Source organism: Nostocoides vanveenii (assembly GCF_039531165.1).
Taxonomy (GTDB): domain Bacteria; phylum Actinomycetota; class Actinomycetes; order Actinomycetales; family Dermatophilaceae; genus Nostocoides_A; species Nostocoides_A vanveenii.
In genome coordinates, this window is record NZ_BAAAPN010000058.1 from 1 (window position 1) to 55,963 (window position 55,963).

Below are 55,963 nucleotides of genomic sequence, written 5' to 3' on the forward strand. Positions count from 1 at the left end.
CGCTCGCGGTCACCGACACGCAGCGGCAGGGGAGCCGCGATCTTGTTCGCCATGCCCTGATTATCCCACGAAACCATAAAGATATTTCAAGGACATGTCACTAGCTAGGCAACGGTTGACACGTCATGCAACGCTCGCCAAAGGCTGCCATTCTCGGTGGCCCCCGCCTGACCGGTCCGAGCGCGGCCTCGCCTCGGGCTCTCGGCACGGCAGACTTAGGGGGTGAGCCCCGCCCCCGACGCCGCCCAGCGCGAAGCCGCGCGCAAACTCGACCTCACCAAGCGGATGCGCGAGGCCGAGCGGGCCATCCTCGCCCGCGCCCCCGAGCACGACCTCGAGCCCGACCTCACGCGCATCAGCGCGGTCATGGAGTTGCTCGGCGACCCTCAACGCACCTTCCCGGTCGTTCACATCACGGGCACCAATGGCAAGACGACGACGGCCCGGCTGGTCGCGCAACTGCTGACCACCAGCGGCTTGACGGTCGGGCGCTTCACTTCCCCGCACCTGCATACGATGCGCGAACGCATCGCCATCGCCGGCCAGCCCATCGACGTCGAACGCTTTCTCGAGGCGTATGACGAAGTGCTCCCCATCATCGAGATCGTCGACGCTCGCTCGCAGGCCGAGGGCGGCCCGCGCATGACCTATTTCGAGGTGCTCGTCGCCATCGCGTATGCCGCGTTCGCCGATGCGCCCGTCGACGTCGCCGTCGTCGAGGTCGGTATGGGGGGTGGCTGGGACGCCACGAATGTCGCCGACGGCCAGGTCGCCGTCATCGCGCCAGTCGCCATGGATCACGCGCACTTCCTCGGCGACACCATCGAAGCGATCGCCCACGAGAAGGCGGGGATCATCAAGGCCGACGCCCTGACGATCATCGGGATCCAGGAGCCGGAGGTCGTGCCCATCCTTCAGGAGCGGGCCGAGGAGGCAGGGGCGCGAGCGGCATACGAGGGAAATGACTTCGGCGTCCTCGGGCGCGAGGTCGCCGTCGGCGGGCAGCAGGTCAGCATCCGCGGGCTCGCGGGTGACTACCCCGACCTCTTCCTCAATCTGCACGGCGCGCACCAGGCGCACAACGCCGCGATGGCTCTCGCCGCGACCGAGGCGTTCATCGGTGGTGGTGAACAGCCACTGTCGATGGACGTCGTGCGTGAAGCCTTTGCCGAGGTCACCTCGCCGGGCCGGTTGGAAATCGTCCGGCGCTCGCCGACGGTGCTCGTGGACGCCGCGCACAACCCGGCCGGGGCGCAGGCCCTCGCGGCGGCCCTGACCGAGGAGTTCGCCTTCGTCAAACTGGTCGGACTGGTCGGCATCCTCGGCGACAAGGACGCGGGCGCCATCCTCGAAGCCCTCGAACCCGTGCTCGACGAGGTGGTCGTGACGCGTTCGACCTCGCCGCGCGCGATGGCGCCCGATGCCCTGGGGGCGCTGGCTGCGGACATCTTCGGCGAGCACCGGGTGACTGTGGTCGAGCACCTGCCGACCGCACTGGACCGGGCCGCCGAATTGGCCGACGAGGGCGGCGTCGGCGGGGGAGTGGTCGCCACCGGATCGATCACCACGATCGCCGACGTGCGCCTGCTGCTGGGTGTGACCACCGGCTGAGCGGCTGGGCCATCCGGCTACCCTGACCTGGTGGAACAACGTCAGCTCGGCCATGGCGGACCATTCGTGAGCGCGATCGGACTGGGCTGCAACAACATCAGCCGCACCGGGCGGGCGACCGAGAGCTTGGCCGGCACCCGGGCTGTCATCGATGCCGCGATCGAGGCAGGTATCACGCTTTTCGACACCGCCGACATCTACGGGTCGCCGGCCACCGCGAGCGAATCGCTCATGGGACAGGCCCTCGTGGGACGACGCGATCGCGTCGTCATCGCCACCAAGTTCGGCCATTCGGCGTATGCCGTGCCCGGCACCGAATCCTGGGGCCCAAAGGGCGGCGCACGGTATGTCCGCAACGCCTGCGACGCCTCGCTGACCCGGCTGCGCACGGACTATCTCGACCTCTTCCAGCAGCACGAGCCGGACCCCAGCGTCCCGATCGAGGAGACCCTCGGGGCCCTCGCCGAGCTCGTCGACGCCGGCAAGGTCCGCTACCTCGGGCACAGCAACTTCACCGCGCAGCAAGCGGAGGTGGCCGACGACGCAGCCGTGCGCCTCGGCATACCGCGGTTCGTCAGTGCCCAGAACGAGCTCAGCCTGCTCGCGCGCTCGGCCGAGACCGACCTGCTCCCCACCGTGCGTCGGCTAGGCATCGGCTTCCTGCCCTTCTTCCCTCTCGCCAACGGCCTGCTGACCGGCAAGTACGGCCGCACGACGCGACCCGACCGGGGACGCTTGGTCCAGGACAAACCCGAGATCCTGGCGAGCGCCGACTGGGACCGGCTCGCGGCGTACGAGCAGATCTGCCGGGTCGCCGGCGCGCCGATGGGGCAGGTCACGATTGCCTGGCTGCTTGCCCGGCCGGGCGTGACCAGCGTGATTGCCGGTGCCACGACACCCGAGCAGGTGAGCCAGAACGCCACTGCGGCGCAGGTGGGCCTGCCGGCCGAGTTGGTCACGGCGATCGACCAACTTTTCCCCGTCGCCACCTGAGTGGCGGCACAATCTGGGCCGGCTGCGGTGGTCGGGCACGAACCACCGGAGGTTAATGTTCCCGTATGACGCCCGCCCCAGTTGCCCCCACGCAGCCCGTCTCGTGGTGGCGTGGTCCGCTCGGGACCTTCACCTGGCGGATGCTCGCGACGGTGCTCGGTGGCCAAGGCCTGAGCATCCTGCTCGGCGCCGCTCTCGCCCGGTCCCTGTCGGCGACCAGCGGTGAGGGCAACAGCCAGCTGCGGTTGTGGTCGATGATCGGGCTCGGCTTGCTCTGTTTCGCGGCCGCCGGCGGGATGCGCCGCGGCTGGGGCCTGCAACTCGGGTGGCTGGCCCAGGCGTTGACGCTCGTGAGCGCGATCTTCGTCCCGATGATGATGTGGGTTGCCGCCCTGTTCCTGGCGATGTGGCTCGCGTGCCTGCGTAAGGGCATCCAGATCGACACGGGGCAGCTCTCGGCGCGTCGCGCCGCTCGCTAGGCTGACCCGCGTGACCGAACGCAGCCTCGTCCTGATCAAGCCCGACGGATTCGCCCGGGGCCTCACCGGTGCCGTGCTGGAGCGCATCGAGCGCAAGGGCTATCGCCTCGCGGCGTTGTCCGTGCTCACCCCGACGCGCGAGATGCTCGCCGAACACTACGCCGAGCACGACGGCAAGCCCTTCTACGAGCCACTCGTGGCCTTCATGTCCTCTGGGCCGGTGACCGCCGTGGTCATCGAGGGCGAACAGTGCATTGCCGGCTTCCGCAGCCTCGCGGGTGCCACCGACCCCACCAAGGCCGCACCCGGCAGCATCCGCGGTGACTTCGGCCGCGACTGGGGCAATCCGGTGCAGGAGAACATCGTCCACGGCTCCGACTCGCCGCAGTCGGCTGCTCGCGAGATCGCGATCTGGTTCCCCGGGCTGGGCTAACCACACTGGTGCGCACCCAGCGTGGGCGGAGCAACGGCATACCGCAATAGGGGCAGGCGCCGCTCCGCGGCGGGCGGGGGGCCTGGGCAGCCTGCGATGATGGGGGGATGAGCAGCGCGAGCGCCCGCGAGGAGTACCAAGCCGCCGTCGCGGCTTATGTCGCGGCGGGTGGCGAGGAGTCGGTTCAGCGGGTGATCACCGCGATCTTCGGGGTGACCAAGCGCCTCGACCAGTGGTATGACCGCCAGCTCGCGGACCTGGCGATCTCCCACGGCGACTGGGCGGTGCTGGCGCACCTCGCGCAACGCGACGGGGGACCCGAGACGCCCTCTCGACTCGCCGACGCGGCACAGGTCGCCCCGTCGTCGATGACCGCGCGGCTCGACCGGATGTGTGGGCGCGGGTTGCTCGAACGCCGGCCCGACCAGGCCAACCGCACGCGCGTGCTGGTGACGATGACCGACGCCGGCTGGGAGCTGTTCGCTTCGGCGATCCGGGAGTCGGATGTCGTGGAGTCCGATGCGCTCGGCTCGCTGAGTCGCGATCAGCGCACCCAGCTCGCGGACCTGCTGGAGATCGTGATCTCGGGCCTCGACGCGCTCTGAGCCGGGTTGGCGCGCGGCTCGGCCGGCCCAGGGTCGCGCCGGTGGTTGTCGGGCGGCAGGGCTCGCTGATCGACAACCGGTAGCGCCCTCAGGACGCGTGAGGTAACATTTCGAGTCCGAAATATTCGCCCTCGAAGTTATGTTGATCTTGCTATGCGTGCCCGCCTGCTCGTTCTCGCCGCTGCCGTTGCCATGCTCGGCTGGGGTGCTGTGCTGCCCTACCAATATGCGTATGCCGCGTCCGCCCGCGGCTGGGGCGGTCTCGTCGCGGCCGGCGCGTCGACGCTCTTCTCGGTCGGTGCACTCATTGCGGCGCCGGTCGGCGGGCGGCTCGCGGATCGCTTCGATCCGGTGCGGGTTGCGGTCGTCTCGAAGCTACTCGCCGTGCTGGCCATGGTCGGGTTGGTGTTCGCCAACTCGCCGGCGGCCTTCCTCTTCGGCATGTTTGCCTTCGGCGCCGGCATTACGGCGGCGACGGCGCCCCAGGCCGTGCTCGTGCTGCGCTGGGTCGGTGACACCGACCGGCGGCGCGTGTTCGCGTGGCTGTTCACCGGTGGCGCATTGGGCATGGCGCTCGGCGCCTTCGCCGCGGGCTATGTCGTCGACCTGACGCGGCCAAACGGAATGCGCCTGGCCTTCGCCACTGCGGCGGCCGGTTTCGCGATTTCCGCGCTGCTCATCGCGGCGGCCGGCTACCGCGCCCCGGCGGCCACGGCATACGAACTCGGCGAGGACCCGGCACCGGAGGTCGGGGGCCTTGCGGCTCTCCGGGCCATTTGGGCCGTGCCCGCGCTGCGCTGGACGGCGGTTGTGACTGTGGCCTTGGCGTTGGGCTTCTATGCCCAGTTCGAAAGCGGCCTGCCGGCGTATGCCCTGACAAGTCTGCAGGTCAGTCCCCGCACCGTGGGGACGGCCGCGGCGGTCAACTCCGTGGTCATCATCGCGCTACAGATGGTGGTCGTCCGGCTGACTGCACGCCGTAGCGCACCCCTGCTGCTCACCATTGTCGGCGGCATTTGGACGCTCGGCTGGCTGATGCTCGCCGCGGCCCGCCTGAGCCCGGAGTTGGCTAGCGCGATCTTCGTGACCACCTTCGCCGTCTTCGCGGTCGGCGAGACGATGTATGCGCCGATCCTTTCGCCGCTGACCGCGTCGCTCGCGCCCGAGGGCATGGTCGGGACCACGCTCGGGGTGTTCACCGCCCTGCAGACGGGCATCTCCGCGTTGGGTCCGCTGGTTGCGGGCGTCCTGCTCGGCGCCGGGCTGACGGGCAGCTTCCTCGTTCTGCACATCGCGATCTCGGTGGTCGCGGTCGCAGCCGGGTGGCGGCTGCGCGGCCTGCTCGCCGGCGCCACGCGTTCCGCGGCGGGCGTTGTCACCGCGGGGTCGGACAGCGCGCACCCCGCCGGCCCGGTGCCTGCCACCCACTGACGTCGAGAGTGCACAGACGTCACGTCGAACGTGGGCACATTTCGGTTGTCGAGCGTACGCACTTGCCTCATCGAGTGAGCACGCCCTCCCGTCGAGTGAGCACGCCCTCCGCGTGGAGCCGCTCGACGGGGGCGTGTGATCAGCAGCAGCGCTGGGTGGGGTTGCGCTCCTGGTCGGCGTACTTCTCGCGCCAGAACTCCTTCTTGGTCGGCACGGCGCAGGCGGGACGCGCGCGGCGCAGGTGACCGACATATCGCTCATAGGCGTCCGCGCCGGTGACGCCGCTCCAATACCAACGGATCGCCCGAAGCGCGGATCCGGCCCGTCCCCGCATGGTGTCGGCGCCCGGGCCGCTCGCCCCGGCCGGGGCCTGAGCCGTCATCGGTGCACTCCTTGCGGGCTCGGATCCAGCCCGGCTTCCCGCCACTCGGCGAGCACCTGCTTCTCGGCGTCGGTGGCCACGAAGCTCCGGGGCGCGAAAATCTGGGACGGCACATCCGGTGCCTCAGCAGTCGGCAGACCACCGGCCCGGATCGCCTTTGCGCACACCACGGCGGCGGCGAGCACGACGATGACAACAAGGCTCGCGTAGATGATCGACAGGCTCCCTTGCACGGCGGTGTTGAAGACGACCTTGTCCATATCGGCCATCGATTTCGCCGGCGCGATGACCTGACCGGCATCCCGCGCCGCCACGAACTTGTCGTGGTTGGCGAAGTAGCCGATTGCCGGGTTGTCGCTGAAGATCTTCTGCCAGGACGCGGACAGCGTCACGATCAGGTCCCAGACGAGCGGCAGACCCGGAATCCACGCCCACTTGAGCAGGCCCTGTTTGATCACGATGGTCGTGACTACCGTCAAGGCGATCGCCGCGAGTAGTTGGTTGGCGATGCCGAAGAGCGGGAAGAGCGTGTAGATCCCGCCCAGGGGATCCTTGACGCCCATCACCAGGATCGAACCCCAGCCGGCGACGACGATCAGCGAGCAGACCCACGCGCCGATCCGCCAGCTCGGGTCCTTGAATTTCGCCATGCCCGGGATATTGCCGATGGCGTCAGAGAACATGAACCGCGCCACCCGCGTGCCGGCATCGACCGTCGTCAGGATGAAGAGCGCCTCGAACATGACCGCGAAGTGGTACCAGAAGGAGCGCAGCGAGTCGCCGCCGAAGGACTTCATCACTTCGGACATGCCGAAGGCCAGCGTCGGCGCGCCACCGGTGCGGCTGACGATGGAGGCCTCGCCTACGCCCTCAGCCGCGCTCTGCAGCAGCGCCGGGTCGATGGGCGGCAACGCGGCTCCACCGGGACTGACGAGCGCGAGCGAATCGACGTATGCCGCGGCGGTCTCCGGAGTGCCGCCGGTCAGCGCCTTCGGCGCATTCATCGCGAAATAGATGTGTTGGTCGATGCTCACGGCCGCCACCATCGCCATCACGGCGACGAAAGACTCGGTCAGCATCGAGCCATACCCGATCATCCGCGCCTGACTCTCCTTCTCGATCAGCTTCGGCGTGGTGCCCGAAGAGATCAGCGCGTGGAAACCCGACAGCGCCCCGCACGCGATGGTGATGAACAGGAAGGGGAAGAGTGCGCCGGCGAAGGACGGGCCCTTGTCCGAGTGCGCGAACGACGTCACCGCCGGCATCTGCACGACCGGACGGGCGACGAGAATGCCCAAGGCGAGCAGGGCGATCGTGCCGACCTTCATGAAGGTCGAGAGATAGTCGCGGGGGGCAAGGAGCAGCCATACGGGAAGCACCGAGGCGGCGAAGCCGTAGAGGATGAGCGCCCAGGCCAACTGCACCGGCGTCAAGGTGAAGGTGTCCGCCCACGAGCTCTCGGCCACCCAGCGGCCGGCGATGATCGCGATGAGGAGCAGCACCACGCCGATCAGCGACACCTCGTTGACCGCGCCAGGCCTTAGGAAACGCAGATAGACGCCCATGAAGAGCGCGATCGGGATGGTCATGGCGATGGAGAAGACGCCCCAAGGGCTCTCGGCGAGCGCACCGATGACGACGATCCCGAGGACGGCGATCAGGATGAGCATGATCGTCAGCACGCCGATGATGGCCGCCGTCCCGCCGACCAGGCCGAGTTCGTCGCGGGCCATCTGCCCCAGGCTGCGGCCGCTCCGGCGAATCGACATGTGCAGGACCATGTAGTCCTGGACCGCCCCGGCGAAGACGACGCCGATGATGATCCACATCGTCCCGGGCAAATAGCCCATCTGCGCGGCGAGCACGGGGCCCACGAGCGGGCCGGCGCCCGCCACCGCCGCAAAGTGGTGGCCGTAGAGAATGCGCCGGTCGGTCGGCATGAAGTCCTTGCCGTTGGCGAACTCCTCGGCCGGCGTCATCCGGGTGTCGCGCGGCTTGAGCACTTTGTACTCGATCAGTCGCGCGTAGAAGCGGAACGCAATGACATAGGTGCACAACGCGGCCAACACGAACCACACCGCGTTCACCGACTCGCCCCGGACGATCGCGATCATCGCCCACGCGATCGCGCCGATTAGACCGATGCCGGCGAAGATCGCCTTCTGTCGGCCGGTGATGACATCGGGTTCGACGACGGCGACGGGCGGCCGATCCGGGTCGGTCCGTTGGACGTCCACACTATGAAGCTCCGTGCGCATGCTCCCGCTCCCTTGCGTGAGAGTTCCCCTGCGTCAGCCACGGTAGGACCGCGCACCGACAACCGCGTTTTAGCGCGCGCCGCGTTCGCCGGGCGGTCGCCTGGCGACGATGGCCGGTCACTCCCCGTATGCCGGGCGGCGGCGCCCCCCGTCCCCCGAGGAGCGGCATACCTCCTGTCGGCGGTGGCGGGCGCGGGGAGAGCTACTAGGCTGGCCGACATGGCTGACTTCGACGTGGTGGTCCTCGGTGCTGGTCCTGGCGGGTATGTCGCGGCGATCCGCGCGTCGCAACTCGGCCTGAAGGCCGCGGTGGTGGAGAGGAAATACTGGGGCGGTGTGTGCCTCAACGTCGGCTGCATCCCGAGCAAGGCGCTGATCAAGAACGCCGAACTCGCGCATACGCTCAATCACGAGAAGGCGAAATACGGGATCGAGGGCGACGCGACGATGTCCTTCGGCCCCACCCACGCGCGCTCGCGCCAGGTGTCCGCCGGCATCGTCAAGGGCGTCCACTTCCTGATGAAGAAGAACAAGATCACCGAGATCGACGGCTGGGGCACGCTGACCGGTCCGAAGTCGATGACCGTGGCCATGAATGACGGCTCCACCCGCGAGCTCACCTTCGACAGCCTCATCATCGCGGCGGGCGCAGTCACCCGGATGCTGCCCGGCGTCTCGGTGTCGAAGAATGTCGTCACGTATGAGGAGCAGATCCTCGATGAGAACCTCCCCGGCTCGATCATCATCGCCGGATCGGGCGCGATCGGTGTGGAGTTCGCCTATGTCATGAAGAACTTCGGCGTTGATGTCACGATTGTCGAGTTCCTCGACAGGATGGTCCCCACCGAGGACGCCGACGTCTCGAAGGAGCTGCTCAAGCACTACAAGAAACTCGGCGTCAAGGTGCTGCTCGGCACCAAGGTCGAGTCGGTCGAGGACACCGGATCCGGTGTGCGCGTGACGGTTTCGCCCGCGGCCGGTGGTGACCAGCAGGTTCTCGAAGCCGACAAACTGCTCTCCGCGATCGGCTTCGCTCCGCGGACCGAGGGCTACGGACTCGAGGCCGCCGGGGTCAAGCTGACCGACCGGGGCGCCATCGAGATCGACGACTTCATGCGTACCAACGTCCCGGGCGTCTATGCCATCGGCGACTGCACCGCCAAGCTGATGCTTGCTCACGTCGCGGAGGCTCAGGGCGTCGTCGCCGCCGAAACGATCGCCGGCGTCGCGACCATGCCGGTCGACTACGCCATGATCCCGCGAGCTACCTACTGCCACCCGCAGATCGGCTCCTTCGGCCTCTCCGAGCAGCAGGCCAAAGACGCCGGCCATGATGTCAAGACCGCCCAATTCCCGTTCTCCGCCAACGGAAAGGCCATGGGCCTCGGTGACGCCGTCGGCTTCGTCAAGATCATCGCCGACGCCCAGCACAACGAGATCCTCGGCGCCGCCATGATCGGCCCCGATGTCACGGAACTGCTGCCCGTCCTGACGCTCGCGCAGAAGTGGGACCTGACCGCCGACGAGGTGGCCCGCAATGTCTTCGCCCACCCGACCCTGTCGGAGGCCGTCAAGGAGGCCGTCGAAGGCATCGTCGGCCACATGATCAATCTGTAACTTTTTGTTCCGCTTCTCATCGCGGGTTCGGGCGTGCTCGTTCCTCGCACCCCCGGAACCCGCAATCGTCGGAGAATCGTCGTAGGTGGTTGGCTAGCGGGGGCGTCGTGGCCACTGCGCTCCATACATGGCAACACGCCAGATTCAGGGCCGAATAATCGGCGTGTTGCCATGTATCGGGCGGCAAAGGGTGAGGGCCGGCGGCGGAGGCGAGAGGGGACGACGACTCGGGCCCCCACCAGAAGGGAGGGCGCTCAGCGGATGGCGACGGACCGGGCGACGAACTCTGTTTTGGCGCATTGCAACTGCATCGTCACCGGGGTGGCGGAGAACATGGCCTGATCGAGGGCACCGGGGTCGACGGGGAGGTCGGTCGTCGAGGTGACCTTCACCGAGAAGCGGGCGGCGGACAGGCCGGGCATCGACAGGCCGTGCCCGGGGGTGGCCTCGGCCTCGAGAGTGAAGGGCGGCGAGGCTACGCCGTCGGCACCGGGGATCCCGTCACTCGAGCGCAGCGTCACATCGGTCACCTCGGCCGGGCCGGTGCACGTGATGGGCTCCAACAGCGCGTCCGCGCCGGCCGGCAACGAGTACGACCGCGATGAGGTCCACACGAATCCGTTCGCCAGGAGCAGGTCGCCGCTGGAGGCGCCGGCGACGGTCATCACCGGAACCGTCTGCTTCGGGACCTCGATGCCGTCATTGCACTCCGGCAAGACGCCCTGGCCCGCCGTGGGGGCCGCGGCGGGGATGCGTCGGGCCTCGCCGAGCAGCATGTAGTCGCGGCCCTCGAAGCGCAATAGAGCGGCACAACTCATCGCGGTGCCCTCGGACGTCCCGGGCCCGGAGGTGCCGGTTCCGGGCGCGCCGGTCCCCGGCGTGGACGATCCGGATGGACCGTTCCCAGCCGACGAGGGGGTCGACGACGTCCCGACGGATGTCGTCGAGGATGTGGTCGGCGCGGTGATCGCGGTGTGGTTACCCTCCCCGCGACCCGACAGCCAGACGCCGCCCACCGAGACCGCGGCGACCGACGCCGCCGCCGCGAGAGTCAGCGGGACCCACCCCCGGGCGCGGCGGGCGGGCCTGACCGGCGTCGCAGAGAGGTCGACGGGCAGGCCGGTGAAATCCGGAGCCGAATCGGCGGCATCCTCGAGCATCGCCTTGATCTTGGTCTCGAAGTCGGTCGTCATCTCAGTTCCTTTCGTCCTCGCCGAGTTCGCGGCGGAGTTTGGTCATTGCGCGGTGGGCATGCGAGCGGACCGTCGCCCGAGCGCAGCCGAGGACCGCGGCGATCTCCTCATCGGGCAGATCGGCGTAGTAGCGCAAGATCACGACGGCCCGCTCGTCCGGCGAGAGCGCCTCCAGGGCCGGCAGGATCACCGCCCGGTCCTCGCTACGGCGGTCGGGGCCGGGGTCGCGCTCGACGAGCCGCGGGAGCGCAGCGCGCTCGGCGATGCCGCGCCGCGCCTGACTGCGGTGCGCGTTGACGACTGCCCGCCGGGCATAGGCGAGTGGGTCGGCGATGCCGTTCAGGCCGCGCTCGACCAGCGTCGCGAGCACCCCCTGGACGAGATCTTCGGCCTCGGCGCCACGCCCGCCGGTCAGCAGGTAGGCAAACCGCAGCAATGCCTGCCCATTGGCCCGCGCGAACTCGGCCACCCGGCCCGGGTCGGCGTTCACGCCGGCCATCATCGCTGATCCGCTCACGCCCCCTGGACGCGCGAGGCGGGGGATCTGTTGCAACCCCCGCTCACGCGCTCGGTCCGCGTCGACCGTTAGCTGGTGCCGCCGGACCGCGGCGGTTCCCTGGTCGCCCCGCCGGAGCGAGCGGTCGCTCTGGTGGCGCCGCTGGACCGGGCGGTCGCCGCGCACCGCCGCCCGTGGTTCAGGATGGTCGTATGACGCCCGAAGAGTTCCGCACGGCCGCCCACGAACTCATCGACTGGGTCGCCGACCATCGCGCCCGGATCCCCGACCTGCCGGTCGCCTCGAGCGTCGCTCCGGGAGAGATCCGCGCCGCCCTGCCCGGCCGGCCCCCGGAGAGTCCCGAGCCGTTCGAGGACGTCCTCGCCGACCTCGACCGCATCGTGGTCCCCGGCATCACCCAGACCCAGCACCCCGCGTTCTACGGCTGGTTCCCGTCGAATGCCTCCCTGTCCTCGCTGCTGGGGGATATCGCTTCCGGAGGCCTCGCCGGGCTCGGCATCACCTGGCAGTCCGCTCCGGCGCTGACCGAGGTCGAGCAAGTGACCACCGACTGGCTGCGGCAGTTGGCCGGGCTGGACGACGGGTGGCGCGGCGCTATCCAGGACACCGCCTCCACCGGAACCCTCGTCGCCATGCTCGCCGCTCGCGAACGCGCGGGCGAGCACTCCCAGGAGTCCGCCGGCCTCCAAGGCGTCGCGCAGCCCCTCGTCGCCTACACCTCACCCCATGCCCACTCGTCGGTGCCCAAGGCCGTGCTGCTCGCCGGTTTCGGCCGCGACAACCTCCGCTTTGTCGACGTCGACCCGGTCACTTATGCCATGCGGCCGGATGCCCTCGCCGCCGCGATGGCCGAGGATGTCGCGGCCGGCAAGCGCCCGGCCGTGGTTGTCGCCGCCGTCGGGACTACGGGCACGTGCGCGATGGATCCGGTCGCCGCCATTGTCGAGGTCGCCCGCACCCACGACGCCTGGGTGCACGTCGACGCGGCGATGGCCGGCTCGGCAATGCTGCTCCCGGAGATGCGCCACCTGTTCGACGGCGTCGAGGGCGCCGACTCGCTCGCCTGGAACCCCCACAAATGGCTCGGCACCATCCTCGACTGCTCGCTGCTCTATGTCCGTGACGTCGACCACCTGATCCGTTGCATGTCGACCACTCCGTCCTATCTGCGCTCGGCCGTCGACGACGAGGTCGTCCAGTACAAGGACTGGGGCATCCCTCTCGGCCGCCGCTTCCGCGCCCTCAAACTCTGGTTCCACCTGCGCCTCGAGGGGGCGGAAGCCATCCGTGCCCGTCTGCGCCGGGATCTCGACAATGCCCGGTGGCTCGCGGAGGCCATTGCGGCCGAGACGGATTGGCGCGTGCTCGCCCCCGTCGACCTGCAGACCGTCTGCGTGCGCCACGAGCCGCCCGGCCTCGACCGGGAGGCTCTGGACCGGCATACGCTGGCTTGGGCCGATGCCGTCAACGCGGGGGGCCGGGCTTTCGTGTCACCGAGCGTCCTGGACGAGCGCTGGATGGTTCGCATCTCCATCGGTGCCGAGGCGACCGAGCGCGCCGATGTCGAAGCGCTCTGGGCGCTGCTTCGCGAGCACGTCGCAGCGTCCCGGGTCGTGCCGACCGCGCCGTGACGTGACTCAGCCCCGGACGAGCGGTCGAGGTGCCGGCGCGTCCCTGGCCCCATGTGCGCGGCAGTTGACCCTAAGGTGACGCGGATGACGGATCTGCTGATCACCGGGGCGCGACTGGTCCCGGTGGCCGGCGTCGCCGCGCCGGAGCACCCGGTGGACGTTCTCGTCAGCGGTGGCCGGGTGGCCGACGTCGGCCCGAAGCTCGCGTCCCGTGGCGTCGCGGACGTCATTGCGGCACAAGGACGTTGGTTGCTGCCCGGGCTGTGGGACGCGCACGTGCACCCGGTCATGTGGGCGCTGGCGCGCGCCCGCATCGACCTTTCCGGGACCACCGATCCCACGGACGTATGCCGTCGGGTCGCCGCCCATCTGTCCGCTCGCCCGGGCGAGCAGCTGGTCCTCGGCTACGGCTACCGTTCGGCGGCCTGGGACCGCCTGCCCACCGTGTTGGAACTCGACGCTGCCACCGGCAGTCGACCGGTCGCCCTGGCCAGTGGCGACGCCCACAACGGCTGGCTCAATAGCGCAGCCCTCGCGCTGATCGGCCAGGCACCTCGCGAGGGCGCTCTCGTCGAGGGCGAGTGGTACGCGGCATACCGGCATCTGGAGGCCATCGCAACGTCCCTCGAGGAACCGGAAGCCGCGCTGGAGGCGGCCCTCGCCGCCGCGGCGGCCCGTGGCGTGGTCGGCATCGTCGATTTCGAGTTCGATTCCGCCTGGCGTACCTGGCCGGCCCGGCTGGAGCGCGGCCGACCGCCGGTCCGAATCCGAGCGGCCGCCTACGCCGACTCGCTCGACGACGTCGCAGCCGCCGGCCTGCGCACGGGAGATCCGCTCGTTGCGGGCGAGGACCTGCTCACCATGGGGCCGCTGAAGGTCATCAGCGACGGCTCGCTCAATACGCTCACGGCGTGGTGCTGCGAGCCCTACGCACCCGACGGGGGCGACGACGGGGGGTGCGGCCGGTCCAATCTCACGGCTGCCGAACTCCGTGAGGTGATGAGCAGGGCCGGCGACATCGGCCTGACCTGCGCGATCCACGCGATCGGCGACCGCGCGGTCGCGACGGCATTGGATGCGTTTAGCGCCACCCGCCAAGGCGGATCGATCGAGCACGCGCAACTTGTCGGCGCCGCCGACTTCGAGCGCCTCGCCGCCCTCGGCCTGACCGCGAGCGTTCAGCCGGTCCACCTGATCGACGACCGGCTGGTGACCGACCGCTACTGGCGCGATCGCGCCGACCGGGTCTATGCCTTCCGTTCGCTGCTCGACGCGGGCGTCGCCCTGGCCTTCGGCTCGGATGCCCCGGTTGCGCCGCTGGACCCGTGGCGCGCGATCGCGGCTGCGGTGTTCCGGGCTGACGCTGCCGACGAGCCATGGCACTCGGAACAGGCCATCACCCCCGCCGAAGCTCTCGCGTCGAGCACCGACGGACAGGGCACCGTCCATATCGGCCAGCCCGCGGACCTGGTTTTGGTGGACGCAGATCCGCTCGCGCTGGGATCGCTCGCCGATCGAAGTGCGACAGCGGACGGATCCCCAGCGGCACAGGCGGACCGCGCCCACCTGCGTGAGCTGCCCGTGTCCTTGACCCTTGTCGGTGGCCGGCGCACGCACGAGGCCCTCACCTGACGAATGGGAACCGTGGGCCTGGGCCACCGGATTTCACGATTTGTCGTCCGACAAATGTTGGACAGGGTAGGTTTCCCGACGGGCTCAGTTCTACCCTACGATTCGAAGCTGAAGAGCGGGGCCTCAGCAGGATTTTCGGGGTCTACCGCGCTCCTCATAGAGCGCGGGTGATGGATAGGGAGGGTTATGACGACGACGTCCGAAACGACTTTGTCGCCATGTCCCGAGTGTGGGGAAGTGGTGCCGCACACGTGCGCCGCCCCGGTCGGGGAGTCACGGATCTATCTGTCCTCGCCCGACATGTCGACCTTGGAGGAGCGGTCAGTTCTGCGCGCCGTTCGTTCGGGATGGATCGCGCCGCTCGGTCCCGAGTTGGATGCCTTCGAAGCGGAACTGGCGGTGCTCTCCGGTCGCAAGTATGCCGTTGGATTGTCTTCCGGGACTGCGGCCTTGCATCTCGGCCTCCTCGCCCTTGGGGTCGGCGAGGGCGATGTCGTCGTCGTCTCGACCTTGACATTTGCCGCGACGGCAAATGCGGTGGTGTATACGGGCGCTAGACCCGTGTTCGTCGATTCCGACGCCTCCGGAAATATGGATCCGGACGTGCTGGAGACCGCGCTGGCGACGCTGGCGGCCGAAGGGCAGCGGGTGGCGGCTGTCGTCCCGGTCGACCTGATGGGCAAGGTGGCCGACCACGCGCGCATCCGTGAGGTCACCGCGCGGCGCGGGATTCCGGTGCTTTCCGACGCAGCCGAGGCTTTCGGTGCCACGCGCGACGGGCGGCCGGCCGCGGCATACGGCGATATGGCCGTGTTGTCCTTCAACGGCAACAAGGTCGTCACCACGTCCGGCGGCGGCGCGTTGCTCACCGATGATGCCGAGCATGCCCAGCGGGTTCGGCACCTGGCCACCCAGGCCCGTGTCCCGATCGCCTACTACGAGCACACCGAGGTCGGCTACAACTATCGGCTGTCCAATGTGCTGGCCGCCCTGGGCCGCGCGCAGCTCGTCCGTCTCCCCCAGTTTTTGGCGAGTCGGCGCGCCCACCGCGAGCAGTATCGCGACCGGTTGGGGCACCAGCCCGGCATCTCGATCTTCGGCGAGCCGTGGGGCGGTCCCAGCGAGGACACCATGGACAACTGCTGGCTGACGACGCTGCTCGTCGATCAGGAGGCGGCGGGTGTAACGAACGAGGATCTGCGCTTGGCGCTCGACCGGGCCAACATCGAGGCCCGGCCGATGTGGAACCCGATGCATCGACAGCCGGCCTACAAGGGCGAGCGGGCGTTCATCACCGGTGTCAGCGACTGGCTGTTCGCATCGGGGCTCTCGCTTCCGAGCGGGTCGGCCCTGGACGCAAGCGATATCGACCGTGTCTGCACGGTGTTGTTGCGCTCGATCCGGGCCTAGGCGATGTCATGCTCAGACACCACCAGCGGATAGCCCGGAGCGTCGACGTCGCCGTCAGCGGCCTCGCCCTCCTCGTTTTCGCGCCGGTCATCGCGGTGATCGCTCTCGTCGTCCGCCTGCGGTTGGGCAGCCCCGTCCTGTTCCGCCAGGACCGCGTCGGGCGTGATGAGCAGGTCTTCCGCCTCGTCAAGTTCCGGACCATGCGCGTCCCCGACGCCGATCACATCACCGATGCCGATCGGCTCACCCGCGTCGGGCGCTGGTTGCGCGCGACCAGCCTCGATGAGCTGCCGACGCTGTGGAATGTCTTCCGCGGGGAGATGAGTCTGGTCGGGCCAAGGCCGCTGCTCGTGGAGTACCTGCCGCTCTATTCACCCGTCCAGGCCCGCCGCCACGAAGTGCGTCCCGGGATCACCGGACTAGCCCAGATCTCGGGGCGCAATGCTCTGACCTGGGAGGAGAAGTTCGCCTACGACGTGGACTATGTCGACAACCGCACCCACCTGATGGATCTGCGCATCCTCGGCCGGACGATCAGTGCCGTGGTCACGCGCCGCGGCGCCGTCGAGGTATGCCACGGCCCCTTCCGCGGCAGCACGGAGCCAGGTCGCGATCGTGCCGACTGAACCCGTCGTCGTCATCGGTGCGGGTGGGTTCGGTCGCGAGAGTCTCGACATCGTGCAGGCCATGATCGCTGCTGGTGCGCCCTGGACCCTCGCCGGTGTCGTCGACGACCGCCCGTCCGCGGACAGTCGCGATCGGTTGGCGCGTCGCGGCATTCCCCTGCTCGGAAATATCGACTCCTGGCTGGGCGACCCGCGAGGCCCACGTCACTACGTCCTCGGCGTTGCCATGCCGCCCGTCAAACGAGCCATTGTCACGCGGCTGGAGGCGGCCGACCGCGAGCTGTGGCCGGTGTCGGCCGTGCACCCGTCGGCCCTCCTCGGCTCCGTCGTGCAGATCGGCGTGGGCGTGGTGGTCTGCGCGCGCGCGGTCATCGGCACCGATGTGCACCTCGAGGCATTCGCGCAGGTCAACGCCAACGCGACGATCGGCCATGATGCGGTGATCGGGGAGCACGCGATGATCGCGCCCGGCGTCATCGTCTCCGGCGGCGTCCGCGTCGGCGCTGGATCGCTACTCGGCGCCGGCGCGACCGTCTTGCAGTACCTCAGCGTCGGCTCGGACGCCGTGGTCGGGGCGGGTGCCGTCGTCACTCGCGATGTGCCCTTCGGTGCGATGGTCACGGGCATACCGGCCCGACCGGTGGCGCGGTCGACGGACGCGGTTCAGTCGCCGCCGGTGCCCTGAGCGCGAGACCGCCCCGCGAGCCGCCGATACATCGTCTCCTGCCGCGCCATCGTCACTCGGATGTCGTAGCGTCCCGCGGACTCGCGTGCCGCAGCGCCCATCGCCGACCGCCCCGCGTCGTCGCCGGCGATTGTGACGAAGGCCGCGGCCAGCGCCTGCGCATCCCGGCGTGGGACGAGCAGCCCGTCCACGCCGTCGCGAACCTGCCCCGGTATGCCGCCCACTCTCGTCGCGACCACCGGCAGGCCCGCGGCGAAGGCTTCCATGACGGCCACCGGCAAACCTTCGTGCGCGGACGCGAGGGCGAAGACGTCGGCGGCGGCCATCAGCTCGGGAATGTCGCGCCGGTAGCCAGCGAGCCAGAAGCGATCGCCGAGCCCGAGTTCGGCGTGCCGGGCAGCCATCTCGTCGGCCAGCGGCCCCTGACCGACCGCGACGAATCGCAGCCTGGGGGCACGCGGCAGGGCTAGCTGGGCCGCCCGCATCAGATTGGGATAGTCCTTGTTGGCTCGGAGGTTGGCCACGGTCAGGACGAGCACCTCGTCGTCGGCGACCGCCAATTCGCGGCGTAGTCGTTCGCGGGTCCCGTCGGGGACGACCAATGCCTGAGGATCGATGCCGTGGATCAGCACCTCGTAGCGGCGCCGGTGGGTGGCCCAGGTCGTATCCCGGACCTGCTCGGACACGGCCCAGCGGTGGGCATCCAGCGGACTGGTCAGCGCATTGAGCGCGCGGGTCGGCCGGCGGTGGCTGGTCCACTCGTTGTGTTCCGTCGAGATGAGAACGGGCCGCTGCGCGCGGGGCAGGGTGAGGCTCAGAAGGCGGGCCTCCGAGGCGAGCACGGGCGAATGCGCGTGGACGACGTCGGCCTGGGCCAGGGCAGCGCGCATGTCGCGCACGCGGTGCGCCGGGAGCAGCTCGGGCACCAGTCCCGCCGCTTCGAAGTCCGCCACCAGGTGCGTCTTGTCCGGGCGGACGAAGATCAGGCGATGCGTGAATCGCGTGCGGTCGGCAACCTGCGCGGACAACAGCAGGAGTTGTTCGGCGCCGCCCGGTCCGAGCCCTTTGACAAGCCAGAGCACCCGGATCGGCCCGTCGCTCACATCGTGCTCCTCACGTATCGGCCCGTCCCCGCTGCCATGGGCCTAGACTCCCGACGATCCTACTGACGCGGCTGGGGGCCCCGATGTCCGAACGTGTGCTCAGCCTGACCTATCGTGCCGCCGGCCCGGCGGACGGGCCCGCTGTCGCCGACCTGCTCCGGACGTCACTGGGCAAGCAGGACGATCCGCACTACGAGGCCTTCTTGGCCTGGAAGCATCAGCAGAACGCTTTCGGTGTCTCGCCCGCCTGGGTCGCTCTCGATGAGGACCGCGTGGTCGGCTACCGGACCTTCTTGCGCTGGCGCTTCGTCGACGACGCGGGGCGCGTGCTGCGGGCCGTGCGAGCCGTGGACACCGCTACCGATCCCGCCTACCGCGGGCAGGGCATCTTCCGGCGGCTGACGATCGAAGCGGTCGCCGACTTGACCCGAAGCGGCGATGCCTTCGTCTTCAACACCCCCAACGATCAGAGCCGTCCAGGCTATCTGAGCATGGGGTGGAGCATCGTTCGCCGAGTGCCCGTCGCCGTCCTGCCCCGTGGCGTGGAGGGCGTGCGCCGGATGCGCTCGGCCCGAGTGCCGGCTCAACTGTGGTCGCAGGACACCGGCGCCGGTCTGCCCGCCGCCGAGGCGCTTCGGGACCCCGACGTCGCCACGGCCTTGCTGGCGCACGCGCCACGGTCGGGATTACGCACCGACCGCACGCCGGAGTATCTCGCGTGGCGAACCGCCTTCGGTCCGCTTCGTTACCGCGTCCTGCTCGCCGACGCGGACCCGGCTGCCGGCGGCCTCATCTTTCGGCTGCGGCGGCGCGGCCCGGCCGTGGAAGCGACGATCGTGGAGGCCTTCGTCCCGGATCGGCGCACGGGCGCGGCTTTGACCCGTCGGCTGCTGCGCGAGACCGGTGCGGATTATGCGATCGCCGCCGGCAGCGGTGTCGGGCTGGGGATGGTGCCGGCGCCGCGCCTCGGGCCCGTGCTGACCGCTCGGCCCCTGGCCGCGACGCCACCCGCCGCGGACCATTGGCAACTCGCGCTGGCCGACGTGGAACTCTTCTGACGGACCTCAGGCTCCCACCGGCCGCTGCGCCAGGCTCCGGAACCACGCCACGGTCGCGGCCAACCCCTCGGGCAGGGGGACCGGCCGGACATCGGGGAAGTGCCCCTGGAGCCGGGCGTTGTCCGCCTGTGAGTCCCGGACGTCGCCGGGCCGCTCGGCGACATACTCCACCCGAGGCGTGAAGCCCAGTTCCTGGCCGAGCATCGTGATCATGTCGTTCAGCGAGGTCCGCGTGCCGAAGGCCAGGTTGACAGGGGAGTCGTCGACAACCCGCCCGATCGCGGCGTCGGCGAGGACGCGGGTCACCGAGCCGACGAAGGTGAAGTCCCGTGTCTGGAACCCGTCGCCGTTGACGATCAGGGGGCGATCGTTTAGGGCAGCGTCGATGAAGGTGGGCACGACCGCGGCATACGCATGGCCGGCCGCCTGCAGCGGCCCGTAGACATTGAAGAAGCGGAAGGCCAGGACCGGCAGTCCGTAGCTGCGGCCGAACGCGAGGGTGTAGGCCTCGGCCGCCTGCTTCGCCACGGCATACGGGGAGATCGGGTCCAGGCGCATGCTCTCGCGTTTGGGCAACTCCCGGTTCGCCCCGTAGACCGAGGAGGAGGAGGACAAGATGACGTGACTGCCCGCCACCCGTGCCGCCTGGAGGACATTCAGGGTGCCGGTCGCGATCGCGTGATGCGAGGCCAGCGGATCGGCGAGCGAGCGCGGCACCGACGGCAGGGCCGCGAGGTGGATGATCGAGTCGGCGCCGTCGAAGGCTTCGGCGAGCAAATCCGGATCGAGAATGGTGCCAGCGAATGTGCGCGCCGAGGTGCCGAGGAGATTGTCGGGGGAGCCCGTCGAGTAGTCGTCCACGACAACGATGTCAGTCACTTCCGGGCGGCCGTGAAGATCCCGGACGACATTCGCCCCGATGAATCCTGCCCCGCCGGTCACGACGACCTTCATGTGTTTTCCTCCCACCATCCCCGCCAGCCCGGCGAAGGCTATCAAGGGTGACGACTGTTTCGACACTTTGGTCGGATCAATCACGAATTCGGGGCGAAAGCGTTCTGCGTCATCGCCGCTACGCTTCCGTTGTTGTGACCGTTCTCTTCGTCTGCACGGCCAATATCGCCCGATCGCCGTATGCCGAGCGGCGAGCCCGCTTCTTGCTCGGCGACGCCTCGGCCCCCGACTCTGGACCCCAAGAGGTCAGCAGCGCGGGTGTGCCCGGCGTGCCGGGCCGCTCGATGGACGACCTGCTCGCGGCCGAGTTACGCACCCGGGGCGGCGACCCCGGCGGGCACGTGAGCCGGTCGGTCACCGTGGACCTGATCGAGCAGGCCGACCTCGTCCTCACCTTTGAATTCACCCAGCACATGCGCCTAATCGATCTCGCACCACACCGCGCGCACTGCATCTTCGGAATCCGCCAGTTCGCCGCCGCTGCAAGCAGAGCCGACGGCGTCGGGGATCTCGCCGATCGCGTCGGGGCGATCGCCGAGCGCACCGCGCCGGACAGCATGTCCGCCGACGTCGCGGATCCGCACCGACGCGGCCGGCGGGCCGCGCGCGCCTGCGCGGACGAGATCGACGTCCTGCTCGCAGACATCCTCCCCGTCATCGGGGGCTGACGGCCGCCGGCCCCCGACCGGAGCGAACGACGGGCGGCTACCGTGGTGGTCTCGCTGCGAAGGAGCCGACATGCACACCGACGTTCCCCTGTCCCAGGCGGCCCGGTCCGTGATCACCCAGACCGAGACCTATGCCGCTCACAACTACCATCCGCTGCCCGTCGTCCTCGCGGCCGGCGAGGGTGCCTGGGTCATCGATGTCGACGGGCGGCGATATCTCGACGCGCTGGCCGGCTATTCGGCCCTGAACTTCGGGCACGGTAACCCGCGCCTATTGGCCCGGGCTCACGAGCAACTCGACCGGCTGACATTGACCAGCCGGGGTTTCTACAACGATCAGCTTGGTCCCTTCGCCCAGGATCTGTGCGCCTTGACCGGGAAAGGTGCGGTGCTGCCCATGAACAGCGGCGCCGAAGCCGTCGAGACCGCGTTGAAGGTGGCGCGCAAATGGGGCTACCGCGTCAAAGGCGTGCCCGAGGGGCAGGCGACGATCATCGTGATGGAAGGCAACTTCCACGGCCGCACGACGACCATCGTCAGCTTTTCCGACGACAAGGTCGCCCATGACGACTACGGCCCCTATACGCCCGGTTTCGTGACCGTGCCATTCGGCGATGCGCCGCTCCTGCGCGAGGCCGTCGCCGGTGATTCATCCGTCGTGGCCGTCCTCCTCGAGCCCATCCAGGGTGAGCGCGGGGTGATCATCCCGCCCGATGACTACCTGCGTGAGGTCCGCGAGATCTGTTCCGCCGCAGGGGTGTTGATGATGGTCGACGAGATCCAGTCGGGTCTCGCCCGGACCGGCGAGACCTTCGCCTGCGACCACGAGAAGGTGATCCCGGACGTCTATATCCTCGGCAAGGCGCTCGGTGGCGGGCTCGTCGCCTTGTCGGCGATCGCCGCCGACAGAGACATCCTCGACGTCTTCACGCCGGGGTCGCACGGCTCCACCTTCGGTGGCAATCCGTATGCCTGCGCGATCGGCAGGGAAGTTGTGGCCATGCTCGCCACCGGCGAGTACCAAGCAGCCGCCCGCGAACGTGGTGCCCAACTTGCGGCCGGCCTGACCCACCTTGCCGGCCAGGGGATAGCCGAGATGCGGGTGCGGGGGCTGTGGGCCGGCCTGGACATCGATCCTGGTCTGGGCACCGGACGAGCACTCTCGGCCCACTTGATGAGGCGTGGAGTGCTCGCCAAGGACACCCACGGCTCGACGATCCGGCTTGCTCCGCCCTTGTGCGCCACCTCAGCCGACATCGACGTGCTGGTCGATGCGGTCGCGGGCGCATTGGGCGACCTGCGGCGGCCCTGACGCCCGCGATTCCTGGGCCGGCCTTCACCAGCCGTGTCCAGGCGCCGCTGACCCTCCTCGGCGCCGCTCGCCGCCCGGCTGCGAGCGGCCGCCCACCAGCGTCAGCCGCGAGCGTCAGCCGCCACCGGTCGCCGCCAGCGTCAGCCGCGAGAGCGCAAGGTCTCCACGCCGGCCCCGGTGAGGTCGTCGAGGAAGGCCTTGCGCCCCCGTCATCGCCAGCACGAGGGCAAGAAGTGGGCCCTCGACGCGGGCGCCGCTGCCGTGCGACCACGCCGCTTCCGTGGCGTGCAGTGACAAATCGGCGATCCGTGACTTGGCCCCGATGAGGGTGTTGGAGTTCTTGTAGAAGTCGGCTACCGCGACCAGGGCACCAGCGTCGTAGTCGTGCTCGATGCTCAGCGGGCGGCGGATGTCCTCGGCGTGGATGATCACCTCACCCAGCCAGCTCGTCTTGGGTCCGGGGGGTGCCGACGTGGAGCCGATCGCGGCCTCGAACCTGCTCAGTGTCTCCTGGGCATCGGCGCCGCGTTCGCGGGCGATACCGGCCTGGACAAAGCGCGAGAAGGAGAAGCGCGCCTTGGCCAACCCGGCGACGAACCCCGGCGGAGTGGTCGTCGCCGTGGCGGTCATATGGGCCAGCGTGTCGCGGATCGTCCAGCCCGCGCAAAGGGAGGGCAGGTCCCACGCCGATGTGTCAGGGAGGGTCTTCAGATCCGCAACCAGCGCCGCGCGCTCGCGGTGGACGATCGGCCAGAGATCGGTGCACACGAGAGGTGATTGTGCGGCGTCGATCCGGGGACGGACGAACAGGCACGCCAGCTCGCGCAACGACGTGCGCCCCGCGGCCGGGCCGCGGGGCGCATCTGCTCGATCACCCAACTGGGGGTCAGAGGTTGCGGACTGTGTTGAAGACCTGCAACTCCTTGTTGTCGAAGTAGGGGCCGAACATCACGTTCGCCCAGGCCGCGCCGATGCCACCCTTGTTGCTGTTGACGGAGTTGACATAGCCCATCCAGCTGCCGTTGACCCAGGTCAGCCACGGACCGCCGCTCGCGCCGCCGGTCATCCGGCAGTTCAGGTAGTTCTGCCCGGCGAACGTCCCACTGCCGTAGTAATAGTCGGTGCCCTGGCAGTAGCGGGCGTCCTCACCGTTGGCGGTGTAGCCAGGCCACCGCCAGTCGGTGATCGGGTAGCCGAGCGAGGTGCGGAACTGGTTTGTGGACCCGTTGAACCACGCGCCGTGACCGCCGAGGGCGTTCACGATCGCCACCCCATTGCGGGGGTAGACCACGACGGCGCCCATATCGTCGGCGCTGGTGCCGTAGTTGTAGTAGTTCCACGTCGTGGAGTAGGTCTTGGCGTAGTAGACGCCCTGAGTGGCGCCGTACTGGTAGCCCGGGTAGAACTGCAGGTTGGTGTACCACCGGCGGTTCGTGGCGTCCCAGACGCAGTGGCCGGCCGTGATGAGGGTCGACTTGTTCTCGGCGTTGACGGCGGTTGCTGTGCACCAGGACCAGTTGTAGGCCGGACCGGGGTCGGTGTCGAAGTAGAGCTTGCCGACCTGGCGGTTGGGGTTGGCGCTCGGGCCGAGCGGCCACAAGGCGCCGGCGTTGGTGTCGTAGCGGGCCACGGCCTCCTTGGCCGACAGCCCCTTGGTGCTGCCCCCCGCCGCGGACGGCGCGATCTTGACCTCGGCGCCCCGGCTCGACCGGTCGCTGCCGGCGGGTGACGGGACGTTCTTCGGCATGGTCATCGGCTTGGCGACCTTGATGATGTCCTTGATGTCCATCGTGGCGGCGGTGCCTCGCTCGGCGGCCGACACCGTGTGCACGGGCGACTTTCCGGCGCTCGATCCGGTGGCGAGCGTCCCGGCCTGGGCGGCGTTCGCGCCGAGTGCAGCCAGGGCGGCGAGCCCCGCGGTGGACGCCAGGACGCGGCCTGTCTTGTTCATGATTCCTCCCAAGGTGTCGGCCGGGCCACCGATCCGGTGTTCGGCCCGCGGGTCCTTCCCGCATGTCCCAACCGAGTGGCCCGCCGGCCCGGTGATACGTCTGGATCGGCCCGATTTCCGAGGTAGCGAATCCCGCTGGTAGCCTTGAGCGTTGCCGTTGTATCGGCCGCGGATCCAACAGAGCCCCGGTGGACCAGCCCGGGCGCGCCGCGCACACGCAGAGAAAGAGAGTCGTTCGTATGCCCCTGGCTGCCGACGTCAAGAAGCAGATCATGGCCGAGTACGCCACCACCGAAGGCGACACCGGCTCTCCCGAGGTGCAGATCGCGCTGCTCACCCAGCGCATCAAGGACCTCACCGAGCACGCCCGCACCCACAAGCATGACCACCACTCCCGTCGTGGCCTGTTGCTGCTCGTCGGTCAGCGCCGCCGCCTGCTGCGCTACCTCGAGAGCGTGGACGTCGAGCGCTACCGGTCGCTGATCAAGCGACTCGGCCTGCGCCGTTGAGATTCGAGAAGGGGCGGCCCGCCGTGGGCCGCCCCTTCTCGTATGCCGAGCGATCGGCACCCGCCGGCCACGCGCCATACGTGCGTGATCTGCCGGTACCGCGCCGCCGATAGCGGCGCAAGAAAGGACAACCCGCGCACAACGACGATGCGCGTGGCTGACGTAGATAAAGAAAGTGAGGGCCCATGGAGGGTCCAGAGATCCAGTTCGCCGAGGCCGTCATCGACAACGGCCGCTTCGGCTCCCGCACCGTCCGGTTCGAGACCGGTCGCCTCGCCCGTCAGGCGGGTGGCTCGGTCAGCGCCTACCTCGACGGCGAGACCATGCTGCTGGCGACGACGACCGCGAGCGGCACGCCGAAAGACCAGTTCGACTTCTTCCCGCTGACCGTCGATGTCGAGGAGCGCATGTATGCCCTCGGCAAGATCCCGGGCAGCTTCTTCCGCCGCGAGGGACGCCCCTCGACCGAGGCGATCCTGACCTGCCGCCTGATCGACCGGCCGCTGCGCCCGTCCTTCGTCAAGGGCCTGCGCAATGAGGTCCAGGTCGTCATCACCGTGCTGGCGTTGCAGCCGGACCACCAGTACGACGTCGTGGCCATCAACGCCGCCTCCGCGGCGACGCAGATCTCCGGTCTGCCCTTTTCCGGCCCGATCGGCGGCGTCCGCGTCGCCCTCATCGACGGCCAGTGGGTCGCCTTCCCCAACTTCTCCGACGCCGCGCGTTCGACCTTCGACATGGTCGTCGCCGGCCGCGTCGTCGGTGACGATGTCGCGATCATGATGGTCGAGGCCGAGGCCACCGACGCCACCTGGAATCTCGTCAAGACCGAGGGCAAGCAGGCCCCGACCGAGGAGGTCGTCGCGCAGGGTCTCGAGGCGGCCAAGGCGTTCATCCGCACGCTGTGCGAGGCCCAGGCCGACCTCGCCGCAAAGGCTGCGAAGCCGGTCGAGGAGTTCCCGATCTTCCTCGACTACCAAGACGATGTGTATGCCGCAGTCGAGGCCGCCGCGTCGCGCGAGGGCAAGCTCGCCTCGATCCTTTCGATCGCCGGCAAGCAGGAGCGCGAGGACGCGATCAACGAGCTGAAGTCGGCCATCCACCTTCAGCTGGTCGGCGACGCCGACGGCATCCACGAGGGCGGGACCAAGGGCGAGTTCTTCGGCCGTCAGAAGGAAGTCTCCGCTGCCTACCGCAGCGTGCAGAAGAAGCTCGTGCGCGAGCGCATCCTGCGGGACAAGGTCCGCATCGACGGTCGTGGGCTCGCGGACATCCGCGCCCTGTCGGCCGAGGTCGAGGTGCTCCCGCGCGTCCACGGCTCCGCGCTCTTCGAGCGCGGCGAGACCCAGATCATGGGCGTCACCACGCTGAACATGCTGCGTATGGAGCAGCAGCTGGACACCCTCTCGCCGGTGACCCGCAAGCGCTACATGCACAACTACAACTTCCCGCCCTACAGCACCGGTGAGACCGGCCGCGTCGGGTCGCCGAAGCGCCGCGAGATCGGCCACGGCGCCCTGGCGGAGCGGGCCCTCATGCCGGTGCTGCCGACCCGCGAGGAGTTCCCCTACGCGATCCGCCAGGTCTCCGAGGCGCTCGGGTCCAATGGCTCGACGTCGATGGGCTCGGTCTGTGCCTCCACCCTCTCGCTGCTCAACGCCGGTGTGCCGCTGCGCGCTCCGGTCGCCGGCATCGCGATGGGCCTGGTGTCGGCGGAGGTCGACGGGCAGACGCAGTATGCCGCGTTGACCGACATCCTCGGCGCCGAGGACGCGTTCGGCGACATGGATTTCAAGGTCGCCGGCACCCGCGAGTTCGTTACGGCCATCCAGCTCGACACCAAGCTCGACGGCATCCCGGCCGACGTGCTGGCCGGTGCGCTGACCCAGGCCCGCGACGCCCGTTTCTACATTCTCGATGTCATGAACGAGGCGATCGACGCGCCCGACGAAATGAGCCCCTACGCTCCGCGCGTCATCAGTGTCCAGGTCCCGGTCGACAAGATCGGTGAGGTCATCGGCCCGAAGGGCAAGATGATCAACCAGATCCAGGACGAGACCGGCGCCGACATCTCGATCGAGGACGACGGCACCGTCTACATCGGCGCGACCGACGGTCCCTCGGCCGAGGCGGCTCGGGCGATGGTCAACGCGATCGCCAACCCGCAAATGCCCGAGGTCGGCGAGCGCTTCCTCGGCACCGTCGTGAAGGCGACGACCTTCGGGGCGTTCGTCTCGCTGCTGCCGGGCAAGGACGGTCTGCTGCACATCTCCGAGGTGCGCAAGCTCGTCGGCGGCAAGCGGATCGACGCCGTCGAGGATGTCCTCGCGGTGGGCCAGAAGGTCCAGGTCGAGCTGAAGGAGATCGACCCGCGCGGCAAGCTGTCGCTCGCGGCCGTCCTCCCCGAGGGTGCCGAGGCGCCCGCGGCCGAGCGCTCCGACGGTGAGGAGTCCGCACCGGCCGACGCGCGCCCCGAGCGTGGCGATCGCGGCGAGCGGCACGAAGGCGAGCGCCGGGAGCACTCCCGCAACCGTCGTCGTCGCACCAATGACGGGGAACGCCGCAGCGAGGACTGATCCTCCAGCATCGGCATCCGCCTAAGCTCACCGCTCACGTCGAGTGGCCGGTTCAGCCCTGTCGAGTGGCCGGTTCAGCCCAGCAAGCTGTGGGCAACCCGCCACTCGACGACGCTGAACCGGCCACTCGACGGGGTTGGAGGCGTGTGAAGGGGGGATGCGTAGGGCCCACGCAAGACGCCCACAGCCGGACGTAACCGGCAATCGGGCCCCCGGTCAGCCGGCCGTCACGCCCCAGACTGACGCGGACGGGAGTCGCAAGGACGCCTGGCGAAGGAGAGCAGCCGATGACGGTGGATGTGGCCAACCGGAGCGCGAGGGTGGCAGCCGAGGTGTCCGACGACTTGTTCGGGGACGTTGTCCTGGCCGACCGCGAGCACTACTTCGCTGACTGGCGTGAGCGGGCCGCCGTCGTGCATCTGAGGCAGAACGACATCTGGGCCGTCACCCGCTACGACGCGCTCAAGGAGGTTGTCGAGGACCCGTCGCGCTTCTCCTCGGCGAAGGCGACGTTCAACGATCTGATGAACGCCTCGCTGCGCGGGACGGCGCTCGCCTCCGATCCGCCTGAGCACGCTCGCCACCGCGCCGTGCTCGCGAAGTATCTCTCCCCCCGGGTCATGCGCGCCCGGCGCGACGACATGACCGGGTGCGCCGACGAACTCGTGGCCGCTGCCGTGGCGAAGGGCACCTTCGACGCTGTCCGGCTCGCCCAGGACTTCCATCAACGGGTGATCGGCGACCTGATCGGGATGCGGCGCGAGATCCAGGCGCGCGTGGTGCCCTGGGGCGACTCGGCGCTCAACGTCTTCGGGCCTTTCAACAAGCGCACCGGGCAGCATTTCCCCGTCGCGGGCGACCTGGCCCGGTGGGCCAAGCAGGTCACGCCGGCTCAGTTGACCGAGGGCAGTCTGGGCCGGGAGGTCTTCGCGGCCGCGGAGCGGGGTGAGGTCCCACCGGATGCCTGCAATGCGCTCATCCATCAGATGGTGGCCGCGGGCATCGACACCGCCATCGCCTCGCTGGGCAATGTGCTGGCGCACCTCGGCGACAACCCCGACCAGTACGCGATCCTGCGCGCCGAGCCCGGGCTGATCGGCTCGGCCTTCACCGAATCCCTGCGCTACGAGTCCCCGATTCACGCGATGGGCCGGTTGGTGGTGGCCGACACCGAGATCGACGGCGTGCCCGTGCCGGGCGGCGCGCAGCTCGCCCTGCTCTTCGGTGCAGCCAATCGCGACCCGCGGCACTACCCGGACCCGGACCGCTTCGATATCCGGCGCAACCCGATCGACCAGGTCTCCTTCGGCCACGGCGTGCATACGTGCGCGGGGATGCACCTGGTGCGGCAGGAGGCCGAGGTGCTCATCGCGGCGTGGTTGCGTCATGTGCCCGCCTTCCTACTTGGGCACCGGACGCGCAAGTTGAGCAATATGGTCAGCAGTTGGGCAACTCTGGCCATCACGGTGGGCTGACGACAGCATCACGGGCGGTTTCTCGCTGCGATGGCCCGTACGCTCGCGGCATGGATCTGCTGATCCCGCCTGGGCCCGGGATTCCGCACGGCCTGACCATCCCCGGCGACCAGCTCGCCGAGCGCTTTTCGCGCGCTCAAGGCCCGGGCGGTCAGTCGGTCAACACGGCCGACTCTCGCGTAGAACTGGAGCTTGACCTGCGCGTATGTCCGGCCTTCACCGACGCGCAGCGCGTTCGCCTCCTAGAGGCACTCGACGGGCGGTTGGTCGGCGACCGCCTCGTCGTCACCGCGTCGGAGCACCGCAGCCAGCGCCGCAACCGGGTCGCCGCCCGCGATCGGATGGGCCGCCTGTTGCGCGCGGCGCTTGCGCCGCCACCACCACCCCGCCGGGCCACCAGGCCCACTCTGGCGGCAAAACGGCGCCGGCTGGAGGCCAAACGCGCCCGGTCCCTGACCAAGGCCGCGCGGGCTCGCCCCGGTGCGACCGACTGACCCTTCGGGTAGCGTTGGTCGAGGGCGGGCGCTCACCCGCCCGGCCCGGGGCCGCGGCATACGGCCGGTGTCGCGGTCAGGTGCCGCTCTCGAGCGGCCACCACCACTCCGTGTCGGCGACTGGCCCGGCCCGGTCGCACGAATGCCAAGCCCGGTCAGCCGGTCCCGGACCCAGGCATCGACACCCTGCGCGACGGATGCGAGGACCACCAGGCCGCGAGGTCGATCTGGTCAGCCATCGACGACTTGCAGGATTATCCGGTCCTCGACCGGCACGTAGCCGATGCGGGCATACACCCCATTGCTCGTCGGATTGTCCAGGTCCGTGAACAGGACGACGTCCGACCCGGCCGCCCGGACGATCGCGGACACCTGGGCCGTGACCGGGGCGGCGTAGCCGTGGCCGCGCTGGTCCGGTGGGGTATAGACCGGGCCGATGCGGGCGACGCCGAAGGCCGGCGGCCGGGTGGCCGCCATCGAGACGGGTGTGTCGCCGTCGTCCACCCAGAGCCACGTGTGCGGCGCGCGTCGAATGAGCATCTCGCGCTGCGCCGTTCGCTGCTGCGCCCGTGTCTCCTCGTCCGCGGCCGCGTTGCCGATCTCGTCGACGAAGGCGAGCACCCATTCGGTCACCAGATCGAGGTCATCGGCGGCCATCGGCCGTGGCCGGCCGCGAACTGTCGCCGGTGGCGTTAGCTCCGCCAGCCGGTGCAGGCGCGTACGGCGTTCCACCTCGACGCGGCCACCGACCCTGGCGGCCAGCCGGTCCGCGAAGGCCCGGGCAGCCGGCTCCTCGCCGGCGGCTCCGGACGGCGCCTCCACCGACGTCAGGATCACGTCCGCGAGTGCCGCCGCCTCGGCGGGATCCAGGTGGTGGAGCACGGGGTGATAGCGACCGGATCGCATGGCCAGCCCCTGGACCTGGCCGGCCGGGGTGCTCGATGTGGCGAACCAGGGTGCGTCCGTGCCCTCCGTGGGCGCCTCACCGGCCACGTGCTCCTGCAGACTGCTCCCGATGATGGTCGTCCCTACCGGATCCGCGCCCAGCAGGGGGCGTGCGGCCGTGAGGAAGGCGGCGGGATCGGCATACAGCCTCAGGGTCATTGCGGCACGGTAGTAGCTTATCGACTGGCGCGCAGGGGATTTCGCAGTCAGGCAGCCGACGCGGTCAGCGCGCGCACCGGCACAGGGCTGGTGCGAGGATGACCGTATGACCGCCGACTTCGCCGCCCATCTGCGTGCCGAGACCGACGCCTTCGCGGCTGTCCTCGCGGCGGCCATCGCGGACCCCGCCCTGCTCGCGCGACCTGTCGCCAGTTGTCCGGGCTGGAATCTCTATGACCTGACCGACCACCTCGGTGGGGTCCATCGCTGGGTGGTGACGGCTATCGACGAAGGGCACGGCCGAGGCGCCCCGGACGCCGCGCCCCACGAGGCGAGCGCGCTGCTGGCCTGGTTCGCCGATGGCGTCGCCGACCTGATCGCCGCGCTGGACCGCGATGCCGACCGGCCGGCCTGGAGCTTCTCGCGCGAGCCGGGGCACGACCGGCTGGCCTTCTGGCAGCGACGCCAGGCCCACGAGAACCTCATCCATCGCTGGGACGCCGAATCCGCGATCGGCCGGCCGGGCCCGCTCGATGCAACGCTCGCAGCCGACGGCATCGCCGAAGTACTCGAGGTCTTCGTCCCGCGGATGCGCGCGCGGGGCCTGCTCGGTCCGCTGCCCGACGCGGTCCGCCTCCGCGCGACCGACACCGCCGCCGAATGGGTGATCGGCGACGACCCGAACCACGTCGTCGCCACGATCAGCGGCCCCGCGGCCGACCTTTTGCTCCACCTCTGGAAGCGCACCGGCGACGCGGAACTGACCTGGTCAGGCGACGGCGACGCCGGCCGTGTGACCCTGGCCAACGCGGTTACCGCCTGAGCTTCGGGCCCGGCGATCCGCGCGAGCCGACCGCGGCATACGGAAGAATCGCGGTCATGACGACGAACGCACGCATCAAGGTCGCCGTGATCGGCGCAGCCGGCCGGATGGGCTCGACCGTATGCCGTGCCGCCACCGCCGCGCCCGACCTGGAGTTGGTGGGGACCTTCGACCTCGGCGACGACCTCGGCGATCTGGCCGGCGCCGACGCGGTCGTGGAGTTCTCGGTCCCCGGGGCCACGCTCGCCAACGTCCGTCACTGCATCGAACGCGGCATCCACGTCGTCGTCGGCACGACCGGATGGGACGCGGCGAAGCTCGCCGAACTCCGTGACGCGCTCACTGCTCATCCGGGGGTGGGTGTCCTGATCGCCCCGAACTTCGCGATCGGGGCGATCTTGATGATGCGCTTCGCCGAGCAGGCCGCCCGCTTTTACGAGTCGGTCGAGGTCATCGAGTTGCATCACCCGGGCAAGGTCGACGCGCCCTCGGGTACGGCGGCCCGCACCGCGTCGCTGATCGGGGCCGCACGCGAGGCAGCCGGCTTGGGGGCGGTGCCCGACGCGACCACCCTCGACCCGGAGGGTGCCCGTGGAGCCCGCGTGGACGGCATACCGGTGCACGCGGTGCGGTTGCGCGGCCTGGTTGCCCACCAGGAAGTGCTTTTCGGCACGGAGGGGGAGCAGTTGACGATCCGGCACGACTCCTTCGACCGCGTCTCGTTCATGCCGGGCGTGCTCGCCGGCATCCGTGGGGTCGCCGCCCACCCCGGCGTGACGGTCGGTCTCGAGCACTATCTCGGGCTGGATTGACCGATGCCCGCGTCGGAAGTCCCCTGGGCGCTGGTCGAAGTCGCCGCCGCCGCGCGCCGGGTGGTCGTGCTGACGGGGGCTGGTATGTCGGCCGAGAGCGGACAGCCGACCTTCCGGGACCCCCACACCGGCCTGTGGGAGCGTTTCTGTCCCGAGGACCTGGCGACCTTCGCGGCCTGGGAAGGTGATCCCACGCTCGTCTGGGCCTGGTATTTGTGGCGCTTCGAACGCACCGGGCTGGCCGACCCCAACGCCGGCCACCGGGCCATCGCCGACTGGGAGCATCTCGACCTCGCGACCGTCACCGTGGTCACTCAAAATGTCGATGACCTGCACGAGCGGGCAGGCAGCGGGCAGGTGCATCATCTGCACGGCTCGATCGGCGCTTTCCGATGCGGCGAGTGCGGGCATCCGTTCACGGACCCGATCGAGGTGCCGGAGGAGCCGGTCGAGCGACTGCCCCCACCCGCGTGCGCGAGGTGTTTTGGCCTGGTGCGTCCCGGGGTGGTGTGGTTCGGCGAGAGCCTGCCACCGGATGCGTGGTCCGCGGGGGTCGAGGCGTGCGACCAAGCCGATCTGGTCCTCGTGGTCGGGACTTCGGGGATGGTCTACCCGGCCGCCGGCCTCCCGGCCCTGGCCAGGTCGAATGGTGCGTTTGTCGCCGAGATCAATCCCCTCCCGACGGAGCTGTCGTCGATGGCAGACCTGTGCTGGCGGGAACCGGCGGCGGTGGCGCTGCCCGCCCTGCTGGCGGCCATGACCGCCCTCGACTGACGTTCGCCTTCCCCACCCCTCGTCGAGAGGCCGGTTCAGGGTCGTCGAGAGGCCGGTTCGCGGTGGGTCAGGACCAGCCGGCATACCGCAAAAGGGCGGCCACCGCCGCAGCGCCGAAGACGACGATCAGGAAGTTTGCGCGCAGGAGCAAGAGGACCGTGGCCGCGGCGACAGCGGCGAGCCGGGCGTCGAAGACGAGCCGGCCCTCGGTGCCGCCCAGGGTCTGGGTGACGATCAAGCCCGCGAGCAGGGCGGCCGGCAGCAGCCGGGTGATGCGCGAGATCCGCGGGCCTTCCAGCCAAGACGCCGGGACGATGAAGCCGGCGAGCTTGGTCAGATAGGCCAGGACGCAGGCCACGAGCACGGTGACCCACATCGTCATGGCAGCGGATCCGATCCGGGCAATCCGTCCGTGGACGGGTCTTCGTGCTTTCCGGGCCCGACCCAGCCGACGACGACCGCCGCGAGGGCGGCGAGGATCACCGGGATGCCGGCGGGGACCAGAGGCAGCGTGATGATGGCGATGAAGGCGGCCAGGACGGCGGTCGCGCGACCGCCCCCCGAGCGCCGCCGTGGCCAGAGCAGGGCGCAGAAAGCGGCAGCGGCGGCAGCGTCCAGTCCCCAGGTCTGCGGCTTGCCCAGGGCATTGCCCACGATGGCGCCCACGAGCGTCATCAGGTTCCAGCCGATGAAGACGGCGATGCCGGTGATCCAGAAGCCCAATCGCTGCGCGGGTGGCTCGTCCTGGGCGATGCCGACGGCGGTCGACTCATCGATGGTCAGGTGGGCAGCAACGAGTCGGCGCGGACCGCGAGCCGTCACGAAGCGGGCGACTTGGAGCCCGTAGAGCCCGTTCCGGATGCCAAGCAAGGTGGAGGTGGCAATCGCCGACGCCGCCGATCCGCCGGCGGCGATCACGCCGACCACCGCGAACTGCGAGCCGCCGGAGAACAGGAGCGCCGACAGGGCCTGGGTCTGCGGGATCGACAAGCCCGAGGCGACCGATAAGGCACCGAAGCTGACGCCGTACATCCCCGTGGCGATACCCACGGAGAGCGCCTGGCTGCGCACGGCCCGACGCCGCTCGTCGGTCAGCGGCAGGTCGGCAGCCGTCGTCAACTCGCCCCCTCCGCGTCCGTGATGCTCGCCTGCAACCGTATCTCTCGGATGGTCTGGCCGTCGGGCGAGACCACGCGATCCCGGAACGCGCCGTCTGGGCCCAACCCGGCCGCCAAAAGGAAGCGCCGCGTCTGCTCGGCGTCGGCGGGCAGCCAGGTCGTCACGACCTCGGCGCCGATTTCGCGCAACTCGTCCACAACGGCGTTGACCAGGCGAGAGCCGTGGCCCTGGTGCCGGGCCAGTGGGTGCACCGCGAGGACGGTGAGTTCGCCGGCCGCCTGGCCGGTGTCGGGATCCTGGCTCGGGCCGTATGCCGCGATGCCCACCACCTGCGCGCCGGCGAGCGCCACGAGGAGGCGGTGGATGCCTTCCGGCGGGGACTCCAGCGAGGCGCGCCAGGCCTTGGCGAACGCGTTGGGGTCGAAGGCGGCGCTGACCTCGGGGGGCACGCGATCGGCATACGTTTCGATCCAGACCTCAGCCTGGACGCGGCCGATAGCGGGTGCGTCGGTGACACGGGCCGGACGCACGCTTGCGTCCGCGTGGGGTGCGGTGTCGCTCATCAGTACCCCCGGAACTCGGGGGAGCGGCGCTCGCGGAAGGCGGCCCGTCCCTCATGGAGGTCCTCGCTGGCCCAGGCGCGGGCGAAGGCCGCGTCGTAGCGGGCCACCTCAAGGGGGCCGTCGCAATCGAACCCGAGCTTGGTGCCCGCCTGCGAGAGCGGGGCTAGCCCGGTGGCCGAGGCGGCGAGTTCCTGGGCTGCGGTCAGGTCTCCGCGGGCCTGGGCGAAGCCGAGGCGCCAGGCGTCGTCCGCCGTCAGGGTCGCGGCTGTCAGCGTCATGAGCCGGGCGGCGCCCTCGCCCCAGAAGCGACGTACGCGATCGAGGGTCCAATAGTCGACCATCAACCCGAGCTTGGCGACGGGCACGGCGAAGCGCGCGTCATCGGCGACGACTCGGATGTCGCAGGCGATCGCCAGTTGCATCCCCAAGCCCATGCACGATCCCTCGACGGCAGCGACCGTGACGATCGGGAGGCCGGCCAGCCGGTCCAGGACTCCCGCCAGGTGCTGGGTGAAGGCGACGTCCTCGAGCTCGGTCAGGTCCGCGCCCGCACAGAAGTGGCCGCCCGCGCCGGTGAGGACGAGCGCGCGGACCTCGCCGTCGAGGCCGCGCAGAGCCTCGTCAAGGTCCTCCAGCGCGGCGGCGTTGAGGGCATTGCGCCGCTCGGCGCGGTCGATGGTGATTGTCGCGACGCCGCCGGCGCGCGTGGCGTGCATGGGCATCCGAGCAGCCTAACCAGCGGTTGGCGCCGGCGAGGCCACGCGGTCATAGGTGACCACGGTGAACCCGTCGTATGCCGTTCGCTCCACCACCCGCCACTGCGTCGCGTCCCATTCGGGGAAGTAGGTGTCGCCGGGCAGGTCCAGGTCGACGTGCGTCAGGACCATGTGGTGGGCCCGGGGGAGTGCGAGGGTATAGATCTGGGCCCCACCGGCGATGTAGACAGCCCCCTCGCCGGGCCCGTCGGCGGCCAGGCGGACGGCCGCCTCGAAGTTCGGCGCGGTCTCGACGTCCGTAGCCCTCCAGTCGGGGGAGCGCGTCACCACGATCGTGCGACGGCCGGGCAGGGCCCGGCCGATCGAGTCGAAGGTCGCTCTGCCCATGATCAAGGTGCCGCCCATGGTCAGGCGCTTGAAGTGCCGGAAGTCCTCGGGCAGATGCCAGGGGATCCCCCCGTCGGCCCCGATCACCCGGTCGTGCGTGAGCGCCGCGACAAGCGTCAGTTCCGGGGGGCCTGCGGTGCCTAAAGATGTGTTGGTCATAGTTGATCCTCGGTAGCCAAAGGAGCTGGTCATCCCTTCCGCGTGTCAAGGCAGCCTTGCGGGGCAGTGGTGTTTCTGCGCTACGCTAGAGCCCCGAGCGGGAGGGCAACTCAATACACCTCACCGATCCGCCACCGGCTCGAGGTGAACGAGAGAGTTTTGATGCTCCCCCGGATATCGCAAGTATGAGAAGCGCAGTCCCGCCCGTCCCGGCGCACGCTGGCCCAGGGAGCCGCGTGGGCGGCCCCCGCCCTGGTTGCCGTCCAGGCCGCCCACGCGTAGGCGCTGTCCTGCGCGGCCAAGCCGTGGGACGCGGATCTCCAGTAAAACATGACGTGTACGTCGACCAACTGTCAGGTCGTGGTCCGTATCTGTGCGACCACCGTGTGCGGTAACGCCACCGGAAACGCTGTGCCTTCGGGCACGGCCATGGTCATCAGCCTCAAGAACAATGGCACGTCTAGCGACTCGATCCAGAAAGCGGCGGGAGCAGGCTACACCATCGGCTCCTCGACGGGTGGGGCGCCGGCTAATGGTGGCACGGCCACGCTGGCCGCTGGGGGGGACGTGACCTTTGATATCACCACGTCCGCAGCGATTCCGGCCGGGAGCTGCATCCAGTTTGCCTTCAACAACGTTGACCCGGGCAGGAGCATCACGCTCTCGGCCACTTCGGCTTCTGATGGCGACAACTCCAACAGCACCGGTTGCACGAGAACCCTTACCACGGCGACGACGCCCGGTAACAGCGCGCTCTGCTGACACCTTGTCGCTCTCGCAACTGCGGGCCCCTCCACCGGAGTGGCCCGCAGTGCGAATTTCTCGGGAGATCAGGTCGGCTTGCGCCCCGATCCGGTCCCACTTTGGGAACTTCAGCCCGTGCGTGTGACGCGAGTGAATGGTGAGGCGGTCGCGTAGCCTAGGGCCATGGCTACTCGCTCGACCCGCCCCGTGCCGTCCGGTGCGCGCCCGGCCGCCAAATCCGGCGGGTCCCGCGCCAGCGTCGGCGCGAAAAAGCCGCCGGCACGCGCGGCGGCGCGCAAGCCCGCCGGCCCGTCCGCGCTCGCGCAGGCCGCCCGCGGGATCGGACGTCTCCTCAGCGGGTCCGCCCGCCTCGTCGGCTCGGGGGTCAGGCGCGTCAGCGGCGTCGACCTCGAACCCGAGCACCGCCGCGATGGCATCGGCCTGCTGCTCATCGCGCTCGGCGTCATCGTTGCGGTCCGGGAATGGTGGGGACTCGATGGCGTCATCGGGGATGCTGTCCACGCCGTCGCCGCCGGCACCTTCGGCCTGGCCGCGCTTGCGCTGCCACTCGTCCTGCTCGGCATCGGGGTCCGGGTCATCCGCTCTCAGTCGAACCGGGCCGCCGACACCCGGCTGGCCGTGGGGCTCAGTTTCCTGACCGTCGCCACCTGCGGGCTCGTCCATATCGGCAAGGGCATCCCGGCTCCCCAAGGCGGGGCCGACGCGATGCGCGCGGCCGGCGGCATCATCGGCTTCCTCGCCTCGAGCCCCCTGACCAGCGGCATCGGCGTCTATGGCGCGACCATCATCTTGCTGCTCGCGGGCTTCTTCGCCCTGCTCGTGCTGACCGCCACCCCGGTGAACACCATTCCCACCCGCATCCGCCAGGTGCGCGATCTCGCGATCCGCCACCCGCACCCGGCCGACGCCTCGACTGCCAGCACCAGCGCCGGTGCCCCCGTGACCGCCGATGACGCCCCACCTGCGCGTCGCTCCCGACGGCGGCCGGCCGAGGGGAGCGGGGACGGCTACGAGGCCGACCCGGCATACGACCAGGCGGCGGAGGTCGCCACCGACCAACCGCGGCGGGGGCGGCGCACACGGGCCCTGCCCCAGGACGCCCCGATGCCGGACATCGCGGCCGAGGCGGACGCGCCGAGCGACCCCATTGCCTCCGCAGCGCCCGCCAAGCCGGATCTCGTGCCCACGGCCCCGGCGCCGTTGCCCGCCCGCGTCGAGCAACTCGCACTGGCCGGCGATGTCACCTATGCCCTGCCCGAGCCGACCATGCTGCGCGAAGGCTCGCCGGCCAAGGCCCGTTCGTCGGCCAACGACCAGGTCGTCGCCGCGCTGACCGGAGTCCTCGATGAGTTCGCCATCGACGCGCAGGTCACCGGCTTCACCCGCGGCCCGACGGTCACCCGCTATATCGTCGAGCTCGGCCCCGGCGTCAAGGTCGAGCGGGTCACCGCCCTCTCGCGCAATATCGCGTACGCCGTTGCCTCACCCGATGTCCGCATCCTCAGCCCGATCCCGGGCAAGTCCGCCATCGGCATCGAGATCCCCAACGCCGACAAGGAGATCGTCTCCCTCGGCGATGTGTTGCGCAGCTCGACCGCGCGCAACAACACTCACCCGATGGTCATGGGCGTAGGCAAGGACGTCGAAGGCGGCTTCGTCATCGCCAACCTCGCCAAGATGCCCCACCTGCTGGTCGCCGGAGCTACCGGCGCGGGCAAGTCCAGCTTCGTCAACTCGATGATCACGTCGGTGCTGATGCGCTCGACACCGGAGGAGGTCCGGATGGTGCTGGTCGACCCCAAGCGGGTCGAGCTGACGGCCTACGAGGGCATCCCGCACCTGATCACGCCGATCATCACCAACCCCAAGAAGGCCGCGGAAGCGCTCCAGTGGGTGGTGAAGGAGATGGACACCCGCTATGACGACCTGGCGTCCTTCGGGTTCAAGCACGTCGACGACTTCAACAAAGCGGTCCGGTCGGGCGCGACCAAGCCGCTGCCCGGCTCGGAGCGGGTGCTCACGCCCTACCCCTATCTGCTGGTGATCGTCGATGAGTTGGCCGACCTGATGATGGTCGCCCCGCGCGATGTCGAGGACTCGATCGTCCGCATCACCCAACTGGCCCGTGCAGCCGGCATTCACCTGGTGCTCGCGACCCAGCGGCCTTCGGTCGACGTCGTGACGGGCCTGATCAAGGCCAATGTGCCCTCGCGGATGGCGTTCGCGACCTCGTCACTGGCCGACAGCCGGGTCGTGCTCGACCAGCCGGGCGCCGAGAAGCTGCTGGGTCAGGGTGACGGACTCTTCCTGCCGATGGGCACCAGCAAGCCGATCCGCGTGCAGGGCTCCTGGGTCACCGAGTCCGAGATCCATGCGGTCGTCGAGCACGTCAAGGGTCAGCTGCAGCCGACCTATCGTGAGGACGTCACCGTTGCGGCGAGCAAGAAGCAGATCGACGAGGACATCGGTGACGACCTCGACCTATTGCTGCAGGCGGCTGAACTGATCGTCACCACTCAGTTCGGCTCGACCTCGATGCTCCAGCGCAAGCTGCGGGTGGGCTTCGCCAAGGCCGGCCGGCTGATGGACCTGCTCGAGTCTCGTGGCGTGGTCGGGCCGTCCGAAGGCTCTAAGGCCCGCGATGTGCTGGTGCGACCGGACGACCTGGCCGCGACCTTGGCGATGATGCGCGGCGAGGACCCACCGGCGCCCGCCGGTGACACATATGACAGTGACGACTATGCCGACGAGGACAGCGAGTCCGAGGACGCCTGGCAGTTGACTGATCGCTGAGGTGGCGGCAGCATCCTCTTAGCGAGGTCACCGCACGCGTTGGCCGTCAGCGCTTGACGGCCACCAGCAGGCCGTCGCCGACAGGCAGCAGTGTGGTGATCAGCCGCTCGTCGTCGCGCAGAGCCTTGCCCAGGTCGCGCAGCACCGTGGTGTCGGCATCCCGGGCAGCTGGATCGGCCACCTTGTCGTGCCAGAGCATATTGTCCAGCGCCAGCACCCCGCCGGAGCGCAGCAGGCGGATGGCGTGCTCGGCATACGCGGCGTAGTTGGGCTTGTCCGCGTCGATGAAGACCAGGTCGTAGGCGCCGTCGGTCATGCGGGGCAGCACATCGAGCGCCGCGCCGGTGATCACCCGGGTCCGCTGGTGCGCGATGCCGGCGGCGGCATAGGCCTGCTTGGCCGCGCGCGAATGCTCGGCCGCAACATCGATCGTGGTCAGGATGCCGTCACTGGGCATGCCCTGGAGCAACCACAGCCCGGAGGTGCCCGCACCGGTCCCGATCTCGATCACCGACCGCGCGCCACCGACCGCCGTCAACATGCGCAGGGCCGCGCCGCCACCGCTGCCGACCGGCGTGGCGCCGAGCTCGGTGCCCTCGCGGCGAGCCGCTTCCGCCGGGTCCGCCTCGGTGACGAAATCCTCGGCATACGTCCAACTCGCCAGCTTGGGTGCGCTCATGAGGTCCAAGCGTAGTTGCCGCCAACCGATCGGCGGCAAACAGCGAAATCTCAGGAAAAGTCCAGCTTCCTGGGGAACCATCGAGGCAGTTCAGACGTATCAGCAAGTGATCCAGGGGGACGCGCGCATGCGCGCAAGAAGGAAATGAGCCGATGACCGACACCACGATCCTGGCGAGCCCGACCGACGAGGCCGTATGGACGCCCCCCACTTGGGAGGAGATCGTCCAGGAGCACTCGGCGCGCGTCTACCGCCTCGCCTACCGCCTCACCGGCAATGTGCATGACGCCGAGGACCTCACCCATGACGTCTTCATCCGGGTATTCCGCTCGCTCGGGTCGTATACGCCCGGCAACTTCGAGGGCTGGCTGCACCGGATCACCACCAATGTCTTCCTCGACAAGATGCGCCGCAAGCAGCGCATCCGCTTCGACGCCCTTTCCGACGAGTCCTCGGCCCGCCTGCCCAGCCGCGAGCCCGCACCCGACCAGGTGTATGCCGATCGGCATTTCGACGACGACGTCCAGCGTGCGCTGGACGCCCTGCCGCCGGACTTCCGCGCCGCCGTCGTCCTCTGCGATATCGAAGGCCTCTCCTATGAGGAGATCTCGACGACGCTGGGGATCAAGCTCGGCACCGTGCGCTCGCGCATCCACCGGGGTCGCTCGCTGCTGCGCGAGGCCCTCGCCCACCGGGCGCCGGAGCGACGGGCGGCCATCACGCCGGCCGACTCCACGGTCCGCGGCCTCGGGGGTGCGCGCCTGCAGCCGGCAGGTGCGTCGTGAGCCAGCGCTGTCTCGGACACAACGTCTCCGCCTTCGTCGCCGGAGAGCTCGATCCTGCCGGGCACCTGAACGCCGAGCGGCACCTGGTCGCCTGCCAACTGTGCCGGGCCGAGGTCGAACTCGAGCGCCGGGTGCGCGACACCCTGCGCGCCGCGCCGGTGATGCCCGCCGCGCTGCTGGCCACCTTGATGTCGGTGTCCCAGGAGATCTCGGTCCAGCCGGCAGCTCACTCCATCGGACGTCCGGCGGCGATGCCCGTCGGAACCCGCGTGCCCGCGGTGCCGATGGCCCCGACGGTGGGCCTGGGTGCGGCAGCGCCGGCGGCCTGGCTGGTCCGTCCGGTTCCCGAGCGGGCAACGGGCCCGTTGCGTGTCCTGGGACCGCAGGCTCCGGCCCAACACCGCTCCGCCCTGCGTGCGACGGCCTTCGCGACCGCGGCTGCCGGGGCGTCGATCGTGGCGCTGTGGGCGTTCTCGGTCGGTCCCGGTGGGACCGGCACTCGCTCCGGTCCGGCAGCAGCCGTTCCCGGCCCCGGCGGGCCGACGCTGGCCAAGGTCGATCTCTCCACGGTCTCGCGAACGACGACGATCATGATCCGTTCGGGTGCACCGGCCGCCTCCGGCGAGGCAGAATCGACCCCATGACGACACGCTCGACCCCGGCCGGTCCCGCCGGGGCCGCGGCCGGAGCCTCCTGGGATGCCTGGAACTGGCAGCCGGTCGAGCCTGCCGGCCAGCCCGAGAGCGTGCGGCCCGTGACCGCGCACGGCACACCGAGCGAGAACCACGATCATCCCGCGCGTCTAGCCGGGCATCGACCGGCGCACCCGAGTGCGCCGACCGGTGCCATTGCCGTTCCGGCCGACCCGACCGGCCGTGGACGGGCACACCCGAGCCCATCGACCCCGCCGCCACCTGCCGAGGCATCCGGTGCAGGCGTCTGCGCGCCGAACCCGTCGGCCCTGGGCGGCCCTGCCGCGCCAGCCCCGGGCGATGTCGCGCCGCCGATTCATTGGCTGGGCTCGCAGCCGACCGGTGCCATGTCGAGCCCATTGCAGGCAGGAGCGTCCAGTCGATCGCCCGCACGCCTGACCACGCTCGGGACGGCCGGCCCGGCAGCGCAGCCGGCCGTCGCTGCGCCGCCACCTCCGGGCTCCGTGGGCCGGCCGATCGGGGGCGAGCCGCGGGGGCGCCAGGCCCAGGGCGACCAGGCCCAGGGCGGCCAAGCTCAAGGGGCCAAGGCCCATGGCGGCCAGCCTCAGTGGGGCCAACACGGCAGCGAGGGCCTCGGGGAGCCCGTGGCCGGCACCGCCCCGATCCCGACGGCGTGGGGGCCGCCCATTGCGCCACCGTGGACCTCTACCTCACGTTCATCATCGACTGGGGCGCCGGCTCCTGTTGCGAGCGTCCACGGTGTCTCGGCAGCGGACCTCCCGGCACCGGCTGCGGGGGGTGACCTCACGGCATACGTGCCCGGTCGGGGCAAGGGGCCGAGTTGGCCCGCCCTGATGGGGGTCGCCGCGGTCACCGGCGTGGTCGCCGCGCTGGCCGGCGGCGCGCTCGGCGTCGGCCTGACCCGCACCGAACTCGGCGGCTCGGCCGCCGGCTATGCCAGCCTGGCCGCGGGTGCCCTTCCGAGCGTCGTCACCATCCGTGCCTCGACGGGCACCTCCGGAGCCACCGGATCGGGGTTCGTCTACGACCGGGCCGGCCACATCATCACCAACAACCACGTCGTCGCGGGCGTCGGTGACAACATCACCGTGCTCCTTGCGGACGGCCGCAAGCTGTCGGCGACTGTCGTGGGCACCGATCCCAACTACGACGTCGCGGTCCTGGCTACGGGCGAAGAGTCGCTGACGCCGCTGCCGATGGGCGACTCCGCCAACGTGCGGGTCGGCGAAGAGGTGCTGGCCATGGGGGCCCCGCTCGGTCTGACCAGCACCGTCACCGCGGGGATCGTCTCGGCGGTGAACCGGCCGGTGGTTGCCGGCGATTCGAGCAGCCGGTCCTATATCAACGCTATCCAGACCGACGCGGCCATCAACCCGGGCAACAGTGGTGGCCCCCTGATCAACCGGGCCGGCAAGGTGATCGGCGTGAACTCCGCGATCGCCACCCCGCCGGGGGCTAGTCAAGGCAGCGCGGGAAATATCGGCCTGGGCTTCGCCATCCCCAGCGATCAGGTCGTCAAGACAGCCGACCAGCTGATCAGGACCGGGACCTCGGAGCACCCGATCATCGGCGTGATGCTCGACCCCGATTACGCCGGTCCGGGTGCGAAGGTCAGGGCCACCGCCGTCAACGGTGCCCAGCCGGTCACCAGCAACGGCCCAGCGGCCAAGGCAGGCATCAAGCCCGGTGATCTGATCGTCCGTTTCGACGGCCAGGAGGTGGCGGACTCCGACGATCTGATCGTGGCCATCCGCGCCAAGAATGTCGGCGACTCGGTGCCGGTGACGGTGCGCCGCGGCGAGCAGACGGTCAATGTCACAATGACGCTTGAGGCCGCGAAGAAGTAGTCGCGAGAAGGACGAGGATCACCACACATGCCCATGGGCTGGGACGAACTCTTCGTCATCATCATCCTCGCGGTCATCATCATCGGCCCGCAGCGGATGCCGGAGTATGCCGCGAAGCTGGCCCGCGGCATCCGTTCGATGCGGGTGATGGCGGACTCCGCCAAGTCGCAACTGCGCGAGCAGATGGGTCCGGAGTTCGACGACATCAACTGGCGCCAGTACGACCCGCGCAGTTATGACCCTCGCAAGATCGTCCGGGACGCTTTGCGGGAGCCGCTCGAGGCAGCGTGGAACCCGGTGCACGACGAGTTGTCGAGCGTCCGCGAGTCCGCCGGCCAGATCGGCACGGGCGAGGTCCTGTCCGGTGAACTCGCCCCGGCGGCGGACGTCCGCCGCCCCACGCCCTTCGACGCGGACGCCACCTAAAAGTCACCCCACGAAGTTCTTCGCTCCTTCGGCCCACGCAGAGCGTGGGACCCAGCTCTGATACCTCGCGCGACAACCAGGCACGGACGGCACAACGCTGGCATTCTCGGCGTTCGGCGGCCGAGCGCGCAGATTTCGCCCCTACTCGTCGGAGTCGTTAGCGGGCGGTGGGGGACAGGCCGAGGGAGCGGCCGGCCAGTCCGCGCGAGCGCGTGCCGAGTCCCTTGGCGATCGCGCGCAGGGCAGTGGCCGCGGGCGAAGTGGGGTTGCCCAGCACCACCGGGGTGCCCTCGTCGGCGCCCACCCGAAGCGTCGTATCCAGGGGGATCTGACCGAGCAGGGGCACATCGGCGCCGGTCAACCGGGTCAACGACTGGGACACCGCGGCCCCACCGCCGGACCCGAAGATCTCCTGCCGGCTGCCGTCGGGCAACTCCAGCCACGACATATTCTCGACCACCCCGACGATCCGTTGGCGGGTCTGCACGGCGATCGACCCGGCCCGCTCGGCGACCTCCGCTGCCGCGGTCTGGGGCGTCGTGACGACGAGGATTTCGGCGTTCGGGATCAGTTGGGCGACCGAGATCGCGACATCCCCGGTGCCCGGCGGCAAGTCGAGCAGCAGGATGTCCAGATCGCCCCAGAAGACGTCGGCGAGGAATTGGTTGAGCGCCCGGTGCAGCATCGGTCCGCGCCACACGACCGGCTGGTTGCCCGGCACGAACATCCCGATCGAGATCACCTTCACCTCGTGGGCGATCGGCGGCAGGATCATGTCGTCGACCTGGGTCGGCGTCCCCGTGACCCCGAGCATGCGAGGGATGGAGAAGCCGTAGATGTCGGCGTCGACCACGCCGACCTTCAGACCCTGCTGAGCGAGCGCGGCCGCCAGATTTGCCGTCACGGAGGACTTGCCGACGCCGCCCTTGCCGGAAGCAATGGCATACACGCGGGTCAGGGTGCCGGGCTTGGCGAAGGGGATCTCCTTCTCGGGGGCACCGCCGCGCAGGGTCGAGCGCAAGGTTGCGCGCTGTTCGTCCGACATCACGCCGAGGTCGACACGCACGCTGCTCACCCCGGGCACCTTCATCAGCGCGGCGGTCGAATCTTTGGTCAGGGTGTCCTTGAGCGGGCAGGCCGCGACGGTCAGCAGGATGCGCAGAAAAACCGCGCCGTCGTCATCGATGCGGACCTCCTCGACCATCCCGAGATCGGTGATCGGCTTGCGGATCTCCGGATCATCGACGGTGGCCAGGGCGGCATGCAGGGCGGCAAGGCTGGGCTGTTCGGGCACCCGGCCAGACTACGTGTCAGCCGGCATCGGGCTTGCATTCGCTGCGCCGCCTCCGGGCGCGATCTGTCCCACACATCGCCTCGGCCGTCCTGGGCCGACGGGCTTACCGTATGCCGTGCGGCTACACCGCTTGTCGTCACACCTCGAGCGGGCGGCAGGCCGAGTTGCCGGGCTTGTCGTGTGCCCCGCGCGGCTATGGGGCGCCTGGCGCCTGACCGTGCGGGCCAGCGCCGCGCGCGGCATCGCTCTGGAGTGCCGCGGTCTGCGCGCGGAGCCGCTCGGCGCGGGCCTTCGCCTTCGCCTTGGCCTTCGCGCGCTCCTTGCGCTTGGCCTTGCGCTCGGCGCGCTTCTTGACCGAGTCCTCGCGGCCTTCCAGCTCTTCCAGCAACATCCGCAGCTCACTTCGGACGAAGTCACGAGTTGCGCTGTCCCGCAAGGCAATCCGCAGTGCCGCAACCTCGCGGGTGAGAAATTCGGTGTCGGCGAGATTGCGCTCGTCGCGGGCTCGGTCCTGTTCCAGGGCCACCCGGTCCCGGTCCGCCTGGCGATTCTGGGCGAGCAGGATCAGGGGCGCGGCATACGACGCCTGCAGGCTGAGCATCAAGGTCAAGAAGATGAAGGGGTATTTGTCGAACTGCCAGGGCTTGGTGGTGAAAGCGAGATTCCAGCCCACCCACACCACGACGAAGATCGACATGCCGATCAGGAAGTAGGAGGTCCCCATGAAGCGGGCGAACTTCTCGGCGAAAGCCCCGAAGAACTCCTCATTGGCGAAGGACGGCGCGCTCCAGCGGCGGCCCTGCTCTTGCGGCTGATCGAGCCGGATCCGGCGCTCAGCCATGAGTCACCCCGTGCCGCTCCTCGCGCCAGTCGTCGGGAAGGATGTGATCGAGCACGTCGTCGACGGTGACCGCGCCCAGCAGGTGGCCCGCCTCGTCGACGACGGGCAGGCTGACCATGTTGTAGATCGCCAGTTGACGCGTGACCCCGGCCAGCGGGTCGTTCGGCGAGAGCGGTTCGAGGTCTTTGTCGATGATCGAGCCGATGCTCGCGTGCGGGGGCTCGCGCAGGAGCCGCTGGATGTGCACCATGCCGAGGTACTTGCCGGTCGGGGTCTCGAGCGGCGCCCGGCAGACGAAGACCACGGTGGCGACCGCCGTCGGCAACTCCTCCTGGCGGACCAGGGCGAGCGCCTCGGCGATGCTCGCCTCCGGCCCGAGGATGATCGGGTCGGTGGTCATCAGGCCACCGGCGGTGTTCTCGTCATAGGCGAGCAACCGCCGCAGATCGGCGGCCTCGTCCGGCTCCATCAACTGCAGCAACTGCTCCTGCTGCTCCTCGGGGAGTTCGGCGAGCAGGTCGGCGGCGTCGTCGGGCTCCATCGCCTCGAGGATGTCGGCCGCGCGGTCGGTCTCCAGGCTGGCGAGGATCTGGATCTGGTCGTCCTCGGGCAACTCCTCGATGACGTCGGCCAGCCGCTCGTCATCGAGGGCGGCGGCGACCTCGGCCCGGCGCTTGGGCGATAGGTCGTGGATGACCTCGGCCAGATCCGCGGGCTTGAGATCCTCGTAGGTCTCCAGAAGCAGCGCTGCCGACTGCTCTCCGCCGGCCATATGCAGGCCGGTGACGTCCTCGACGGAGGCGACAAAGGTCGTGCTCCGGCGCCGGCCCAGGCGGGCCAGCCCAGCCTGCGGCCGGCCCTCGCGGCAGAAGACCTTGGTGATCGACCAGTCGCGGGTGCGATCTCGCTCGATGCCGATGTCCTCGACGGTCGCCTCGACCACGCCGGACGGGGTGCGCACCTGGATGAGTCGCTCGAAGAGCTCGGCGAGCACGAGCGTCTCGTTCTGGCGCTGCTCGAAACGGCGCATGTTCACCAGCCCGGTGGTGATCACCTGCCCGCCCTCGACGGAGGTCACCCGGGTCATCGGGAGAAAGACGCGCCGCTTGCGAGCCACTTCGACGACCAGGCCGATCACCCGGGGCCGGCGATTCTGAGAGAAGGTGACGACCACATCGCGCACCGTGCCCACTCGGTCGCCCAGCGGGTCGAAGACCGCGAGCCCCGCCAGGCGGGCGACGAAGACGCGGGAAGGGGCACTCACGCGTCCAGGCTACCCACCAGGCATACGGCAATGCCGCAGGCAAGGGTGAGCGCCGCGCGCTGACGCGGCACGCGCGTCAGCGGCCGCCGAGGTGACGAGGTCGCAGCCCGGAGGTCGTCGCGCGGCCGGGAGCGAATCGGGTGGCTCCCGACGTGGCGGGATAGGCGCCGGGGCGGTCGGTCGGGGCGCCATACGGGTGCAGGACATAGATGGTGCCCTCGGTGCGCCAGCGCTCGATCTGGTCGTCGGTGGCGTTGAGGCGTTCAGCGGCGAGCGCCGCAGCGGCCGTCTCCCACATCGGCTCGGACGGGTCGAGGATGAGCGTCACGCATGAGATCGTGAGCAGCCGGGAGCCGGTGTCCTTGCTCCGGATGACGACATCCACCGACTCCGGGAGGGGAGCGATGGTCTGCTCGCCCGGGCCGGTGACGACCAGGATGGCGTCGCGGTCATAGGCGTGCCAGACCAGTTGGGTGCGATCCGGGGTGCGCAACCAGATCACGTCGCTCTTGGCCAAGCCGTCGGCGAGCAGCTTGCTCAGATTGAGTGGGGGTGGCTCGGTCGCGGCGGGCGCCGATGGCGCTGCGGATGCGGGCTCGGTCACATCGCCACTGTCCCATATGGGTTCTCGTGGGGCGCGCTGCTAGCGTCCAAAACATGCGCAGCGCCAAGGACTTCTTCGCCCCGCTCGCGGTCGGGGCCCCCCTGCCCGTCCGCGAGGTTCCCGCCCGGCCCAGCCGGATGATCCACTTCTTCGATCCGAGCAACGAGAAGATGGCGGCCAAGATCCCGGCCCTGGTGGGGACGGTCGATGTCCTCCTCGGCAATCTCGAGGACGCCGTCAAGGCGGACAACAAGGAGGCGGCGAGGGCGGGTCTGGTGGCGATCGCCAAGGCCACCGACTTTGGCGATGCGACGCAGTTGTGGACCCGCGTCAACAGCCTGGACAGCCCCTGGGTGCTCGACGATGTCGTCACGCTCGTGACCGAGATCGGCGACAAGCTCGACGTCATCATGGTCCCAAAGGTCCAGGGCCCCGAGGACATCCACTATGTCGACCGACTGCTCGCGCAGCTCGAGGCGCGCGCCGGGTTGACCCGGCCGATCCTCGTGCACGCCATCCTCGAGACCGCGCGCGGCGTGGCGAATGTCGAGCAGATCGCCGCCGCCTCGCCGCGTATGCAGGGCATCTCGCTCGGGCCGGCCGACCTCGCCGCGGACCGGCGGATGAAGACGACGCGCGTGGGTGGCGGACATCCCGGCTATCTCGTGCGACAGGACCCGCCGGTCGGCGTCGAGGATGCCATCAACGCCGATCGTGTTGTCTACCAACAGGATCTGTGGCACTACACCATTGCCCGTATGGTCGATGCCTGCGCCTTGAACGGCATCTTCCCCTACTACGGACCCTTCGGTGACATCAAGGATGTCGTCGCCTGCGAGGACCAGTTCCGCAATGCCTTCCTGCTGGGGTGCGTCGGTGCGTGGTCGCTGCACCCGGTCCAGATCGCCATTGCCAAGAAGGTGTTCTCGCCGAGCGCCGCGGATGTCGCCCACGCTCGCCGCGTCAAGGCGGCGATGGGCGACGGCACGGGGGCGGTGATGCTCGACGGCAAGATGGAGGATGACGCGTCGCTCAAGCAGTGCCTGGTGATCCTCGCGCTGGCGGAGCAGTTGTCGGCCGGCGATCCCGAGTTGGCGGCGCTCTACGCGCCGGCTGTGCAGGGGGAGGCGCAATGAGCTCTCCGGCCTACCGTCCGCGGCGTTCCGTCCTCTACATGCCCAGCTCGAACGAGCGGGCTTTGGCGAAGGCCAAGACCCTGCCCGTCGATGCGTTGATCCTCGACCTGGAGGACGCCGTCGGCCCGGACCACAAGGAGGTGGCGCGCGAGAATGCTTGTGCCGCAGCGAAGTCCGGTGACTATGGGGGCCGGGAGATCACCATACGGGTCAATGGCATCGGCACGGCGTGGCACGAGGCGGACCTGAAGGCGGCGTGCCACGCGGGTCCGGACGCCATCGTCGTGCCCAAGGTGAACACCGCCAAGGAGGTCGCATCGCTCGTCACGGCGATGAAGCATTTCCGGGCGCCGAAGCGCACCAAGCTCTGGGCGATGATCGAGACGCCCGAGGCGATCGTCAACGTGCGGAAGATCGCCCGCGCGTCCGATCGGCTGACGTGCTTCGTCATGGGGACCAATGACCTGGTCAAGGAGCTGCAGGCCCAGATTGTGCCGGGGCGCGCGCCGCTCCTGATGTCGCTGTCGATGGCGCTCCTCTCTGCCCGGCGCGCCGGAATCGCCTGTCTCGACGGGGTTTTCAACGACGTCGGTGATGCCGAGGGCTTCGCCGCCGAGTGCCTGCAAGGTCGGCACATGGGCTTCGACGGCAAGACCTTGATCCACCCCGGCCAGGTCGAGGTGTGCAACGCCACCTTTGCGCCGAGTGCGGCAGAGGTGGCCGACGCGCAGGGGATCATCGAGGCCTGGACCGCCGGCGCAGGCACCGGAGTCGTCACCTACCACGGCAAAATGATCGAGAACCTCCACGTCGACATCGCCCGCCGCGTCCTGGCCACGCACGAGGCGATCACCGCGGCCGGCTAGGTCCGCCGGCGCCGGCCGCGGGCGATGACCGGGCCCGCGCATCCGTGCCGAGGATCAGGACTTGTGCCGCCGGGCCTCGGTGGCTAAGTTTGTAGCAATACAAACTGAGACAAAGGGGTCAGGCCATGGCCGTGCACATGTTCGCCGGGGCCGTCGAGGTGCACTTCGGTGAGGTCACCGGGCGGCTGGTAATCCTGCTCTTCTTCGGTGTTGCGCTCATCGGCGTTAGCTGGGCCGTCCGCGTCCAACTCGTCGCCAAGGAACGACGGCGCCTGCTGCGGATGGCCGCCCTTCCGGACGCCGGTGCGGACGAGGCACTGCTGATGCGCCGTCTCGGTCAGCGACAGGGCGGCCGGGTCATCGGCATTGCTGTGGTGTATCTGGTGCTCGGCGCCCTCCTGGCCTGGTCGGGAGAGGGGCTGCCCTGGCTGGCCCTGTGTATCCCCTTCGGGGCGGCACTCGGGACGGGCATCGGGCAGTTGCAGCCGATCGGTGCCGTCGGCCGGGCTCGGGTTGCCCAGCTGCGCCGTCGGGAGCTGGCGGACTATGTGCTGCCGCTGGAGCGCCGATTGCTCGCTGCCGCACTTCTCTGCCCCGCGGTCGCCGTCATTCTCCTGGTCGCGGCTCTGCGAGCCGGGTCGCCGAGGCGATCGAGCGCGTGGATCGGATTCGCTCTGATCGGGTGCGTCGCCCTGGCTGCGAGCGTGATCCACGCGGCATTAGGCCGAGTCCTCGATGGCGCTGTCGAGATGAGTAGCGCGGCAGGCCTGGCGTGGGAGGAGATTGTCCGCGCCCAGACGCTGCGGGACCTCGTCGGCTCCGGGGGCATGCTCGCCGCGGCCGGATCCGCGGCAGTCGTGTGGTGGGCAAGTGCCCAGCCGGGGTGGCCCGCGTGGCTTGGCACCGCGGCATACGTCCTGGCGGTGGCTGCGTTCCTCGTTCTCGGCGTGCTATGGGTGCTGGCTCTGCGCGACGACAACCACTTCAGGTGGGCGCGCGCGCACGCGTTGGCCGGTGTCACGACGTGATGCTCTCAGTGGCGCCGGAGTCGGCTACTCCGGCCTACGAGCAGATCGTCACCCAGGTCATCGGCGCGATCCGTGAGGGCGCGCTGGCCGCCGGGGCTCGGCTGCCAACGGTGCGTCAACTCGCCGGCGACCTGGGGTTGGCGACCAACACCGTCGCTCGCGCGTACCGCGAACTGGAGGCGCGCGGGTTCGTGGTGACCAACGGCCGCAAGGGGACGGTTGTCTCGGCCCCGCCCGCGGAGCCGTTGACCGACGAGATCGACGCCGCGGCAACGCTTTTCGTCAAGTCTGCCCAACGCTCGGGGCTGGATCTCGCCGCCGCCCTCGGGGTCATCCGCTCGGCCTGGTGAGAGAGCCCCTGCTGCCCGGCCGGACCGACGGGGTCATCCAAATGGTGGACAGACACCGAGCGAGCCGTTCAGTAGCATCGGCGCCGGTCGGTGAACTCGCTTGGGGGAGATGCAAATGACTCGACGTGCCAATCTCGTCGCTGGTGCGCTCATTGTTTGTTCGGCGTTCGGAGGGACCTCGTCATCCCAGGCGGTCCTCGGCTTCGAGGCCCAGGCGTCACCGCTGCATACGCTCAGCGTCAGCGGAAGCGGGCTGGGCATGTACCCCGAGTTCGCGCCGGGAGTCGACCGGTACGGACTGACGACGACCACCGCCTCGGACGGAACGGTCACCGTGTCCGCGACGACCGACGACCCGGCGGGTCGCGTGTGGGTCAACGGCAGGCCGGCCGCCGGGGGCACAGCTACCCTGACCGGTCTCGTGGCCGGCGACGAGATCAGTGTGATGATCGAGGACTCCGCTGGGCTGGAACGGCATTCCCTCTACTACCTGCCCGCCGAGTTTCCCGCCTTCGACGCAGTCGTCAATTCTTCGGCGGTCGCGCCGGGCAAGGTTTTCATCGCCCCGACGAAGTGGTTTGCCGGCGACAAGTACTTCCTCGCGATCGTCGACCGGCTCGGAGTGCCGGCCTGGGCGAGCGGCTATCCCACCGGGACCAACGACTTCCGCCGTCAACCCAACGGCAACTACACCGTCGCCCAGCCCACGACGACCCCGGGGCGCAGCGGAAACCACATCGTGGAGTTCGACCAGAGCTTCCGCCAGGTGGCCACGCACGAGACCGTCGGGCTCGTCGACACGGACTTGCACGACTCGATCCTCCTGCCCGACGGCCACACCGTCCTGCTGGCCTACGAGCCCAACGCCGCCACCGGCAAGACCGACTCCGTCATCCAGGAGCAAGATGGCGACGGCAGGGTTGTCTTCGAATGGACGAGCAGCTCGCTGGCGGCGCAGACCGTCCGGCTCAACACCTATGCGGACTACGCCCATGTCAACTCGGTCGTCGTCTCCCACGACGGGCGCGACTTCATCGCCAGTTTCCGCCACCTCAGCTCGGTGTTGCGCATCGCGCGCGTGGCCCACGACGGATTCCAGCCCGGCGACATCGTCTGGAAGCTCGGTGGGCGCGAAAGCGACTTCACCTTTGTCGACGACCCCTACCCCGGTGGTCCGTGCGCACAGCACACGGCCAGCGAGCTGCCGAACGGCCACATTCTGCTCTACGACAACGGATCCGACGCCTTCTCCACACCGATGTGCATCAACCCGGCGGACCCTTCGGGCCCACCCATCACCCGTCCCAGTACGCGGGTGAGTGAGTATGCCCTGGACCCGGTGGCGCGCACGGCCACTCTGGTCTGGTCCTACGATCCCGCACGCTACGGCTGGTTCGCCGGGTCCGCGCAGCGACTGCCGAATGGCAACACGGTGCTCGGTTGGGCGACGGGGGCGCAAGCGATCGCCGACGAGGTCTCGCCGACAGGTCAGGTGGTCTGGCGCCTGACTGACCGAAACGCCACATCACCGAACTACACCTATCGGGCGATGGTCTTCGACGCGCCGGACGTCATCGCGCCCGAGGTCACCGTCGCATCGCCGGCGCCCGGCGTGGCGGTTCCTTTCCTATCCTCGGCCACCCTCGACTTCAGCTGCACCGACAAGGGCGGCTCCTCTCTGGGGACCTGTGGTGCAGAAGGGCAGTGGGGCAGGCTGTTGGACACGGCGTGGCCCGGGCTGCGCTCCGTCGCCATCCCGGCTACCGACGGCGCCGGCAATATCACGACCACGACAGTGACGTATGCCGTTTCCCCACCCGCGCACCTGGCCGACCTCGCGATCCGGCCCAGTTCGACCGGGGTGTTCACCGGGGCCGGAACCGCGCAGCCGCCACAGGCGATCACCCAGCGGCTGGCGAAGGTCGGGGCGAGCGCCACGGCATACGTTCGCGTCTACAACCGTGGCGCGACAAGGGAGCCGCTGATGGTCAAGGGGACCAAGGGGACCGCGGCCGTGCGCGTTCGCTACTTCGCCGGGACCACCGACATCACGAGCGCGGTCGTCTCGGGGGCCTACAAGACAAGATCGTTGGCGACGGATGGGTCGGCCCTGCTGCGCATCGTCGCGTCGCGGCTGGCCCCGGCGGTCAGGGGGTCGGCTCTGGTCGTGTCCGTCACCGGAACGGCCGGCGGTGCGGCCGACACGGTCAGCGACAAGGTCACCATCGGCTGAATCAGGTGAGCGCGGCGAGCCAGTCGAGTTGCGCGCTCGCGTGCGAGCGCCAGTAGTCGAGCCTGTGGGCGCCCTTGTCGAAGGTGGCCTTGGCGGTGGGCAGTTTGGCGGCGAAGGCCCGATTGGCGGCGATGAACGGATCGCTCGTGCCGCAGTCGAGGCGCACGGGCATACGGGAAAGCACGTCGGTGCGAGCGAAGACGTCGTGGGCGAGGAAGTCCTCGCGATCGTCGAATGCAGCCTGGGCGCTCGTCCCCGGGTCGATCCACAGCGCCGCGCTCTCGGCGACCACGCCGAAAACGCGGTCGGGGCCGAGGTCGGAGCCGAGCAGGAGGCTGCCGTAGCCGCCCATCGACAGGCCGAGGAAGGCCACCTTCGTCTTGGGATCGACCCCGGTGGTGCGTTGCGCGAGCGGGATGAAGTCGTGGATCACCAGTGCGCCGGTATCCATGCCGGCCCGGCGCTTGTGCCAGTAAGCCTTCCCGCCGCTGACCGCCGCGATCGCCAGCCCGGTCCGCTCGACGTGGTCGGCGAGCCCGAGCCCGTCCATCATTGTCGGGCCGTCCATGCCAAAGCCGTGCAGCGCGACAACGAGCGCTTTCGGTGTCGCCGACGGTCGCGCGATGCGCCAGGAGGCCTTGACCCCGGGCCAGTAGGCCGAGGTCAGCTCGCCGTCGGTGGTTGCCGGCGGGCTCGTGTGCGTGGTGGTCGTGCCGCGGCAGCCGGTCAGGGCGGCGGCGCCCGTCAAGCCAGCGAGGATGGTCCGGCGGTTTGGCGTGTGCCGGGTCGGGCGCTCTGGTCTGGGCACCGGCCGAGCGTATCCCGGGCCCATCGGAGTGGCGCGTCCCTCAGGTCGCGGCCCTCAAGGCCGTGCCCACCGCAGCGCCCTGGGCGCAGCCGGCCGTGGCCCGGAGGCCTCACCAGCGAGAGGTCGCGGCGGCCACGGCATCCCCGAAGACGTGCTCGAGGTCGAGGTCGGCGCCCTTGCGCGTGAACCAGCCGAAGAGGTTCTCCACGTCTCGCCGTAGGTAGTCGAAACCCTGCGGATTGGCGATGATGTCGACGATCTGCGGCCAGTCGATGACGACCAGCCGCCCGTCGTGGAGCAGGACGTTGTAGGCCGACAGATCGCCGTGCGCGTAGCCCATCGCGGCCAGCGCGACGACGATGTCACGGGCCTGTTCGGCGAGATCCGCGACCTCGCCCGGCCGGGGACGGGTCGAGGCCAGGCGGGGAGCGGCGACGCCATCGGTGCCGATGAACTCCATGAGCATCTCGCCGCTGGTCAGTTGCACGGGATACGGGACGGGCAGGCCGTGCGACCAGAGCATGGCCAGGGCCTGGAACTCGGCACCCGCCCACTGCCGGGCAATCACAACGCGCCCGTAGCGGGTCCGCCCCACCAGGGCGCGCATCTCGCGGCTCTCGGCGACCCGCCGGCCTTCGAGATAGCCGGCGTCGCGGTGGAAGAGCCGGTGGTGAGAGGTGCGAAAGCGTTTGGCGGCCAAGAGGTTTTCTCGCGTGGCGACTGGGGCGGGATGAGCCCCGGCGTCAGCCTCGGGATCCGAAGGCAGCCAGCGCCGGATCAGGTGGACGTCCGCCTCCTTGCCGGATTTGAGGATGCCGAGATCCGCCTCGACGGCGGCCAGGTCGGTGATCACCCATGCGGGCTGCGGCGACGGGCCGTGGGTAGCGCCGTCATAACTCGACCAGCGCTCGCCCTCGGGCGGGTCGTCAGGACGGACGTCGAAGGTGAAGTGGAAGGGGTCCGGTGTGGACATCGGGGATCTCCGAAAGAGTGAAGGGGGAGTGGTCGGGCGCGCAGCGCTCCAGCTCGGCCATGGCGTCCTCCTTCGTTCGATGTCCGTATGCCAGCGCCCCACCCTCGCGTCCACCCCACCTCCTCCGCAACCGGTTTTCAGCGGGGCCGACTGGCCCTACCCCGGGTAGGTGTGTCAAACCGGGCGCTATGCCGCCCGCTTTGCCACACCTACCCGCCGGTCACTTCGGTGATCCACAGGGTCGAGCGTCCGAAAGGCGCTGTCCCCAGGGTTTTCGGTGACCCGTTGGCGGGAGGGAGTTGCCCCGCGACCATGTCGGCATGGACCTTGGGGCGAGCGTGACGACGCGGCAGCAGTACGTGGCCAGGCGCGCGTTCGCGGTTGGTGACGCAGCCGAGAGCCAAGGTGGGGTGGTGCACCGAGATCAACTGCGGGGCATGGACGTGGGGCGCAATGTCATTCGCAACGAAGTCGCAGCGAGGCGGTGGACAGTGGTCGGGCGCAAGTCGATCCAGATCGGCTCGGGGCCCCTGACGC

General features: G+C 69.6%; 55 protein-coding genes (1 of these 55 cut by a window edge). 34 read left to right on the forward strand and 21 right to left on the reverse strand.

From position 1 onward, the window contains the following. Positions 1-222: 222 nt before the first annotated feature. From ABD209_RS14405 to ABD209_RS14430, 6 genes are all read left to right on the forward strand, one after another. Positions 223-1,611: a bifunctional folylpolyglutamate synthase/dihydrofolate synthase gene (locus ABD209_RS14405; protein WP_344067510.1), complete on the forward strand. Its 1,389-nt coding sequence runs from the start codon at positions 223-225 to the stop codon at positions 1,609-1,611. A gap of 30 nt (positions 1,612-1,641) precedes the next feature. Next, a complete protein-coding gene (locus ABD209_RS14410) occupies positions 1,642-2,604 on the forward strand; it encodes an aldo/keto reductase (RefSeq protein WP_344067511.1) in 963 nt (320 codons plus the stop codon). 65 nt (positions 2,605-2,669) lie between these two features. Then, a complete protein-coding gene (locus tag ABD209_RS14415; RefSeq protein WP_324387512.1) occupies positions 2,670-3,083 on the forward strand; it encodes a DUF4233 domain-containing protein in 414 nt (137 codons plus the stop codon). Positions 3,084-3,093: 10 nt separating this feature from the next. Further along, a complete protein-coding gene (gene ndk / locus ABD209_RS14420; protein WP_324387511.1) occupies positions 3,094-3,516 on the forward strand; it encodes a nucleoside-diphosphate kinase in 423 nt (140 codons plus the stop codon). A 107-nt stretch (positions 3,517-3,623) separates the two neighbouring features. Further along, positions 3,624-4,121, forward strand: coding sequence for a MarR family winged helix-turn-helix transcriptional regulator (locus tag ABD209_RS14425; RefSeq protein ID WP_324387509.1), 498 nt, complete (start codon positions 3,624-3,626; stop codon positions 4,119-4,121). A 153-nt stretch (positions 4,122-4,274) separates the two neighbouring features. Next, the gene (locus ABD209_RS14430; RefSeq protein WP_344067512.1) at positions 4,275-5,552 is read left to right on the forward strand and encodes an MFS transporter; all 1,278 of its coding nucleotides are present in this window, start codon (positions 4,275-4,277) and stop codon (positions 5,550-5,552) included. 139 nt (positions 5,553-5,691) lie between these two features. Here the strand turns inward: ABD209_RS14430 and ABD209_RS14435 are convergent, their stop codons facing one another. Then, on the reverse strand, positions 5,692-5,934 hold the full coding sequence (locus ABD209_RS14435) for a YbdD/YjiX family protein (RefSeq protein WP_344067513.1): 243 nt from the start codon (positions 5,932-5,934) through the stop codon (positions 5,692-5,694). Continuing rightward, positions 5,931-8,192 (reverse strand): carbon starvation CstA family protein, encoded by a 2,262-nt coding sequence (locus ABD209_RS14440; protein ID WP_344067514.1) that lies wholly within the window; start codon positions 8,190-8,192, stop codon positions 5,931-5,933. Before ABD209_RS14440 ends, ABD209_RS14435 begins: the two co-directional genes overlap by 4 nt. 219 nt (positions 8,193-8,411) lie before the next feature. Between ABD209_RS14440 and lpdA the strand changes: the two genes are divergently transcribed. Next, positions 8,412-9,809: a dihydrolipoyl dehydrogenase gene (lpdA, locus tag ABD209_RS14445; RefSeq protein ID WP_344067515.1), complete on the forward strand. Its 1,398-nt coding sequence runs from the start codon at positions 8,412-8,414 to the stop codon at positions 9,807-9,809. 254 nt (positions 9,810-10,063) lie between these two features. On the opposite strand, the gene ABD209_RS14450 is transcribed toward lpdA, so the two are convergent. Both ABD209_RS14450 and ABD209_RS14455 read right to left on the reverse strand, forming a co-directional pair. Then, the gene (locus ABD209_RS14450) at positions 10,064-11,002 is read right to left on the reverse strand and encodes a hypothetical protein (RefSeq protein WP_344067516.1); all 939 of its coding nucleotides are present in this window, start codon (positions 11,000-11,002) and stop codon (positions 10,064-10,066) included. 1 nt (position 11,003) lies between these two features. After that, positions 11,004-11,492, reverse strand: coding sequence for a sigma-70 family RNA polymerase sigma factor (locus ABD209_RS14455; RefSeq protein WP_344067517.1), 489 nt, complete (start codon positions 11,490-11,492; stop codon positions 11,004-11,006). Positions 11,493-11,710: 218 nt separating this feature from the next. On the opposite strand from ABD209_RS14455, the gene ABD209_RS14460 reads away from it, so the two are divergent. From ABD209_RS14460 to ABD209_RS14480, 5 genes are all read left to right on the forward strand, one after another. Continuing rightward, on the forward strand, positions 11,711-13,150 hold the full coding sequence (locus tag ABD209_RS14460; RefSeq protein WP_344067518.1) for a pyridoxal phosphate-dependent decarboxylase family protein: 1,440 nt from the start codon (positions 11,711-11,713) through the stop codon (positions 13,148-13,150). Between the two features lie 84 nt (positions 13,151-13,234). Then, positions 13,235-14,782 carry an amidohydrolase gene (locus ABD209_RS14465; protein WP_324386001.1) on the forward strand — a complete coding sequence of 516 codons (1,548 nt, stop codon included), beginning with the start codon at positions 13,235-13,237 and terminating at the stop codon, positions 14,780-14,782. Positions 14,783-15,019: 237 nt separating this feature from the next. Beyond that, entirely contained in the window at positions 15,020-16,192 is a 1,173-nt protein-coding gene (locus ABD209_RS14470) for a DegT/DnrJ/EryC1/StrS family aminotransferase (RefSeq protein ID WP_344067519.1), read from the forward strand. 8 nt (positions 16,193-16,200) lie between these two features. Further along, positions 16,201-16,818, forward strand: a complete 618-nt coding sequence (locus ABD209_RS14475) for a sugar transferase (RefSeq protein ID WP_344067520.1) — start codon at positions 16,201-16,203, stop codon at positions 16,816-16,818. Beyond that, positions 16,808-17,503 carry a NeuD/PglB/VioB family sugar acetyltransferase gene (locus tag ABD209_RS14480; protein ID WP_344067521.1) on the forward strand — a complete coding sequence of 232 codons (696 nt, stop codon included), beginning with the start codon at positions 16,808-16,810 and terminating at the stop codon, positions 17,501-17,503. Before ABD209_RS14475 ends, ABD209_RS14480 begins: the two co-directional genes overlap by 11 nt. Here ABD209_RS14480 and ABD209_RS14485 read toward each other — a convergent pair. Then, the gene (locus tag ABD209_RS14485; protein WP_344067522.1) at positions 17,482-18,606 is read right to left on the reverse strand and encodes a glycosyltransferase; all 1,125 of its coding nucleotides are present in this window, start codon (positions 18,604-18,606) and stop codon (positions 17,482-17,484) included. The two genes, ABD209_RS14480 and ABD209_RS14485, sit on opposite strands and share 22 nt — an antisense overlap. 83 nt (positions 18,607-18,689) lie before the next feature. Between ABD209_RS14485 and ABD209_RS14490 the strand changes: the two genes are divergently transcribed. Beyond that, positions 18,690-19,664 carry a GNAT family N-acetyltransferase gene (locus ABD209_RS14490; protein WP_344067523.1) on the forward strand — a complete coding sequence of 325 codons (975 nt, stop codon included), beginning with the start codon at positions 18,690-18,692 and terminating at the stop codon, positions 19,662-19,664. A 6-nt stretch (positions 19,665-19,670) separates the two neighbouring features. On the opposite strand, the gene ABD209_RS14495 is transcribed toward ABD209_RS14490, so the two are convergent. Further along, positions 19,671-20,618: an NAD-dependent epimerase/dehydratase family protein gene (locus ABD209_RS14495; RefSeq protein WP_344067524.1), complete on the reverse strand. Its 948-nt coding sequence runs from the start codon at positions 20,616-20,618 to the stop codon at positions 19,671-19,673. Positions 20,619-20,752: 134 nt separating this feature from the next. Here ABD209_RS14495 and ABD209_RS14500 point away from each other — a divergent pair, with 134 nt between their 5' ends. Further along, positions 20,753-21,286, forward strand: coding sequence for an arsenate-mycothiol transferase ArsC (locus ABD209_RS14500; RefSeq protein ID WP_344067525.1), 534 nt, complete (start codon positions 20,753-20,755; stop codon positions 21,284-21,286). A 70-nt stretch (positions 21,287-21,356) separates the two neighbouring features. Next, on the forward strand, positions 21,357-22,598 hold the full coding sequence (rocD, locus tag ABD209_RS14505) for an ornithine--oxo-acid transaminase (protein ID WP_344067526.1): 1,242 nt from the start codon (positions 21,357-21,359) through the stop codon (positions 22,596-22,598). Positions 22,599-22,712: 114 nt separating this feature from the next. Here rocD and ABD209_RS14510 read toward each other — a convergent pair whose 3' ends face one another. Both ABD209_RS14510 and ABD209_RS14515 read right to left on the reverse strand, forming a co-directional pair. Further along, complete coding sequence (locus tag ABD209_RS14510; protein WP_344067527.1) at positions 22,713-23,366, reverse strand: maleylpyruvate isomerase family mycothiol-dependent enzyme; 654 nt, start codon at positions 23,364-23,366, stop codon at positions 22,713-22,715. A gap of 118 nt (positions 23,367-23,484) precedes the next feature. Further along, the gene (locus tag ABD209_RS14515; RefSeq protein WP_344067528.1) at positions 23,485-24,549 is read right to left on the reverse strand and encodes a trypsin-like serine peptidase; all 1,065 of its coding nucleotides are present in this window, start codon (positions 24,547-24,549) and stop codon (positions 23,485-23,487) included. Between the two features lie 239 nt (positions 24,550-24,788). Between ABD209_RS14515 and rpsO the strand changes: the two genes are divergently transcribed. The 4 genes from rpsO (at position 24,789) to arfB (ending at position 29,603) form a co-directional block, all read left to right on the forward strand. Next, positions 24,789-25,058, forward strand: coding sequence for a 30S ribosomal protein S15 (rpsO, locus tag ABD209_RS14520; RefSeq protein ID WP_324386012.1), 270 nt, complete (start codon positions 24,789-24,791; stop codon positions 25,056-25,058). A 185-nt stretch (positions 25,059-25,243) separates the two neighbouring features. Then, entirely contained in the window at positions 25,244-27,634 is a 2,391-nt protein-coding gene (locus ABD209_RS14525) for a polyribonucleotide nucleotidyltransferase (RefSeq protein ID WP_344067529.1), read from the forward strand. A gap of 287 nt (positions 27,635-27,921) precedes the next feature. Beyond that, positions 27,922-29,109 carry a cytochrome P450 gene (locus ABD209_RS14530; protein ID WP_344067530.1) on the forward strand — a complete coding sequence of 396 codons (1,188 nt, stop codon included), beginning with the start codon at positions 27,922-27,924 and terminating at the stop codon, positions 29,107-29,109. Between the two features lie 50 nt (positions 29,110-29,159). Further along, on the forward strand, positions 29,160-29,603 hold the full coding sequence (arfB, locus tag ABD209_RS14535) for an alternative ribosome rescue aminoacyl-tRNA hydrolase ArfB (RefSeq protein WP_344067531.1): 444 nt from the start codon (positions 29,160-29,162) through the stop codon (positions 29,601-29,603). A 231-nt stretch (positions 29,604-29,834) separates the two neighbouring features. On the opposite strand, the gene ABD209_RS14540 is transcribed toward arfB, so the two are convergent. Next, the gene (locus tag ABD209_RS14540; RefSeq protein WP_344067532.1) at positions 29,835-30,707 is read right to left on the reverse strand and encodes a GNAT family N-acetyltransferase; all 873 of its coding nucleotides are present in this window, start codon (positions 30,705-30,707) and stop codon (positions 29,835-29,837) included. A gap of 106 nt (positions 30,708-30,813) precedes the next feature. On the opposite strand from ABD209_RS14540, the gene ABD209_RS14545 reads away from it, so the two are divergent. Genes ABD209_RS14545 through ABD209_RS14555 form a run of 3 tightly spaced genes read left to right on the forward strand, consistent with a single transcriptional unit; the run spans position 30,814 to position 33,116 of the window. After that, on the forward strand, positions 30,814-31,530 hold the full coding sequence (locus tag ABD209_RS14545; protein ID WP_344067533.1) for a maleylpyruvate isomerase family mycothiol-dependent enzyme: 717 nt from the start codon (positions 30,814-30,816) through the stop codon (positions 31,528-31,530). A gap of 56 nt (positions 31,531-31,586) precedes the next feature. Beyond that, positions 31,587-32,342 carry a 4-hydroxy-tetrahydrodipicolinate reductase gene (dapB, locus tag ABD209_RS14550; protein WP_344067534.1) on the forward strand — a complete coding sequence of 252 codons (756 nt, stop codon included), beginning with the start codon at positions 31,587-31,589 and terminating at the stop codon, positions 32,340-32,342. 3 nt (positions 32,343-32,345) lie between these two features. After that, entirely contained in the window at positions 32,346-33,116 is a 771-nt protein-coding gene (locus ABD209_RS14555; RefSeq protein ID WP_344067535.1) for an SIR2 family NAD-dependent protein deacylase, read from the forward strand. 67 nt (positions 33,117-33,183) lie between these two features. On the opposite strand, the gene ABD209_RS14560 is transcribed toward ABD209_RS14555, so the two are convergent. The 5 genes from ABD209_RS14560 to ABD209_RS14580 are packed head-to-tail and all read right to left on the reverse strand — an operon-like array spanning position 33,184 to position 36,060. Further along, positions 33,184-33,498, reverse strand: coding sequence for an AzlD domain-containing protein (locus ABD209_RS14560; protein ID WP_344067536.1), 315 nt, complete (start codon positions 33,496-33,498; stop codon positions 33,184-33,186). Then, positions 33,495-34,235 (reverse strand): AzlC family ABC transporter permease, encoded by a 741-nt coding sequence (locus ABD209_RS14565; protein ID WP_344067537.1) that lies wholly within the window; start codon positions 34,233-34,235, stop codon positions 33,495-33,497. The genes ABD209_RS14560 and ABD209_RS14565 overlap by 4 nt, the downstream gene beginning before the upstream one ends. Next, the gene (locus ABD209_RS14570; protein WP_344067538.1) at positions 34,232-34,798 is read right to left on the reverse strand and encodes a GNAT family N-acetyltransferase; all 567 of its coding nucleotides are present in this window, start codon (positions 34,796-34,798) and stop codon (positions 34,232-34,234) included. Before ABD209_RS14570 ends, ABD209_RS14565 begins: the two co-directional genes overlap by 4 nt. Next, complete coding sequence (locus tag ABD209_RS14575; RefSeq protein WP_344067539.1) at positions 34,798-35,520, reverse strand: enoyl-CoA hydratase-related protein; 723 nt, start codon at positions 35,518-35,520, stop codon at positions 34,798-34,800. Before ABD209_RS14575 ends, ABD209_RS14570 begins: the two co-directional genes overlap by 1 nt. 9 nt (positions 35,521-35,529) lie before the next feature. Further along, on the reverse strand, positions 35,530-36,060 hold the full coding sequence (locus ABD209_RS14580; RefSeq protein WP_344067540.1) for a dihydrofolate reductase: 531 nt from the start codon (positions 36,058-36,060) through the stop codon (positions 35,530-35,532). Positions 36,061-36,489: 429 nt separating this feature from the next. On the opposite strand from ABD209_RS14580, the gene ABD209_RS14585 reads away from it, so the two are divergent. Together ABD209_RS14585 and ABD209_RS14590 are read left to right on the forward strand one after the other, a co-directional pair. Continuing rightward, the gene (locus ABD209_RS14585) at positions 36,490-36,822 is read left to right on the forward strand and encodes a hypothetical protein (RefSeq protein WP_344067541.1); all 333 of its coding nucleotides are present in this window, start codon (positions 36,490-36,492) and stop codon (positions 36,820-36,822) included. 165 nt (positions 36,823-36,987) lie between these two features. Beyond that, on the forward strand, positions 36,988-39,618 hold the full coding sequence (locus ABD209_RS14590; RefSeq protein ID WP_344067542.1) for a DNA translocase FtsK: 2,631 nt from the start codon (positions 36,988-36,990) through the stop codon (positions 39,616-39,618). Between the two features lie 46 nt (positions 39,619-39,664). On the opposite strand, the gene ABD209_RS14595 is transcribed toward ABD209_RS14590, so the two are convergent. Further along, a complete protein-coding gene (locus tag ABD209_RS14595) occupies positions 39,665-40,297 on the reverse strand; it encodes an O-methyltransferase (RefSeq protein ID WP_324388207.1) in 633 nt (210 codons plus the stop codon). 152 nt (positions 40,298-40,449) lie between these two features. Here ABD209_RS14595 and sigE point away from each other — a divergent pair, with 152 nt between their 5' ends. From sigE to ABD209_RS14615, 4 genes are read left to right on the forward strand one after another with little or no spacing between them, the layout of a single operon-like run. Then, the gene (gene sigE, locus ABD209_RS14600; protein ID WP_344067543.1) at positions 40,450-41,082 is read left to right on the forward strand and encodes an RNA polymerase sigma factor SigE; all 633 of its coding nucleotides are present in this window, start codon (positions 40,450-40,452) and stop codon (positions 41,080-41,082) included. Next, complete coding sequence (locus ABD209_RS14605) at positions 41,079-41,726, forward strand: anti-sigma factor family protein (protein WP_344067544.1); 648 nt, start codon at positions 41,079-41,081, stop codon at positions 41,724-41,726. The genes sigE and ABD209_RS14605 overlap by 4 nt, the downstream gene beginning before the upstream one ends. Next, positions 41,723-43,603, forward strand: a complete 1,881-nt coding sequence (locus tag ABD209_RS14610; RefSeq protein WP_344067545.1) for a S1C family serine protease — start codon at positions 41,723-41,725, stop codon at positions 43,601-43,603. The genes ABD209_RS14605 and ABD209_RS14610 overlap by 4 nt, the downstream gene beginning before the upstream one ends. Positions 43,604-43,630: 27 nt before the next feature. Further along, a complete protein-coding gene (locus tag ABD209_RS14615; protein WP_344067546.1) occupies positions 43,631-44,029 on the forward strand; it encodes a twin-arginine translocase TatA/TatE family subunit in 399 nt (132 codons plus the stop codon). Between the two features lie 157 nt (positions 44,030-44,186). Here the strand turns inward: ABD209_RS14615 and ABD209_RS14620 are convergent, their stop codons facing one another. From ABD209_RS14620 to ABD209_RS14635, 4 genes are all read right to left on the reverse strand, one after another. Then, positions 44,187-45,323, reverse strand: coding sequence for an Mrp/NBP35 family ATP-binding protein (locus ABD209_RS14620; protein ID WP_344067547.1), 1,137 nt, complete (start codon positions 45,321-45,323; stop codon positions 44,187-44,189). A gap of 193 nt (positions 45,324-45,516) precedes the next feature. Continuing rightward, complete coding sequence (locus ABD209_RS14625) at positions 45,517-46,164, reverse strand: DUF1003 domain-containing protein (protein WP_344067548.1); 648 nt, start codon at positions 46,162-46,164, stop codon at positions 45,517-45,519. Continuing rightward, complete coding sequence (locus ABD209_RS14630) at positions 46,157-47,428, reverse strand: magnesium transporter MgtE N-terminal domain-containing protein (protein ID WP_344067549.1); 1,272 nt, start codon at positions 47,426-47,428, stop codon at positions 46,157-46,159. The genes ABD209_RS14625 and ABD209_RS14630 overlap by 8 nt, the downstream gene beginning before the upstream one ends. A 76-nt stretch (positions 47,429-47,504) precedes the next feature. Continuing rightward, complete coding sequence (locus ABD209_RS14635) at positions 47,505-48,032, reverse strand: hypothetical protein (protein WP_344067550.1); 528 nt, start codon at positions 48,030-48,032, stop codon at positions 47,505-47,507. 53 nt (positions 48,033-48,085) lie between these two features. Here ABD209_RS14635 and ABD209_RS14640 point away from each other — a divergent pair, with 53 nt between their 5' ends. The 5 genes from ABD209_RS14640 (at position 48,086) to ABD209_RS14660 (ending at position 53,645) form a co-directional block, all read left to right on the forward strand. Then, positions 48,086-49,168, forward strand: coding sequence for an HpcH/HpaI aldolase/citrate lyase family protein (locus ABD209_RS14640; RefSeq protein WP_344067551.1), 1,083 nt, complete (start codon positions 48,086-48,088; stop codon positions 49,166-49,168). Continuing rightward, positions 49,165-50,034 carry an HpcH/HpaI aldolase/citrate lyase family protein gene (locus ABD209_RS14645; protein WP_344067552.1) on the forward strand — a complete coding sequence of 290 codons (870 nt, stop codon included), beginning with the start codon at positions 49,165-49,167 and terminating at the stop codon, positions 50,032-50,034. Before ABD209_RS14640 ends, ABD209_RS14645 begins: the two co-directional genes overlap by 4 nt. Before the next feature lie 125 nt (positions 50,035-50,159). Beyond that, positions 50,160-51,062 carry a hypothetical protein gene (locus ABD209_RS14650; protein ID WP_344067553.1) on the forward strand — a complete coding sequence of 301 codons (903 nt, stop codon included), beginning with the start codon at positions 50,160-50,162 and terminating at the stop codon, positions 51,060-51,062. Next, a complete protein-coding gene (locus ABD209_RS14655; protein WP_344067562.1) occupies positions 51,062-51,412 on the forward strand; it encodes a GntR family transcriptional regulator in 351 nt (116 codons plus the stop codon). The genes ABD209_RS14650 and ABD209_RS14655 overlap by 1 nt, the downstream gene beginning before the upstream one ends. 115 nt (positions 51,413-51,527) lie before the next feature. Beyond that, the gene (locus ABD209_RS14660) at positions 51,528-53,645 is read left to right on the forward strand and encodes an aryl-sulfate sulfotransferase (RefSeq protein WP_344067554.1); all 2,118 of its coding nucleotides are present in this window, start codon (positions 51,528-51,530) and stop codon (positions 53,643-53,645) included. Between the two features lies 1 nt (position 53,646). Here ABD209_RS14660 and ABD209_RS14665 read toward each other — a convergent pair whose 3' ends face one another. Both ABD209_RS14665 and ABD209_RS14670 read right to left on the reverse strand, forming a co-directional pair. Then, a complete protein-coding gene (locus ABD209_RS14665; RefSeq protein WP_344067555.1) occupies positions 53,647-54,453 on the reverse strand; it encodes a serine aminopeptidase domain-containing protein in 807 nt (268 codons plus the stop codon). A 109-nt stretch (positions 54,454-54,562) separates the two neighbouring features. Next, positions 54,563-55,426, reverse strand: a complete 864-nt coding sequence (locus ABD209_RS14670; protein ID WP_344067556.1) for a serine protein kinase RIO — start codon at positions 55,424-55,426, stop codon at positions 54,563-54,565. 320 nt (positions 55,427-55,746) lie between these two features. Between ABD209_RS14670 and ABD209_RS14675 the strand changes: the two genes are divergently transcribed. Beyond that, positions 55,747-55,963: the start of a hypothetical protein gene (locus ABD209_RS14675; protein ID WP_344067557.1), read on the forward strand. 734 nt of this gene lie beyond the right edge of the window; only the first 217 of its 951 coding nucleotides appear in the window; the start codon lies at positions 55,747-55,749; the stop codon falls past the right edge of the window.

What these genes read in the sequence shown, in the direction of transcription:
- dapB (WP_344067534.1), top strand. Translation starts at nt 31,587, where the DNA reads ATGACGACGAACGCACGCATCAAGGTCGCCGTGATCGGCGCAGCCGGC.
- ABD209_RS14640 (WP_344067551.1), top strand. Translation starts at nt 48,086, where the DNA reads ATGCGCAGCGCCAAGGACTTCTTCGCCCCGCTCGCGGTCGGGGCCCCC.
- ABD209_RS14540 (WP_344067532.1), bottom strand. Translation starts at nt 30,707, where the DNA reads ATGACCCTGAGGCTGTATGCCGATCCCGCCGCCTTCCTCACGGCCGCA.
- ABD209_RS14475 (WP_344067520.1), top strand. Translation starts at nt 16,201, where the DNA reads ATGCTCAGACACCACCAGCGGATAGCCCGGAGCGTCGACGTCGCCGTC.
- ABD209_RS14595 (WP_324388207.1), bottom strand. Translation starts at nt 40,297, where the DNA reads ATGAGCGCACCCAAGCTGGCGAGTTGGACGTATGCCGAGGATTTCGTC.
- ABD209_RS14590 (WP_344067542.1), top strand. Translation starts at nt 36,988, where the DNA reads ATGGCTACTCGCTCGACCCGCCCCGTGCCGTCCGGTGCGCGCCCGGCC.
- ABD209_RS14490 (WP_344067523.1), top strand. Translation starts at nt 18,690, where the DNA reads ATGTCCGAACGTGTGCTCAGCCTGACCTATCGTGCCGCCGGCCCGGCG.
- ABD209_RS14625 (WP_344067548.1), bottom strand. Translation starts at nt 46,164, where the DNA reads ATGGCTGAGCGCCGGATCCGGCTCGATCAGCCGCAAGAGCAGGGCCGC.
- ABD209_RS14495 (WP_344067524.1), bottom strand. Translation starts at nt 20,618, where the DNA reads ATGAAGGTCGTCGTGACCGGCGGGGCAGGATTCATCGGGGCGAATGTC.
- rocD (WP_344067526.1), top strand. Translation starts at nt 21,357, where the DNA reads ATGCACACCGACGTTCCCCTGTCCCAGGCGGCCCGGTCCGTGATCACC.
- ABD209_RS14655 (WP_344067562.1), top strand. Translation starts at nt 51,062, where the DNA reads ATGCTCTCAGTGGCGCCGGAGTCGGCTACTCCGGCCTACGAGCAGATC.
- ABD209_RS14440 (WP_344067514.1), bottom strand. Translation starts at nt 8,192, where the DNA reads ATGCGCACGGAGCTTCATAGTGTGGACGTCCAACGGACCGACCCGGAT.
- arfB (WP_344067531.1), top strand. Translation starts at nt 29,160, where the DNA reads ATGGATCTGCTGATCCCGCCTGGGCCCGGGATTCCGCACGGCCTGACC.
- ABD209_RS14425 (WP_324387509.1), top strand. Translation starts at nt 3,624, where the DNA reads ATGAGCAGCGCGAGCGCCCGCGAGGAGTACCAAGCCGCCGTCGCGGCT.
- ABD209_RS14530 (WP_344067530.1), top strand. Translation starts at nt 27,922, where the DNA reads ATGACGGTGGATGTGGCCAACCGGAGCGCGAGGGTGGCAGCCGAGGTG.
- ABD209_RS14450 (WP_344067516.1), bottom strand. Translation starts at nt 11,002, where the DNA reads ATGACGACCGACTTCGAGACCAAGATCAAGGCGATGCTCGAGGATGCC.
- ABD209_RS14585 (WP_344067541.1), top strand. Translation starts at nt 36,490, where the DNA reads ATGGTCATCAGCCTCAAGAACAATGGCACGTCTAGCGACTCGATCCAG.
- ABD209_RS14545 (WP_344067533.1), top strand. Translation starts at nt 30,814, where the DNA reads ATGACCGCCGACTTCGCCGCCCATCTGCGTGCCGAGACCGACGCCTTC.
- ABD209_RS14610 (WP_344067545.1), top strand. Translation starts at nt 41,723, where the DNA reads ATGACGACACGCTCGACCCCGGCCGGTCCCGCCGGGGCCGCGGCCGGA.
- ABD209_RS14670 (WP_344067556.1), bottom strand. Translation starts at nt 55,426, where the DNA reads ATGTCCACACCGGACCCCTTCCACTTCACCTTCGACGTCCGTCCTGAC.
- ABD209_RS14560 (WP_344067536.1), bottom strand. Translation starts at nt 33,498, where the DNA reads ATGACGATGTGGGTCACCGTGCTCGTGGCCTGCGTCCTGGCCTATCTG.
- ABD209_RS14555 (WP_344067535.1), top strand. Translation starts at nt 32,346, where the DNA reads ATGCCCGCGTCGGAAGTCCCCTGGGCGCTGGTCGAAGTCGCCGCCGCC.
- ABD209_RS14465 (WP_324386001.1), top strand. Translation starts at nt 13,235, where the DNA reads ATGACGGATCTGCTGATCACCGGGGCGCGACTGGTCCCGGTGGCCGGC.
- ABD209_RS14430 (WP_344067512.1), top strand. Translation starts at nt 4,275, where the DNA reads ATGCGTGCCCGCCTGCTCGTTCTCGCCGCTGCCGTTGCCATGCTCGGC.
- ABD209_RS14615 (WP_344067546.1), top strand. Translation starts at nt 43,631, where the DNA reads ATGCCCATGGGCTGGGACGAACTCTTCGTCATCATCATCCTCGCGGTC.
- ABD209_RS14645 (WP_344067552.1), top strand. Translation starts at nt 49,165, where the DNA reads ATGAGCTCTCCGGCCTACCGTCCGCGGCGTTCCGTCCTCTACATGCCC.
- ABD209_RS14650 (WP_344067553.1), top strand. Translation starts at nt 50,160, where the DNA reads ATGGCCGTGCACATGTTCGCCGGGGCCGTCGAGGTGCACTTCGGTGAG.
- ABD209_RS14570 (WP_344067538.1), bottom strand. Translation starts at nt 34,798, where the DNA reads ATGAGCGACACCGCACCCCACGCGGACGCAAGCGTGCGTCCGGCCCGT.
- lpdA (WP_344067515.1), top strand. Translation starts at nt 8,412, where the DNA reads ATGGCTGACTTCGACGTGGTGGTCCTCGGTGCTGGTCCTGGCGGGTAT.
- ABD209_RS14460 (WP_344067518.1), top strand. Translation starts at nt 11,711, where the DNA reads ATGACGCCCGAAGAGTTCCGCACGGCCGCCCACGAACTCATCGACTGG.
- ABD209_RS14575 (WP_344067539.1), bottom strand. Translation starts at nt 35,520, where the DNA reads ATGCCCATGCACGCCACGCGCGCCGGCGGCGTCGCGACAATCACCATC.
- ABD209_RS14525 (WP_344067529.1), top strand. Translation starts at nt 25,244, where the DNA reads ATGGAGGGTCCAGAGATCCAGTTCGCCGAGGCCGTCATCGACAACGGC.
- rpsO (WP_324386012.1), top strand. Translation starts at nt 24,789, where the DNA reads ATGCCCCTGGCTGCCGACGTCAAGAAGCAGATCATGGCCGAGTACGCC.
- sigE (WP_344067543.1), top strand. Translation starts at nt 40,450, where the DNA reads ATGACCGACACCACGATCCTGGCGAGCCCGACCGACGAGGCCGTATGG.
- ABD209_RS14660 (WP_344067554.1), top strand. Translation starts at nt 51,528, where the DNA reads ATGACTCGACGTGCCAATCTCGTCGCTGGTGCGCTCATTGTTTGTTCG.
- ABD209_RS14435 (WP_344067513.1), bottom strand. Translation starts at nt 5,934, where the DNA reads ATGACGGCTCAGGCCCCGGCCGGGGCGAGCGGCCCGGGCGCCGACACC.
- ABD209_RS14580 (WP_344067540.1), bottom strand. Translation starts at nt 36,060, where the DNA reads ATGACCAACACATCTTTAGGCACCGCAGGCCCCCCGGAACTGACGCTT.
- ABD209_RS14415 (WP_324387512.1), top strand. Translation starts at nt 2,670, where the DNA reads ATGACGCCCGCCCCAGTTGCCCCCACGCAGCCCGTCTCGTGGTGGCGT.
- ABD209_RS14515 (WP_344067528.1), bottom strand. Translation starts at nt 24,549, where the DNA reads ATGAACAAGACAGGCCGCGTCCTGGCGTCCACCGCGGGGCTCGCCGCC.